The sequence below is a fragment of the Bradyrhizobium sp. genome, from assembly GCF_030697065.1.
GTDB lineage: Bacteria > Pseudomonadota > Alphaproteobacteria > Rhizobiales > Xanthobacteraceae > Bradyrhizobium.
Genome location: NZ_JAUYQU010000095.1, coordinates 1 through 46,310 on the forward strand (window position 1 = coordinate 1; position 46,310 = coordinate 46,310).

The 46,310-nt window shown below is 64.4% G+C and carries 51 protein-coding genes and 1 pseudogene; 28 read left to right on the top strand and 24 right to left on the bottom strand.

The window, feature by feature from the left end; all coding sequences use genetic code 11:
- Together Q8R73_RS06845 and Q8R73_RS06850 are read right to left on the bottom strand one after the other, a co-directional pair.
- Nucleotides 1–565 (bottom strand): annotated as a pseudogene (locus tag Q8R73_RS06845) (fumarate hydratase); the annotation flags it as partial.
- A 127-nt stretch (nucleotides 566–692) separates the two neighbouring features.
- Nucleotides 693–824: a hypothetical protein gene (locus Q8R73_RS06850; RefSeq protein ID WP_305718781.1), complete on the bottom strand. Its 132-nt coding sequence runs from the start codon at nucleotides 822–824 to the stop codon at nucleotides 693–695.
- 100 nt (nucleotides 825–924) lie between these two features.
- On the opposite strand from Q8R73_RS06850, the gene Q8R73_RS06855 reads away from it, so the two are divergent.
- The 3 genes from Q8R73_RS06855 to Q8R73_RS06865 all read left to right on the top strand — a co-directional run bounded on the left by Q8R73_RS06855 (nucleotide 925) and on the right by Q8R73_RS06865 (nucleotide 2,374).
- Entirely contained in the window at nucleotides 925–1,407 is a 483-nt protein-coding gene (locus Q8R73_RS06855; protein WP_305718782.1) for a hypothetical protein, read from the top strand.
- Between the two features lie 338 nt (nucleotides 1,408–1,745).
- Entirely contained in the window at nucleotides 1,746–1,913 is a 168-nt protein-coding gene (locus Q8R73_RS06860) for a hypothetical protein (RefSeq protein ID WP_305718783.1), read from the top strand.
- A gap of 101 nt (nucleotides 1,914–2,014) precedes the next feature.
- Complete coding sequence (locus tag Q8R73_RS06865) at nucleotides 2,015–2,374, top strand: GFA family protein (RefSeq protein ID WP_305718784.1); 360 nt, start codon at nucleotides 2,015–2,017, stop codon at nucleotides 2,372–2,374.
- Between the two features lie 24 nt (nucleotides 2,375–2,398).
- Here the strand turns inward: Q8R73_RS06865 and Q8R73_RS06870 are convergent, their stop codons facing one another.
- Both Q8R73_RS06870 and Q8R73_RS06875 read right to left on the bottom strand, forming a co-directional pair.
- On the bottom strand, nucleotides 2,399–3,100 hold the full coding sequence (locus Q8R73_RS06870) for a glutathione S-transferase (protein ID WP_305718785.1): 702 nt from the start codon (nucleotides 3,098–3,100) through the stop codon (nucleotides 2,399–2,401).
- A 181-nt stretch (nucleotides 3,101–3,281) separates the two neighbouring features.
- The gene (locus tag Q8R73_RS06875) at nucleotides 3,282–4,259 is read right to left on the bottom strand and encodes a Tim44-like domain-containing protein (protein WP_305718786.1); all 978 of its coding nucleotides are present in this window, start codon (nucleotides 4,257–4,259) and stop codon (nucleotides 3,282–3,284) included.
- Between the two features lie 479 nt (nucleotides 4,260–4,738).
- Here Q8R73_RS06875 and Q8R73_RS06880 point away from each other — a divergent pair, with 479 nt between their 5' ends.
- The gene (locus Q8R73_RS06880) at nucleotides 4,739–5,089 is read left to right on the top strand and encodes a carboxymuconolactone decarboxylase family protein (RefSeq protein WP_305718787.1); all 351 of its coding nucleotides are present in this window, start codon (nucleotides 4,739–4,741) and stop codon (nucleotides 5,087–5,089) included.
- Between the two features lie 127 nt (nucleotides 5,090–5,216).
- Nucleotides 5,217–6,500, top strand: coding sequence for a hypothetical protein (locus tag Q8R73_RS06885; RefSeq protein WP_305718788.1), 1,284 nt, complete (start codon nucleotides 5,217–5,219; stop codon nucleotides 6,498–6,500).
- On the opposite strand, the gene Q8R73_RS06890 is transcribed toward Q8R73_RS06885, so the two are convergent.
- Nucleotides 6,493–7,161: a class I SAM-dependent methyltransferase gene (locus Q8R73_RS06890; protein WP_371126047.1), complete on the bottom strand. Its 669-nt coding sequence runs from the start codon at nucleotides 7,159–7,161 to the stop codon at nucleotides 6,493–6,495. The two genes, Q8R73_RS06885 and Q8R73_RS06890, sit on opposite strands and share 8 nt — an antisense overlap.
- Complete coding sequence (locus Q8R73_RS06895; protein ID WP_305718789.1) at nucleotides 7,158–8,114, bottom strand: class II glutamine amidotransferase; 957 nt, start codon at nucleotides 8,112–8,114, stop codon at nucleotides 7,158–7,160. Before Q8R73_RS06895 ends, Q8R73_RS06890 begins: the two co-directional genes overlap by 4 nt.
- A 299-nt stretch (nucleotides 8,115–8,413) precedes the next feature.
- Here Q8R73_RS06895 and Q8R73_RS06900 point away from each other — a divergent pair, with 299 nt between their 5' ends.
- The 4 genes from Q8R73_RS06900 to Q8R73_RS06915 are packed head-to-tail and all read left to right on the top strand — an operon-like array spanning nucleotide 8,414 to nucleotide 10,434.
- The gene (locus tag Q8R73_RS06900; protein WP_305718790.1) at nucleotides 8,414–8,707 is read left to right on the top strand and encodes a helix-turn-helix transcriptional regulator; all 294 of its coding nucleotides are present in this window, start codon (nucleotides 8,414–8,416) and stop codon (nucleotides 8,705–8,707) included.
- On the top strand, nucleotides 8,704–9,765 hold the full coding sequence (locus Q8R73_RS06905; RefSeq protein ID WP_305718791.1) for a permease: 1,062 nt from the start codon (nucleotides 8,704–8,706) through the stop codon (nucleotides 9,763–9,765). The genes Q8R73_RS06900 and Q8R73_RS06905 overlap by 4 nt, the downstream gene beginning before the upstream one ends.
- Nucleotides 9,766–9,782: 17 nt before the next feature.
- Nucleotides 9,783–10,019, top strand: a complete 237-nt coding sequence (locus Q8R73_RS06910; protein WP_305718792.1) for a thioredoxin family protein — start codon at nucleotides 9,783–9,785, stop codon at nucleotides 10,017–10,019.
- A 10-nt stretch (nucleotides 10,020–10,029) separates the two neighbouring features.
- Complete coding sequence (locus tag Q8R73_RS06915; RefSeq protein ID WP_305718829.1) at nucleotides 10,030–10,434, top strand: OsmC family protein; 405 nt, start codon at nucleotides 10,030–10,032, stop codon at nucleotides 10,432–10,434.
- Nucleotides 10,435–10,465: 31 nt separating this feature from the next.
- Here Q8R73_RS06915 and cckA read toward each other — a convergent pair whose 3' ends face one another.
- From cckA to flgB, 7 genes are all read right to left on the bottom strand, one after another.
- A complete protein-coding gene (gene cckA, locus Q8R73_RS06920; RefSeq protein ID WP_305718793.1) occupies nucleotides 10,466–13,027 on the bottom strand; it encodes a cell cycle histidine kinase CckA in 2,562 nt (853 codons plus the stop codon).
- A gap of 192 nt (nucleotides 13,028–13,219) precedes the next feature.
- Nucleotides 13,220–14,299 (bottom strand): flagellar biosynthesis protein FlhB, encoded by a 1,080-nt coding sequence (gene flhB, locus Q8R73_RS06925; protein ID WP_305718794.1) that lies wholly within the window; start codon nucleotides 14,297–14,299, stop codon nucleotides 13,220–13,222.
- 11 nt (nucleotides 14,300–14,310) lie between these two features.
- Nucleotides 14,311–15,081 (bottom strand): flagellar biosynthetic protein FliR, encoded by a 771-nt coding sequence (gene fliR / locus Q8R73_RS06930; protein ID WP_305718795.1) that lies wholly within the window; start codon nucleotides 15,079–15,081, stop codon nucleotides 14,311–14,313.
- 19 nt (nucleotides 15,082–15,100) lie between these two features.
- The gene (gene fliQ, locus Q8R73_RS06935; protein WP_305718796.1) at nucleotides 15,101–15,364 is read right to left on the bottom strand and encodes a flagellar biosynthesis protein FliQ; all 264 of its coding nucleotides are present in this window, start codon (nucleotides 15,362–15,364) and stop codon (nucleotides 15,101–15,103) included.
- 131 nt (nucleotides 15,365–15,495) lie between these two features.
- Nucleotides 15,496–15,819, bottom strand: coding sequence for a flagellar hook-basal body complex protein FliE (gene fliE / locus Q8R73_RS06940; RefSeq protein WP_305718797.1), 324 nt, complete (start codon nucleotides 15,817–15,819; stop codon nucleotides 15,496–15,498).
- Between the two features lie 17 nt (nucleotides 15,820–15,836).
- Nucleotides 15,837–16,262 (bottom strand): flagellar basal body rod protein FlgC, encoded by a 426-nt coding sequence (flgC, locus tag Q8R73_RS06945; protein WP_305718798.1) that lies wholly within the window; start codon nucleotides 16,260–16,262, stop codon nucleotides 15,837–15,839.
- A 19-nt stretch (nucleotides 16,263–16,281) separates the two neighbouring features.
- Nucleotides 16,282–16,686, bottom strand: coding sequence for a flagellar basal body rod protein FlgB (gene flgB / locus Q8R73_RS06950; RefSeq protein ID WP_305718799.1), 405 nt, complete (start codon nucleotides 16,684–16,686; stop codon nucleotides 16,282–16,284).
- Nucleotides 16,687–16,741: 55 nt separating this feature from the next.
- On the opposite strand from flgB, the gene Q8R73_RS06955 reads away from it, so the two are divergent.
- From Q8R73_RS06955 to Q8R73_RS07005, 11 genes are all read left to right on the top strand, one after another.
- Entirely contained in the window at nucleotides 16,742–17,026 is a 285-nt protein-coding gene (locus Q8R73_RS06955; RefSeq protein ID WP_305718800.1) for a hypothetical protein, read from the top strand.
- Nucleotides 17,027–17,062: 36 nt separating this feature from the next.
- Nucleotides 17,063–18,016 (top strand): flagellar biosynthetic protein FliO, encoded by a 954-nt coding sequence (locus tag Q8R73_RS06960; protein WP_305718801.1) that lies wholly within the window; start codon nucleotides 17,063–17,065, stop codon nucleotides 18,014–18,016.
- Complete coding sequence (gene fliP / locus Q8R73_RS06965) at nucleotides 18,013–18,768, top strand: flagellar type III secretion system pore protein FliP (RefSeq protein ID WP_305718802.1); 756 nt, start codon at nucleotides 18,013–18,015, stop codon at nucleotides 18,766–18,768. The genes Q8R73_RS06960 and fliP overlap by 4 nt, the downstream gene beginning before the upstream one ends.
- Before the next feature lie 278 nt (nucleotides 18,769–19,046).
- The gene (locus Q8R73_RS06970; protein WP_371126048.1) at nucleotides 19,047–22,406 is read left to right on the top strand and encodes a CHAT domain-containing protein; all 3,360 of its coding nucleotides are present in this window, start codon (nucleotides 19,047–19,049) and stop codon (nucleotides 22,404–22,406) included.
- 1 nt (nucleotide 22,407) lies between these two features.
- A complete protein-coding gene (locus Q8R73_RS06975; RefSeq protein WP_305718803.1) occupies nucleotides 22,408–22,869 on the top strand; it encodes a hypothetical protein in 462 nt (153 codons plus the stop codon).
- A 67-nt stretch (nucleotides 22,870–22,936) separates the two neighbouring features.
- Nucleotides 22,937–23,392 carry a hypothetical protein gene (locus Q8R73_RS06980; protein WP_305718804.1) on the top strand — a complete coding sequence of 152 codons (456 nt, stop codon included), beginning with the start codon at nucleotides 22,937–22,939 and terminating at the stop codon, nucleotides 23,390–23,392.
- 4 nt (nucleotides 23,393–23,396) lie between these two features.
- Nucleotides 23,397–23,627 carry a hypothetical protein gene (locus Q8R73_RS06985; protein ID WP_305718805.1) on the top strand — a complete coding sequence of 77 codons (231 nt, stop codon included), beginning with the start codon at nucleotides 23,397–23,399 and terminating at the stop codon, nucleotides 23,625–23,627.
- Nucleotides 23,628–23,705: 78 nt separating this feature from the next.
- Nucleotides 23,706–24,473: a hypothetical protein gene (locus Q8R73_RS06990; protein ID WP_305718806.1), complete on the top strand. Its 768-nt coding sequence runs from the start codon at nucleotides 23,706–23,708 to the stop codon at nucleotides 24,471–24,473.
- Nucleotides 24,474–24,543: 70 nt separating this feature from the next.
- Nucleotides 24,544–25,434: a hypothetical protein gene (locus Q8R73_RS06995; RefSeq protein ID WP_305718807.1), complete on the top strand. Its 891-nt coding sequence runs from the start codon at nucleotides 24,544–24,546 to the stop codon at nucleotides 25,432–25,434.
- Nucleotides 25,421–26,590: an aminotransferase class V-fold PLP-dependent enzyme gene (locus Q8R73_RS07000; RefSeq protein ID WP_305718808.1), complete on the top strand. Its 1,170-nt coding sequence runs from the start codon at nucleotides 25,421–25,423 to the stop codon at nucleotides 26,588–26,590. Before Q8R73_RS06995 ends, Q8R73_RS07000 begins: the two co-directional genes overlap by 14 nt.
- A 377-nt stretch (nucleotides 26,591–26,967) precedes the next feature.
- Nucleotides 26,968–29,325 (top strand): PBP1A family penicillin-binding protein, encoded by a 2,358-nt coding sequence (locus Q8R73_RS07005; RefSeq protein ID WP_305718809.1) that lies wholly within the window; start codon nucleotides 26,968–26,970, stop codon nucleotides 29,323–29,325.
- 120 nt (nucleotides 29,326–29,445) lie between these two features.
- Here Q8R73_RS07005 and Q8R73_RS07010 read toward each other — a convergent pair whose 3' ends face one another.
- The 6 genes from Q8R73_RS07010 to fliL all read right to left on the bottom strand — a co-directional run bounded on the left by Q8R73_RS07010 (nucleotide 29,446) and on the right by fliL (nucleotide 36,528).
- Entirely contained in the window at nucleotides 29,446–29,616 is a 171-nt protein-coding gene (locus Q8R73_RS07010) for a hypothetical protein (RefSeq protein WP_305718810.1), read from the bottom strand.
- A 164-nt stretch (nucleotides 29,617–29,780) separates the two neighbouring features.
- Nucleotides 29,781–33,491, bottom strand: coding sequence for a tetratricopeptide repeat protein (locus tag Q8R73_RS07015; protein ID WP_305718811.1), 3,711 nt, complete (start codon nucleotides 33,489–33,491; stop codon nucleotides 29,781–29,783).
- 108 nt (nucleotides 33,492–33,599) lie between these two features.
- Complete coding sequence (locus Q8R73_RS07020) at nucleotides 33,600–34,370, bottom strand: MotE family protein (RefSeq protein ID WP_305718812.1); 771 nt, start codon at nucleotides 34,368–34,370, stop codon at nucleotides 33,600–33,602.
- Nucleotides 34,367–34,813: a DUF6468 domain-containing protein gene (locus tag Q8R73_RS07025; protein ID WP_305718813.1), complete on the bottom strand. Its 447-nt coding sequence runs from the start codon at nucleotides 34,811–34,813 to the stop codon at nucleotides 34,367–34,369. Before Q8R73_RS07025 ends, Q8R73_RS07020 begins: the two co-directional genes overlap by 4 nt.
- On the bottom strand, nucleotides 34,810–36,012 hold the full coding sequence (fliM, locus tag Q8R73_RS07030) for a flagellar motor switch protein FliM (protein WP_305718814.1): 1,203 nt from the start codon (nucleotides 36,010–36,012) through the stop codon (nucleotides 34,810–34,812). The genes Q8R73_RS07025 and fliM overlap by 4 nt, the downstream gene beginning before the upstream one ends.
- An 18-nt stretch (nucleotides 36,013–36,030) precedes the next feature.
- Complete coding sequence (fliL, locus tag Q8R73_RS07035) at nucleotides 36,031–36,528, bottom strand: flagellar basal body-associated protein FliL (protein ID WP_305718815.1); 498 nt, start codon at nucleotides 36,526–36,528, stop codon at nucleotides 36,031–36,033.
- Nucleotides 36,529–36,891: 363 nt separating this feature from the next.
- Between fliL and flgF the strand changes: the two genes are divergently transcribed.
- From flgF to flgH, 4 genes are read left to right on the top strand one after another with little or no spacing between them, the layout of a single operon-like run.
- Nucleotides 36,892–37,656: a flagellar basal-body rod protein FlgF gene (gene flgF / locus Q8R73_RS07040; protein WP_305718816.1), complete on the top strand. Its 765-nt coding sequence runs from the start codon at nucleotides 36,892–36,894 to the stop codon at nucleotides 37,654–37,656.
- 15 nt (nucleotides 37,657–37,671) lie between these two features.
- Nucleotides 37,672–38,460 (top strand): flagellar basal-body rod protein FlgG, encoded by a 789-nt coding sequence (gene flgG, locus Q8R73_RS07045; RefSeq protein ID WP_305718817.1) that lies wholly within the window; start codon nucleotides 37,672–37,674, stop codon nucleotides 38,458–38,460.
- 8 nt (nucleotides 38,461–38,468) lie between these two features.
- Entirely contained in the window at nucleotides 38,469–39,569 is a 1,101-nt protein-coding gene (flgA, locus tag Q8R73_RS07050; RefSeq protein ID WP_305718818.1) for a flagellar basal body P-ring formation chaperone FlgA, read from the top strand.
- Nucleotides 39,570–39,574: 5 nt separating this feature from the next.
- Nucleotides 39,575–40,330, top strand: a complete 756-nt coding sequence (gene flgH, locus Q8R73_RS07055; protein ID WP_371126049.1) for a flagellar basal body L-ring protein FlgH — start codon at nucleotides 39,575–39,577, stop codon at nucleotides 40,328–40,330.
- A gap of 117 nt (nucleotides 40,331–40,447) precedes the next feature.
- On the opposite strand, the gene Q8R73_RS07060 is transcribed toward flgH, so the two are convergent.
- Nucleotides 40,448–40,744 carry a putative quinol monooxygenase gene (locus tag Q8R73_RS07060; RefSeq protein ID WP_305718820.1) on the bottom strand — a complete coding sequence of 99 codons (297 nt, stop codon included), beginning with the start codon at nucleotides 40,742–40,744 and terminating at the stop codon, nucleotides 40,448–40,450.
- Between the two features lie 166 nt (nucleotides 40,745–40,910).
- On the opposite strand from Q8R73_RS07060, the gene Q8R73_RS07065 reads away from it, so the two are divergent.
- Nucleotides 40,911–41,168, top strand: coding sequence for an antitoxin (locus tag Q8R73_RS07065; RefSeq protein ID WP_305718821.1), 258 nt, complete (start codon nucleotides 40,911–40,913; stop codon nucleotides 41,166–41,168).
- Nucleotides 41,165–41,569 carry a type II toxin-antitoxin system VapC family toxin gene (locus Q8R73_RS07070; protein WP_305718822.1) on the top strand — a complete coding sequence of 135 codons (405 nt, stop codon included), beginning with the start codon at nucleotides 41,165–41,167 and terminating at the stop codon, nucleotides 41,567–41,569. The genes Q8R73_RS07065 and Q8R73_RS07070 overlap by 4 nt, the downstream gene beginning before the upstream one ends.
- A gap of 32 nt (nucleotides 41,570–41,601) precedes the next feature.
- On the opposite strand, the gene Q8R73_RS07075 is transcribed toward Q8R73_RS07070, so the two are convergent.
- The 4 genes from Q8R73_RS07075 to Q8R73_RS07090 form a co-directional block, all read right to left on the bottom strand.
- A complete protein-coding gene (locus tag Q8R73_RS07075; protein ID WP_305718823.1) occupies nucleotides 41,602–41,856 on the bottom strand; it encodes a hypothetical protein in 255 nt (84 codons plus the stop codon).
- A gap of 170 nt (nucleotides 41,857–42,026) precedes the next feature.
- On the bottom strand, nucleotides 42,027–42,275 hold the full coding sequence (locus Q8R73_RS07080) for a hypothetical protein (RefSeq protein ID WP_305718824.1): 249 nt from the start codon (nucleotides 42,273–42,275) through the stop codon (nucleotides 42,027–42,029).
- Nucleotides 42,276–42,397: 122 nt separating this feature from the next.
- Nucleotides 42,398–43,387 carry a tripartite tricarboxylate transporter substrate binding protein gene (locus tag Q8R73_RS07085; RefSeq protein WP_305718825.1) on the bottom strand — a complete coding sequence of 330 codons (990 nt, stop codon included), beginning with the start codon at nucleotides 43,385–43,387 and terminating at the stop codon, nucleotides 42,398–42,400.
- Nucleotides 43,388–43,528: 141 nt separating this feature from the next.
- Entirely contained in the window at nucleotides 43,529–43,876 is a 348-nt protein-coding gene (locus Q8R73_RS07090; RefSeq protein WP_305718831.1) for a hypothetical protein, read from the bottom strand.
- 268 nt (nucleotides 43,877–44,144) lie between these two features.
- Here Q8R73_RS07090 and Q8R73_RS07095 point away from each other — a divergent pair, with 268 nt between their 5' ends.
- Entirely contained in the window at nucleotides 44,145–45,320 is a 1,176-nt protein-coding gene (locus tag Q8R73_RS07095) for a zinc-dependent alcohol dehydrogenase (protein ID WP_305718826.1), read from the top strand.
- Between the two features lie 83 nt (nucleotides 45,321–45,403).
- Complete coding sequence (locus Q8R73_RS07100) at nucleotides 45,404–46,015, top strand: cell envelope biogenesis protein TolA (RefSeq protein WP_371126050.1); 612 nt, start codon at nucleotides 45,404–45,406, stop codon at nucleotides 46,013–46,015.
- Nucleotides 46,016–46,310 lie beyond the last annotated feature (295 nt).

Consider the following 46,310-nt stretch of genomic DNA (forward strand, 5'->3'; position numbering starts at 1 on the left):
AGGCGTCGTCGCCCTCGGCATAGATCTCGCACTGCGCCGGCATGTTGTTGGCGGTGTTTTTTTCTTCGTACATCGACAGCGGCGCCACCTGCGACTAGCGCAGATTGCGGCGCAGATAGGCGTCGCGCGCGCCCTCGGACAGCGCCGCCTCGTCGTCGCCGTCGGTGATGACCCGAAAACCCGTCTTGCCCATGATGATCGCGGTGCCGGTGTCCTGGCACATCGGCAGCACGCCGCCGGCCGCGATGTTGGCGTTCTTGAGAAAATCCAGCGCGACGAACTTGTCGTTGGGGCTGGCTTCGCCGTCGTCGAGGATATTGCGCAGCTGCTGCAGATGTCCCGGCCGCAGATAATGGTTGATGTCGCCGAACGCGGCTTCGCTCAATGCCCGCAGCGCCTCGCGCGTCACCACCAGCATCTCCTTGCCCAGCACGTGCTCGACCCGCACGCCCTCGGACGTGATCTTCCGGTACGGCGCGGTGTCGGCCCCGAGCGGAAACAGCGGGGTGTGCCGGTAGGGCGGAACGGGGGTGGCGGCGGACGGGATCGGCGTGGGGGCGTTCATGGCTTGCTCGCAAGGTTGGGAGCCGGAGGCGTCTGCAGCGAGGCGCGGGCCGGCGGTTGAACCGTTCTAAGCATTTCTTGGGTAAATGGAAGGTTCTGGATGACCGCCAGCCCTGAACGGAGCCTCCTCACCCCTTCCGTTCCTGCCTCTCCGCATAGGCATCCACCAGCGCGCGGATCATGCGCTGGTACGGCACACGGCGCTGGCGGGCGGCGCGCTTGAAAAATGTGACCGAGCGTTGCGACAGGCTCAGCGTCACCTTTTACGTTCCTCGCGCAGTCCAGTTCGGATTGACTTCCGCCACCGGGCCTTGCAGGAAATCGATCTGCGCGTTTCAATGGCGTAAAGGGGCATTTTGCATGAGAACGGACTTTCGCAAATCGACCACGTTGGCTGCAATATTGCTGGCCGCATCGGCTCTCACGGTGTCGGACAGTCGACCGGCGCGCGCCGACCGCTGCGAGGATATCGCCAAGGAGCTGCAGCAACAGGTCGACGGCATCAAGATCGGCATCACCACCGGAAAGACCATCTATCTGTCGCACCCGCAGGCAAGGGAGCTTTCGCTCGGCTGTCGCGGCGCCAACTACTCCAACGAGCTCTACGCCAAGGCCGACCGCCGCAAGCCGAAGCCGGAATTTTTCGAGCTGGTCGCCAGCGCCGGCGCCATCGTCTTCACCATCCCGAAGCCCGACGTGATGACCGGTTCCACCCGCTGCATCCGGCGGATGGGGCTGCTGCGCGGCGACCGCGTCAAGATGCGCTTCCGCCGGCTCAACATGGAATGCACGCGCACCAGGACCGAGGCGGCGATCGCGATCACCCGCGGCTCGGACGAATAGCATGCCGCGGCGATGATATGGCCAGCCCGTTTGAAAACGACATTGTGAGACCGTCATTCCGGGATGGTGCGTTAGCACCAGACCCGGAATCTCGAGATTCCGGGTTCGATGCTTCGCATCGCCCCGGAATGACGGATTGCCTACTTCGGCATTAAATCATTGGTATGAGTAGCCTTCGGATCCGATAACAGGATCGGTCGCATTTGAGCGATCTTCGAGCCCGCCGTTCACCATCACGCTGCAATCCCCGCGATGCCTCGCAATTTCGGCTGCGGATTCATAAAGCTTTCGTCCCGGCCTCGTCACAGTCGGGGGAACGAAGCCGAGGATCCCGTCCGATGAGTATTTCTGCAGTCAGTTCTTCGATGCCGATCAAACCGCCCGAGGCCGGCGTGCTCAAACCGCCGGAGGTCAAGGCCGACCGCGACGATCGCATACCGCCGCCGCCGCCGGTACGGGCGGCCCTGCCTCCGGGCCAGGGAACGCGGATCGATCAGCTCGCGTGAACCGGCGCGCCGCGTGCCGGCGGTGTCGGTGACAGTCGAACACATCCCGCAAAATCGTCTATAAGGACGGTCACATCCACGCGCGGAGCGGACGCGGTCCGATGCCCAACACCAAGGTCTACACCGGCGGTTGCCATTGCGGCCTGGTGCGTTTCGAATGCACCACCGATCTCGCCATGGTCACCGCCTGCAACTGCTCGATCTGCACCAAGAAGGGCCTGCATTTCGCATTCCTGGACCCGAAGAGTTTCGTGCTTCGCGCCGGCGAGGATAATCTGCGCGAATATCTCTTCAACAAGCACGCGATCAGGCACCAGTCCTGCATCGACTGCGGCGTCGAGGTCTTCGCCAACGGCACCCGGCCCGACGGCACCGCGGTGGTGGCGCTCAATGTCAGCTGCATCGACGGCATCGAGCTTGCAGGATTGACGATGACGCCGATCGACGGACGGAACAGGTAGCGCCGCTGCGCGCTTCGCAACACCTCAAACATCCAGCTCCCTGTAGCGCCGGAAAATTCCCTCTTCGTTGAAGGGAATGCGGCGCTCGCTTTCCAGATACGCCCTGATGTTCGGCCGTGCCGCCACGCGGTCATGCAGACCGACAAGGCCGGGGATCCTGCGCTCGTGGGCCTTCATGCGTTTCGGGAAAGCGTAGCGCAGCCCCGCCACGATCTGGAAAAGGGAGAGATCGACGCAAGTGACGCGGCGGCCCATGACCCAGGAGCCGCCGCCGCTCTCCAGCAACCGCTCGAAATAATCGAGATATTTCGGCACCCGCTCCTTCCAGAATTCCGCGGTGCGTTTCTTCGCCGGCCCGCGCTGATCCTCGTAATACAGCGAAGGCCCGAGCGGATGATGGGTGTCGTGGATTTCCAGGACGAGATCCGCGATCGTCAACTGCAGCTGATGCAGCCACAGCCTTCCCGCTTCCGCCTTCGGCGCGAGGCCATGGCGCGGCCCGAGATAGAGCAGGATGTTGGCGGTCTGCCCGACCACGAGCTTGCCCGCCTTGAGAAACGGCGGGGCGAACGGCGGCGTGTGGTGCGCCTCCATCATCTTCGTCATCGCGCCCATGCCGCGTCGGCGCGCCACGTCGACGTAATCGGCGCCGGCCTCCTCCAGTGCAAGGCGGACAAATTCGCCGCGCCCCTGGATCTGCGGCCAGTAATAGAGTTCGTAACGCATCGGCGATCCTTCCATCGGACGTGGGCTGGCCCGCAACGGAACCAGCCTGGGGTTCCGGTCCCCGATGCGCGCCGGTGCAAGCATATACAACCGTCGCCACGGAAAGGAGCACGAGGCGCCCCAACGGAAAAGGCGCCGCGGAATCAACCGCGGCGCCTTTGATGTCAGTCGTTGCAGGCGATCAGGCTTCCTGGATCGCCGAGAGTTCCCAGTTTTCGCCGCGCCGCCGCACGAAGGTCCACACCTCCGTCGCCTCGATCGGCTGTTCGCTGCCCGCGACCAGACGGTCGGTGCCGCGCTCCAGGGTCTTGTCGATCAGCGAGAACCGCATCGCCACGCTGGCGTAGTCGGTTTCGCCCTCGCGCCAGGCTTCCGCGAGGTCGCCCTGCAGCAGCTTGACGTCGGACACCTTGTTGATGTCGTTCTTGGCCTTGTTCTCCTCGAGGTCCTTGGTGAAGTACATCACCATTTCGGGGGTCGCCAGCGTATGCAGCTTGTCGACATCCTCGTTCGACCATGCCGTCTGGACATCGCCGAGCAGCCGCTCGAACGCCTCGTAGTCGGCCGGCTGGATCTCCAGCGGTGCGCTGCCCGATCCCAGGCCGAAGCCGGTTCCGGTGCGCAGCGAGTTCAGCGGACCGCCGGGGCCGCCCGGGGCTCCGGACGCCGGTCCGGCATAGGCCGAAGCGGTGGCAGGAGTGTTACGGCGCTGCCACCACGACATCGCCAGCCGGACCACGATGATGATCAGGCCGATCTGCAGGATCAGGCCGATGATCGATGCCATGCTGCCGAGGCCGGAAAACAACCCGCCGCCGAACAGCATGCCGAGCAGACCGGCGCCGAGGAAGCCAGCGGCGAGGCCGCCGAGCATGCCCATGCCGGGCTTGTTGAACATGCCGCCCTTGGCGGCGGCACCGGTGGCGGCAGCACCGGCCACGCCGGGGCTGCCGGGCTGGGTCATGGTGCGGTTGAGCGGCTGCGCCGCCTTCGGAGCTGTAGCGGTGGGGGGCGGCGCCGAGAAGGTCCGGCTCCCGCGGGAACCGCCACCGCCCGGCCGTGCGTCGGCCGCTGAGATCGCAAACATCACCGGAATCGCCAACGATAGAATGACGGCAAGGGCCTGGACGATGCTGCGCGTACGCTGCGTGAAATTCATGTCTTTTTCCTCAAATCCCCAGCAGGGGGAAGCAGCCACTAAGATGGGCAGCGCCGCCCAAAAGTGAAGCCGCCATAGGGACGCATGGCTGCGGCGCTCGGTCGCGGGGATGCGTCAATTAGGCAGGTATATCCGGATTCAGCGGAACGGCGGCAGTTGGCGGACTACGAAGCGCTGAGGGTCGGCCTCTTTGGCTTGATCCATCGCAACCGCTGATCCCGAGCGCATTGTTACTGATATGGCCCGCCCCGCCGAGGTGACAGCCACGGCTCCAGTTGCCGCAGCCAGAGCGATCGACGAGCGCTTTGGGACCGCCGCAGTTCGTGAAGAGGAAGTGGGAAGTGAAATGTGCCGCGCTGTCTCGGCACCCAGATGAGGATTGGATCATGGCCAATAGAGACGTCGTCATTTGCTCATGCGCACCGCGATCGGCGCTGGAAGCCGTGACTTGATCTTTATGAAGCAGCGAGGGACTGGATATGACCACAGACTTTACCGATGTCGCCCGTGATGTGATCGTCGGCGTAGGGCTGCTGCAAAAAGCCGCGCCCGAAACGATGAAAGCCTTTGGGGCTCTTTCCACTGCGGCGACAGCCTCAAAAGTGATCGACACGAAAACGAAAGAACTAATGGCGCTCGCGATCGGCATCGCCGTCCACTGCGACGGCTGCGTCGCCTATCACACGAAGATGGCTCATCAGCATGGAGCGAGCCGGGAGGAAGTCGCCGAGACGGCAGCTCTCGCCGTCTATATGGGAGGCGGGCCGGCGGCAGTGTACGGAGCCGATGCGTTACGCGCCTACGATCAATTTGCCGGCTCCAAGCCGTAGTCGCGAATAATCGCCGGTTGGCTTTGGCATCGCCGCAGCAATATTTCCATATTTCTGGAAATATCGTTGACGGTGTTTGAAAGCGAGCCTATGTTGCCAGGCGCGAGAGTAAGGCGAGGTTGAACACATGGACGCTCCGGCGCCTGTCACGTCCGAGACTCGAACCATCTCCGAGGTTCTGAACCGTGAGTGCTTCTGCATCACGCTGGACCGGGACGCTTTGTGCCAGGCCCTCGAGCGGGAGGTCGGAGATCCGGAATTCTGTCGGACCTTCATCGGGCCGAAGACTCATCTTTTCTCGAACGTGCCGGTATTCCTGCCGGAAGCCAGTGTCGGGGAGATGCTTCGGACCGTGCATGCGGTCGAAGCTGCCACTCGATTGCCGGGTTATCGCGATGCGGCGTTGTCCCGGGCTCCCGCGACCGCTCGGCATGATTTCGGGCCGGTTGGCGCGTTCATGGGTTACGACTTTCACCTTGCTGCCGAGGGTCCCAGGCTGATCGAGGTAAATACCAACGCCGGCGGCGGCTTTTTGAACGCGCTGCTGGCCAAGGCCCAGCGGGCTTGCTGCAAGGAGGTAGAGGTCGCTCTGGGCCGACCGCAAGCCGACGATTTCGAGGCGGCCGTCATGCGGATGTTCCAGCACGAGTGGGAACTCCAGAAGCGGCAAGGCATCCCGCGGCGGATCGCGATCGTCGATGACCGCCCGGCAGAACAGTATCTTTATCCGGAGTTTCTGCTGGCTCAGCGCTTCTTCCAGAAGAACGGCATCGATGCCGTGATCGTGGATGGCAATCAGCTCCGGTACGCGCGTGGCGAACTGCTCGCGAACCACCAGCCGATCGATCTGGTCTACAATCGCTTGGTCGATTTTTCCCTTGGCAGTCCCGAACACGGGGATCTCCGCGACGCTTACCTCGACGGCGCAGTCGTCGTTACACCCAATCCGCGCGTGCATGCACTGTACGCAGACAAGCGCAACCTCGCGCTGCTGTCCGATCATGCGGCGCTTCGCTCCTGGGGAGCGTCGCCGTCGATACTCGCTGACCTGGCCGGCGTGCCGCATACGGTGCTCGTTACTCCCGAAAATGCGCAGGAACTGTGGCGCGCGAGAAAGTCGTTGTTCTTCAAGCCAGCGGGCGGTTACGGGAGCAAGGCAGTCTATCGCGGAGACAAAGTCACCACGGGCGTATGGGCGGAGATCACTCGTGCTGGATATGTCGCCCAGGATTTTGCCGCGCCGAGTGAACGCATGGTCAAGGTGGACGGCTGTCCGGAGGCCCGAAAGACCGACGTCAGGCTATACGTCTACAACGGTGACGTGTTGCTCACGGCGGCGCGACTGTATCAGGGACAGACGACGAATTTCCGGACACCGGGCGGCGGCTTCGCTCCGGTATTCGTCATTTGAGCGGCGCTTCATGAGGCTGAACGTTCTTCGGCCAACCCGCAGAATCATGCCGCCGGCCGTGCGCATCCAGATACATGTAGGTCATCGGACGCGGCCCGCTTGCGTACTCCGTTCGAAGCCTCAGGAGATCGAAGCCGGCCGAGCGGATGAGGTCGTCCATTTTCCGGTCCAGACGGCAACCGCCGGCAACGTGGCACCAGATGGGCGTGAGCCGGTGTTGCCAGCGTTCGACTCCTGACTCGGGTGAAAGCCCATGTTCGACGAAGAGCAGCTGGCCATGCGGCCTCAGCACCCGTCGCATCTCGCGTAATGCGGCCGATGGGTCCGGGATCGAACAAAGCGTCCACGTCATCACCACGGTGTCCATGGTGTTCTCAGCGAGGGGAATCGCGATCGCAGACCCCTGCAGGAATTCGGCGGGCACACCGGCCGCGGCAGCGCGTCGGCGCGCGATAGCAAGCAAACGGGGCGATGGGTCGATCCCGAATACGGTCTCGACCCGCTTGTCGTAGAGCGGAAAATTCAATCCTGATCCGATGCCGACTTCGAGCACCCGTCCGGTGGCTGCAGCAACCACCTCGCGGCGATACTTCTGCAACGGGCGCTGCCGCATGACCAGATCGAGGATGGGTGGCAGAACCCAGCGGTCATAGAGATTCACGATGGCCTCTTTGCATCGCTGACGAAATCCAACGGTGCTTGACCGGCGGACGCAGCGCCCGAATTTACGAAGGCTCTTCCGGCATCGTCGGGTCCCGATCGGTCCAATGGATCGACCGGATCCTCGCATAATACCGGACTTTCGCCGACCATTTGTCGTCCAACGAATTGTCCATGAGAAACGGCAACCAGTTCCCCTTCTGCAAGAGGCTCCCACCGCTCGCTTGTCAAGGGAACGCTCGCGAATAGCGTAACGAGCCGATCGTCGCTTCGGATCGAGAGCCCGTCCGCCACGATACCTGGTCGGCCGCTCTGACAGTGTCGCTGGAGCGACACAAGACCCGGCGCCTCTACCTTGCCGGTTTCAGCATGCTTCCGCCGGTGTCCGTGAGCGAACAGCAGTTCACCATCGCAATACAGAAAATTCGCGGGACCCAATGCCCGGAGCTGGCTGGCAAACGTCGACACCACCAAGAACCTTTCGCGGAGCGTCGGCGTTGCGCCGGGCACCCGCCAGATCGCCGCCATACGGTCGAGCAGGACGCAAAAGGCGAGTTCGGAGTCGGTCTCGCCGATTGGATTGAACCGATCGGCCTGGAGCCCGCCCGAGAATATGCCCGGCAGATCGCCGTTGTGCGCAAACAAGTGTGCACGTCCGGCCAGTTCCCGAACGAACGGCTGGGCATTGGAGTAGGACCGCGTTCCGCGCGTTGCCTTGCGGGTATGCGCGATCACCAACTGGCTTCGCAGGTTATGACCGGCGATGAACTGGATCCATTCGCTGTCGCCGACAGCGGCCGAGTCCTTCATCAAGCGGACGTCCGCTCCCTCATAATAGCCGACACCCCAGCCATCATTGTACGTTCCGGAGGCACGGCCATGTTCAGCGAGCTTGGGCAGCGAAACACTCACCGTTGCAGGGGCGTTGCTCGACAGTCCGAGGAGTTCACACATGGCACCGCCAAATCAGACCCTGCACAACATCGCGAATTCCCGACGTATGGGACCCTCGCTTTCGAGTGTTCAACGGATCTGGCCGAGAAGCGGGCAAAATCGCGGTGCTGCTCGAACGAATTGTATCCTACCAACCGACGTTCCGGTTGGATTGACCTGCATCAACCGACCTGACCCACTTGGCCCTAGAAGAAGAGGCGGAAACAGTTACTGCAAAGAAACTCGCGTCGGACCCTTGCACAATTGATGGCAAACACATTATATGCGGTTATGCGCATAAGCGCATTTAGGATAAGCATATGAACTCAATCGCAATTATCACCGCTCTTGCAGAACCGGTCCGACTCGAAGCCCTCCGGATGCTGTGGGATGGGCGTGAGCATTGTGTTTGCGAATTAATGCAGGCGCTCGGCGCCAGCCAGTCCCGGATGTCCCGCCATATGGCCGCCCTCAAGACGGCCGGTCTCGTGGCGGACCGCCGCGATGCTCAATGGGTCCGGTATCGCCGAGCGCCAGATCTTCCTCAGGCGGTCGCCACCCTGATCGACGCCGCGCTGGCGCTGCCGGCAGTCCAACAAAGGCACGCCGCATGAGCCTCGGTTCGATCACTGAACGCGCACCGGGCGCCGGCCCGTCGACCGCCAAATGGATCGGGTGGACGGTCGCTGCCCTGACCATCTGGGGCGTTGTCTACAGCCAGCTTGTCCCGTTTTCGCAATGGGTCGTCGCGCAAACGCCGGTCGATCCGAAGAGCCACCTGGGCGAGGCGATCAGCTTTTTTGCCTATGACACGCCGAAGGTTCTGATGCTGCTCACGCTGGTCGTGTTCGGCATGGGCGTCGTGCGCAGCTTCTTCTCACCGGAGAAGACCCGGGCACTGCTGGCCGGCCGGCGCGAGGGCGTCGGCAACGTGCTGGCTGCCTCGCTCGGGATCGTGACCCCGTTTTGCTCCTGTTCTGCCGTGCCGCTGTTCATCGGCTTCGTCAGCGCCGGCGTACCGCTTGGAGTCACGTTTTCATTCCTGATCGCCGCACCGATGGTGAACGAAGTGGCGCTCGGACTTCTGTTCGGGCTGGTCGGCTGGAAAGTGGCACTGACCTATCTCGCCTTTGGCCTCGCCATTGCCATCATTTCCGGCTGGATCATCGGCCGGCTGCATCTCGAGCATTGGCTCGAGGAATGGGTCCGCAACCTTCGCTCCGACGCGGTCGAGCTTCCACAGGAAGAGCTCTCGGTTGTCGACCGAATCAAGGCCGGCATCGACGCCGTGAAGGAGATCGTCGGCAAGGTGTGGCCGTGGATCATCGCCGGCATCGCCGCCGGCGCATTCATCCACGGCTATGTACCCTCGGAACTGCTGGCCTCGATCATGGGCCGGGATGTCTGGTGGTCGGTTCCGGCCGCGGTGCTGCTCGGCATTCCCATGTATTCGAACGCGGCCGGCATCATCCCCGTGGTCGAAGCGCTGATCACCAAGGGCGCCGCGCTCGGCACCGTGCTCGCATTCATGATGTCAGTGATTGCGCTGTCGCTGCCGGAGATCATCATCCTTCGCAAAGTTCTCACGGTCCGCCTGATCGCCGTATTCGTCGGCGTGGTGGGTACCGGCATCCTGGCGGTGGGCTTCATCTTCAACGCGCTGTTCTCGTGAACCGACGGAGATTATCCATGAAGCAGGTCAAGATACTCGGGCCCGGGTGCAAGCGTTGCGCCGCGACGGTCGAGATGGTTCAGACCGAGGCCGACAGGCTCGGCGTTCCCGTCAGCATTGAAAAAGTGACCGACTATGCCGCCATCGCCGGTTACGGCATCGCGTCAACGCCGGGGATCGTCGTCGACGGCAAGGTGGTTCATGCGGGCGGCCTGCCCAGGCCGGACGACCTCGCGCGCTGGCTGGCTGCCTGAGGTGCGACCGATGCTCGAATACCGCGTCAGCGCCAGACGGATCGACGCGCACGGCAGCGTCGCGGCCGCCAAGGCGGCCGAAATCGTCCTCGATACGGATGTTGCCGGCCGCCCGGATGCCTTCAATCCGGCGGAGCTGTTTCTTGCGTCCATCGCCGCCTGCATGATCAAGGGCATCGAGCGGGTGACGCCGATGCTCAAGTTCGATCTCCGTGGCGTCGAGGTGAAGCTCCACGGTATCCGGCAGGACAGCCCGCCGAAGATGATCTCGATCGACTATGAGCTCATCGTCGATACCGACGAAACCGATCAGCGCCTCGAGCTCCTGCACACCAACGTCCGCAAATACGGCACGATCTCGAACACCGTGGCTGCGGCGACGAAACTCGAAGGCGTGATCCGCAGGAGGGAGTAGTTCGCCCCGGACTGCCCGGGCGCCAGCGCCCTCACGACGGCGCCATGGTCTCCTTGACCTTGGCGACCAGCGCGCTGAGCGCGAACGGCTTGGCCAGGAAGGCGAACTGCTCGTTTTCCGGCAGGCTCTTGTCAAAGGCCTCTTCGGCATAGCCCGAGACGAAGATGATCTTGAGGTTGGGATTGCGGATCCGCATTTCCCGCAACAGTGTCGGCCCGTCCATTTCCGGCATCACCACGTCGGAAACCACGAGGTCGACCTCGCCGTTCTTTTCCTCCAGCGCCTCCATCGCCTCGATGCCGTTGGAGGCCTCGATCACGCTGTAGCCGCGCGAGCGCAGGCCGCGGGCGTTGAGCGAGCGCAGCCCCTCCTCGTCCTCGACCAGCAGGATGGTGCCCTGCCCGGTCAGGTCGGCCCGCGGTCTGGCTTCCGCCGCCTCCGCCCTGGCCGCGCCATTGGCGGCCGCGGGCTCCGGCTCGGCTTCCTTCTCCGCAATGTGGCGCGGCAGGAAGATGTGGAACGAGGTGCCCTTGTCGGCCTCCGAGTCCACATAGATGAAGCCGCCGGTCTGCTTGACGATGCCGTACACCGTCGACAGGCCGAGGCCGGTGCCCTTGCCGACTTCCTTGGTCGAGAAGAACGGCTCGAAGATCTTGTCCACGATGTCGGCGGGGATGCCGGTACCGGTGTCGGCGACGTCGATCCGGACGTAATCCGCCGCCGGCATGCCCTTGTAGGCGAGCTGCCCGGATTCCTCCGTCGTGACATTGGCGGTCCGTACCGTCAGCTTGCCGCCATCGGGCATCGCATCGCGGGCGTTGACGGCGAGGTTGACGATCACCTGCTCGAACTGGGAGACGTCGACCTTGACCGGCCACAGATCGCGGCCATGCACGAGGTCGAGCTTGACCTTCTCGCCGATCAGCCGGCGCAACAGCATGGTGAGATCGCTCAGAGCGTCGCCGAGGTCGAGCACCTGCGGCCGCAGCGTCTGGCGCCGCGAGAACGCCAGCAACTGCCGCACCAGCGTCGCGGCGCGGGTGGCATTCTGCTTGATCTGCATGATGTCCTGGAACGACGGATCGGTCGGCTTGTGGGCGTTCAGCAGGAAGTCGTTCGCCATCATGATGGCGGAAAGCACGTTGTTGAAATCGTGGGCGATGCCGCCGGCGAGCTGGCCGACCATGTCCATCTTCTGCGACTGGTTGATCTGGTTTTCCAGCGTGCGCCGCTCGGTGGTTTCCAGCAGATAGACGATGGCCGCCTCGGTCTCGCGCTCGTCCTCCTCGACCGCGGTGACGAAGAACTGCCCCCAGCGCTCCTTGGGTCCGTCGAGCATCGCCTCGACTGGCGCGATGTCGCCCTGGCCCTCGGCCGCCTGGTTGATGGCCGCGATCAGCAGATGGCGGTCGCGCGGGTTGACGGTGCGGAAGATCGACTTGCCGGCTGCGCCCTCGGGACTGAGGCTCTGCGCCAGCTTGGCGAACCTCGCATTGGCGCGTCCCACCGCGCCCGACCGGTCCACCGTCGCGATCGCCATCGGGGTATGGTCGAAGAAGCGCATGAAGCGGACTTCGGCGGCGCGCTGCGGATCGGAATGTTCGTCGCGGGCCCGGCTGATCACCAGCGTGCGCGAGGCGCCGGGCACGCCGTCGGCGCCGAACGCCAGCTTGTGATAGAGCCGCACCGGCATGGTCTTGCCGCCGCGCATCCGCAGGTCGATGTCGAACACCTCGGTCTTGACCTCGCCCGGCACCGCCACGATCGAGGTCAGCAGGGAGGCGCCGTCGCCGGACACGATGTCGGTCAGCTTGAGGCCGCCATTGCCGATTTCCGCGAGGTCGTGGTCCAGCCAGTTCGCCAGCGTGGCGTTGACATAGACGAGATCGCCGGCGGCATTGACCGAGAAGAAGCCGCACGGCGCGTGATCGAGATATTCGATGGCGTGCTGCAGTTCCTGGAACACGTCCTCCTGCCGCTCGCGGTCGCGGGTGATGTCGGCGATCGACCACACCGCGTATTTCGCCTCGCGCTTGCTGGCGCCCAGCGGGCGGACCCGCATCCGCAGCCAACGGCCCTGGCTGCCGTCGGAACCGGCGATGCGGACCTCTTCCTGCTGCCGCTTGCCCTCGCGCGCCGCCTTGAGCAGGCGGAACACCGCTTCCGAGACGTCGGGATTGCCGATAAAGACCCGCTCCACCGGGCGCGCGTCCTGCGCCGTCTCGGCCCCCGTCAGCGCCAGATAGGCGGCGTTGCAATAGACCACATGGCCGCGGGAATCGGTCACCGCCAGCCCGTCATGGGCGTGATCGGCGATCCGGCTCATCACCGGATCGTCGGCGGCACGATCGGCGAAACGGATGATGCCGGCGGCGAAGGCGAACAGGTTGAACAGCCCGACCATCGCCAGCAGCGCCAGCAGCCCGAGGATATAGGGCTGCGCCTGGGCGCGGCCGATGGTCATCAGCGCCACCGCCACCGCGACGATCGCGAAGGCCACCAGCAGCACCAGCACGATGCTGCCGTTCCGCCGCGCCGGCTCGTGGGCGGCGAAAGGCTCTCGCGAGGGATCCTTGTCAGGTTCGGCGGTCATGCCAGCGGAAAGCGCCTGTCGACTTCAATGTTACGCGGCTGCGCGCGCTGCCCGGCGCGCTTTGTGCACGCCCGCTCCTGAGTGCCTGAATCGGGCCTGCCAGCGCAAGCCGTCCCATCATCTATTTCGCCCGCCGCGGTCATTTTCAGCCTGTCCGTCCAGCCCCGTCCGGAGTCCCGGCTGACGCTGGATTCACGCCGGCCGGCCGGAAAGCCCGCGCCTGAGGCCCATCACGTAGCCGATAATCTGGGCCACCGCATGATAATGTTCCACCGGGATTTCGCCGTCGACCTCCACGGTCGCATGCAGCGCCCGCGCCAGCGGCACGTTCTCCACGATCGGGATGTCGTGCTTGCCGGCGATTTCCCTGATCTTGAGCGCCAGCGTATCGATGCCCTTGGCCACGCAGATCGGCGCCGCCATGCCGCGTTCGTAGCGCAGCGCCACCGCGTAATGGGTCGGGTTGGTGATGATCACGGAAGCCTGGGGAACCGAGGCCATCATCCGCTTCTTCATGCGCTGCTGGCGCAGCTGCCTGAGCTTGCCCTTGATGTGCGGGTCGCCTTCGGACTGCTTGTATTCCATCTTCATGTCCTGCAGCGACATCTTCTGCTTCTCGAACCAGGTCCGGTACTGAAAGAAGAAATCCCCGATCGCGACCACCGCGAGCATCGCCACCACCGCTCCCATCAATTGCAGCGTCAGGCTGGTGGTGACGACCATGATCGACGAAACGTCGAACCGCACCATCGATTCCAGGCGGTAGCGCTCCGGCCACAGCACCGCCGTCATCACGGCGCCGAGCGCGATCACCTTGAAAAGGCCCTTGACGAAATTCGCGACGCCCTGCTTGCCGAATATCCGCTTGAATCCGGCGGCCGGCGAAATCTTGCTGAATTTCGGCTTGATCGACTCGGCCGACCACACCATCCGGTGCTGGATCATGTTGCCCGCGATCGCCGCGATCGCGAACATCAGGAACGGCACGCCGAGGGCCGTCATCAGCACATATCCGAGGCTCTGCGTCAGCGCCATCAGGCCCGCCCCGTCGGTGGAGATCATCCATGAATTGGCCACCAGATTGCGCAGCGGCGCCAGGATGCCGCTGCCGATCGATCCGTGAAAGGACGCCAGCACCAGCGTGGCGCCGGCCAGCACGAACCAGGTGTTGACCTCCTGGCTCTTGGCGACGTCGCCTTTTTCGTGGGCGTCATCCAGACGTTTTTGGGTCGGGTCTTCTGTTTTGTCTGAGGCGTCATTCTCGTCGGACATCAATCAGGCCTTTACCTGCGCGGTATCAGCTGATGCATGACGCCGATGAAATATTCGAGGAAGGTTCCCATCATGGTGACGAGGACGAGCGCCAGGATCAGGAAGCCGGCGAGAATCGACAGCGGCACGCCGACGAAATAGACCTGCATCGCCGGCATCAGCCGCGCCAGCACGCCCAGTCCGATATTGAAAACGATCCCGAACACCAGGAACGGCGCCGACAGCTGGATTCCGATCTTGAAGGCGGCGGAGAAGGCGCTGGTGGCGAGCGAGGCGACATCGCCGCTCCTCATCAGTTCGCCGGGCGCAAAGATCGTATAGCTGTCGTTGAGCGCAGCGATCACCAGATGATGGCTGTCGGTGGCGAACAGCAGCGTCAGGCCAAGGATGGTGAGGAAGTTTCCGATCAGCAGACCCTGCTGCCCCTGGGTCGGGTCGACCGAGGTGACGAATCCGAGGCCGAGCTGCTGGGCAATCACCGATCCCGCGACCTGCAGCGCCGACAATGTTACCCGCGCGGTGGCGCCGAGCACCACGCCGATGACGATTTCGTGCATCATCAATACCAGCAGTGCCGTGATCGATTGCATGTCGATGTTGTAGGCGGCGCGGTGCAGCGGCAGGATCACCAGCGTCAGCAGCAGCGCGATCGCCAGCTTGATGCGAACCGGAATATTGGCCTCGCCGAGCCCGGGCAACAGCATCACCATCGCGCCGATGCGGGCAAATACCAGCATGAAGGCGGCGGCGAGTGCCGGCAGCAATGAGATGTCGATGCGCATGATTCACGCGCATCATGCCTCAACCGCCTATGATTCGCGACGATATCCGCATCATGTAGCCGTGCAGCGACTCCGACATGAACGGCAGCGCCAGCAGCAGCGTGACGAAGATCGCCAGGATCTTGGGCACGAACACCAGGGTCTGTTCCTGGATCTGGGTCAGCGCCTGGAACAGCGACACCACGACGCCGACCACGAGGCCGACCAGCATCAAGGGCGACGACACCACGACGATGGTCCAGATCGCATCGCGCGCCACATCGAGGGTTTCGGCACCGGTCATTTCAATTCCATTTCACTCGATCTAAACAGTGGTCATTCCGGGGCGCGCGAAGCGCGAATCCGGAATCCCGCGAACCATCTCCCAGATTCCGGGTTCGTCGCTGCCGCGACGCCCGGGAATGACGACATTCATCAGATCGGCATCCGCATGATGTCTTCGTAGGACTGGATCATCCGGTCGCGCACAGATACCAGCGTCGAGACCGCGACGTCGGTTTCGGCCACCGCCGTCACCACGTCCATCACGTTGGCCTTGCCCGTCGTCATCGCCACCGTCTGGGCGTCGGATTTGCGGCCGGCCTCCATCACGCTGCCGAGCGCTTCCTTGAGCACCGCGCCGAAGGATTGACCGCCACCGATTTCGGCGCCGGTGCCGGCGCCAGCGCCAGCGCCGGTGCTGCTGGTCATGCGGGCAAGCGCGGCGTAGGCATTTGCAGCGACTGTGGGTGAAGCCATGGTCTGGGGTTTCCTGTTCAGGCCTTGAGGATGTCGAGCGTGCGTTGGATCATCCGCCGCGTGGCGCTGATGATATTGAGGTTCGCCTCGTAGGATCGCTGCGCTTCGCGCATGTCGGACATTTCGATCACTTTGTTGACGTTGGGATATTTGACGTTGCCGGCAGCGTCCGCAGCCGGATTGGAGGGCTCGTATCTGACCTGGAACGCCGACGCGTCGGGCCTGACCCTGCCGAGCTTCACGACCCTGGCATCCAGCGAACGATCGAGTTCGGAGGCAAACGTCGGGATCTTGCGGCGGTAGGGATCGCTGCCCGCGGTCGCCCCGGTGGAATCCGCATTGGCGATATTTTCCGAGAGCACCCGCATCCGCCCCGCCTGCGCGCGCAGGCCGGAGGTCGCGATGCTCATCGAGCGGCCGAAGTCGTTTCCATCGCTTGCCATGATCGCGTTTCCCTAGAACTCAGCGTTTGCCGATGGCGGTTTTCAGCAGCCCCAGGCTGCGGCTGTAGAGCGAAGTGGCCGCGGCGTAGTCCATCTGGTTGGCGGAGACCTTGAGCATCTGGTCCTCGAGATTGACGGCGTTGCCGGCCGGCCTGGTATGAAACCCGGCCCGGCCGTGCTGCGCGAAAGTGTCTCCGCCGCCGGCGGGGGCGATGTGGCTGTTGCTGGTTCGCATCATCGCCAGCGCTCCCATCGCCGCCGGGCTCGCACCATTCTTGTCGAACTTCGGCTCGACCAGTTCGCGCGGACGGAAATTCGGCGTGTCGGAATTGGAGATGTTTTCGGCGAGCACGCGCTGGCGCTCCTGGTGCCACTGCATCTTGGTGCGCAGCGCCGACAACATCGGAAAATCGTTGATAGCCATCAGATCGGCCCCGTTACCTCAGGGCATGGCGCCGCTGAGGTAGGCAGAATTTGCCGTGTGTATGGTTAACAGCGGGTTAAAATCGGCTGATGAAACCGTGGACAACGGCCAGACCCCGGTGCGGATGGCGTTCCGGCGGCAAATCGAGCGCATTTTTGCCACGAAAGCTGCGTTAACCAATCGCGTGGGGCGATCAGAAGTCGTTTTGGCCCAGGTGATTCTTGGTTTATTAGGATTGCTGGGCGGCACTTCTTGCCGAGAGGAATTAAGGAATAAGGCTGGGCTGCGCTTCGTTTGGCCGACGGACGGATCGGTTCCGGTCTGCAATCGCCAGGCGTAAGATTGAAGACAGCTTTATTGGCCGGGGACTGAAGCTATGCAGGGAACACTAACATTCTTCTTGGCATTCGTCGCCGTGCTGGCCCTGATCGGCGTCACCGCCTGGCTGGTTCGCCGGTTCGCCACCAACCGCCTCGGCGCCAATACCAATCGCGGAAGGATGCCGCGGCTGGCGGTGATCGATGCAGCCGCAGTCGACGGCCGCAGGCGGCTGGTTCTGGTGCGGCGCGACAACATCGAGCATCTGCTGATGATCGGAGGGCCCACCGACATCGTAGTGGAAGCCAATATCGTGCGCGCCATGCCCGGACGGGAGCAGGCGCCACGGCCCGCCGTCGGCGGCGCCGAGCCGCCGCCCCGGATCGCGCCACTGCCCGATACCAGCTGGAGCGATGGCGAGGGCGCCCGGACCGACATGTTCGACCACGCCGAGCCGCAAATGCCCGAGCCGCCGCCGCGGCCGGTTCGTCCCTCGTTTGCCGACGAAGTGCGCCGCCCGGCACCGCCGCAAATGCCGATGCCGGAACGGCGCCCCGAGCGGGCCGAGCGCATCGATCCATTGGCCGGCTTCGCACCGGAGCCGATGGGCGGCCGGCCCGAACCCCGCCCCGAACTGCGGCCCGAACCGATGCCGTCGCGGGTCACCTCGCGCAGCGAACCCGTGATGCCGCGGCCGCCGCGGCCCGAACCGCCGAAGGCGCCGCCGCGCGCACCCGAACGGGCCGCCGCACCGCCGCCCCCTCCAGCGCCGCCGCCTCCCCCGCCGCAGTCCAGTGCCGACCAGAATCTCGCCGAGATGGCGCAACGGCTTGAAGCCGCCCTGCGCCGGCCGGCTAACGAAACCGTGGCGCCGCCGGTCGCGCCCGAACCACCGCAAGGCCGCGCGGCCCCGCGCCACGAGCCGATACCGCCGGCGCCGGCCAAGAGCGGCTTCGAGAATCTCGAAGACGAGATGGCATCCTTGCTGGGCCGTCCAAAGACCCCTTCGTGAGGCCGGCGGCCTCCCCGCGTAGAGTTTTCCTAGTCCTTGCCACACTGATAGCCGCCGGATCGCTGGCAGATCCGGCGTTCGCGCAGGACATCAGCATCAATCTCGGCGGCGGTGGCGGCGGCGTCACCGAGCGCGCGATCCAGATGATCGCGCTGCTGACGATCCTGTCGGTCGCGCCGTCGATCCTGATCATGATGACGTCGTTCACCCGGATCGTGGTGGTGCTGTCATTGCTGCGCACCGCGCTCGGCACCGCGACCGCGCCGCCGAATTCCGTCATCATTGCGCTAGCGATGTTCCTGACCGCCTTCGTGATGGGCCCGGTGCTGCAGAAATCCTATGACGACGGCATCAAGCCGCTGATCGCCAACGAGATCGGCATCGAGGAAGCGCTGCAGAAGGCGTCGGTGCCGCTGCGCGGCTTCATGCAGAAGAACGTCCGCGAAAAGGACCTGAAACTGTTCATCGACCTGTCGCGCGAGCCGGCGCCGGCGACGCCCGAAGACCTGTCGCTGCGCATCCTGGTGCCGGCGTTCATGATATCGGAACTGAAGCGCGCCTTCGAGATCGGCTTCCTGCTGTTCCTGCCGTTCCTGATCATCGACCTCGTGGTCGCCTCGGTCCTGATGTCGATGGGCATGATGATGCTGCCGCCGGTGGTGGTGTCGCTGCCGTTCAAGCTGATCTTCTTCGTGCTGGTCGACGGGTGGTCGCTGGTGGCGGGGAGCCTGGTGCAGAGTTACGGGGGATAGCCTCACGGTTGCATCGTCGACCGTCGCTGGCTTCATCTTCCCGGGGCGACGCACGCCGAATGCCGTTTTTTCCTTGCCGGACGGCATAAAAGGTCATTGTATTCACGCCGGTACGGTCCCCCCGGGGGCCGTCCGGAACCGATCAATTCCGCGTTGTCTGTTTTGGCGATACGGATCGGCTTCCGGCCAGGTATTTTATCGAGGACTTTTTCATGTCGCCTTTCAGCACGGCCACGAATGTTGGTCGATCCGGCCTTGGCCGGCGGTTGAATACCTTCTTGAGCGCCTGCTGCCTCGCAATGATCCCGGATCTGGCGGTCGCACTTTCGATGGAGCAGGCCCAGGCGACCTGTCGTGAGACGGTCGGCAGGCCGTTCGTCCAGGCCTGCATGGGCGGCAAGGGTCGGGGACCGGACGGAGAGCAACTACGGGCCGCCTGCCGCGCCAAGGCCGGTCCGACGGTGCGCGCCTGCATGATGGCCGCGATGAACAAGGCCAACGGCCGCGCCAATGTCGCGATCGCCATCGACGACGGCAAGACGAAGAAGGAGGCGATCGATCTTGGCAACGCGCTGCCCGCCGGGTTCGTCGCACCGCCGCGAACGATTGCCGACATTACCGCCGTTCTCGACAACGAGAAGCCCGATCCGGCGACACTCGCCAAACTCAGGGAAGAGGCAGAGGACGAGCCGGAAAAAGGACTCTCGGTCTCCGATCTGGCGGAATTCTATTTTGACCGCGGGAATGCAAAGTCGGTCCTTGGCCGCTATGCGGACGCCATCGCCGACGGAGAGAAGGGTCTCGGCATCGCCGGAAATGGCGGTGATCCGCTGCTGAAGCAGCGTCTTCGCGGGTTTGTTGCGTTGCAGAAGCAGTCCGTGGGCGATTTGAAGACAGCCGTCGAGATGTTTCAGCAAATGATCCGCGAGACGCAGAACGTACGGGGCATGGGCGGGCATATCTTCAGCGCCAGCCGGAACATCATGCAGGCGCTGATCCTGAGCGGTGACATCGTGCAGGCCGAGGGTTATCTGCGGCGGATGCAGGCATACCTGACGGATGTGCGAACCAGCGGCATTCCGCAGAAGCGGGAGGCCTACAATGTCAGGGGCCGAGGCTGGGAAGCTGATTTCGAGAATGGGCGGGCGACGATCTTCGAAGCGCGCGGACTATATCGCGAGGCGGAAGCTTCATACAGAAAGGCTGCGGATTACCGGAAAGCCTGGATCCCCGATCTCAAGAAAATCGATTATGGCCCGAAGGAATCCCAGGTTAGCCAGTTTGCGGATAGCGATCTTCTGAATGCCGCGCGCATGAAGGCGAAGCAGGGGCGGCTCGCCGAAGCGGAGGTCGACGCGCGTAGCGCACTGCTGGCGCGACTGAAAGCCCAGGGCAAGTACAATCCGCTGACGACGCGTTATGTGATGGGTCTTGCCGGAATTCTGGTCGAACAGGGCCGCTATGCAGATGCGGAAATGCTGATCCGCTCGGCGCTCGACATTCAGCGCACCGTCGGCATTGGAGACGGCACCCAGTTCAGCGCGCAGATTCTGTCGCAGCTGGGCGCAGTTCTGAACTTCCAGCGCAAGACCACTGAAGCCGCTGCGGTCTATGCCGAACTGGACAAGGCAATCGCCAGCTGGGAACCGGCCCGCAGGCAGGTGCTCGAACTGAACGGCTCCCGAATTGCCACCTTGTATGCTTCGGGCCAGGTCGAAGCCGGCATCGCCGCGGCCCAGGAACTGCTGAAACGCGAAGTCGGCCGGGTCGGCGAAAAGCATTTCGATGCCGCCGCGGCGCGCGGCACGCTGGCGGTCGGTCTGTCCTACGCCGGCAGGGAAGCCGAAGCCACCCGCGAGTTCAAGGCGGCGATCCCGATCCTGATGGCGGCCTCGCGCGAGAACGCCGATGATGACGACGACACGGTCAGCGCTGCGCGCAGCCAGCGGCTGCAGAACATCATCGAAGCCTACATCGCGATGCTGGCGAAGAACAACGACAACGCCACCGGCGAAGTCTCGCTGGAAACCTTTGCACTGGCGGATTCGATTCGCGGCCAATCGGTGCAAAAGGCGCTGTCGGCCTCGAGTGCGCGCAGCGTGGCAAAGGATCCCGCGCTCGCCGAACTGGTGCGCAGCGAGCAGGATCTCGGCAAGCAGATCAATGCGCAGCTGGGCGCCCTCAACAACGCGCTCGCTTCGAATGCGCGCGACGACAAGGTCGTCAAGGCCACCAACGCCTCGGTCGACAAGCTGCGCTCCGATCGCGACAAGGTGCGGCAGGAAATCAACAGAAAATTCCCGAGCTATGCCGAGCTGATCGACCCGAGGCCTCCGACGGTCGAGCAGATCAAGGAGACACTGGCGCCGGGCGAGGCCATGCTCTCGTTCTATTTCGGACGGCGGGGCAGCTTCGTATGGGCTGTCCCGAAAGACGGGCCGGTGACGTTCGCGGCGGTGAAGCTGCCTGCCCGCGAGATCGAGAGCAAGGTGCGACAGCTGCGCGAGGCGCTGGAGCCCAATGCGGCGATGATCTCCGACATTCCCGCGTTCGACGTCGCGCTCGGCTACGAACTCTATTCGTTGTTGCTCAAGCCGGTCGAAGCCGGCTGGAAATCGGCCAAGAGCCTGATCGTCGTGACCAACGGCGCACTCGGGCTGCTGCCGTTGCCGCTGTTGCCGACGGCGCCGGCCGAGATCAAGGCCAATGACGAACCGCTGTTCGCGAGCTATCGCGACGTGCCCTGGCTCGCGCGTACCCATGCCGTGACGATGGTGCCGTCGTCGGCGGCGCTGCGAACCCTGCGGAAACTACCTCCGGGCAAGCCGGAGCGCAGCGAATTGATCGCGTTCGGCGACCCCTATTTCAGCAAGGAGCAGGCCGCCGAGGCGGATGGCCCCGCCCCGGTGCAGCTGGCGGATGCCTCGGCCGCGATGACCCGCGGCGTGCCGCTGAAGCGTCGCAACAGCCCCAAGCTGGACGGGGTCGACAGCGCCGAGCTGGCGCTGCTGCCGCGGCTGCCGGATACGGCGGACGAACTCAGGTCGATTGCGCTGGCGCTGCAGGCCGATCCGGCCAAGGTGCTCCATCTCGGCAAGGACGCCAACGAGAAGGCCGTCAAGGCGATGGACCTGTCGGGGTTCAAGGTGCTGGCTTTCGCGACCCACGGCCTCGTACCCGGCGAGTTGAACGGCCTGACCCAACCGGCGCTCGCCCTGTCGGCGCCCGGCCTTTCCGGCAGCGAGGGAGACGGGCTGTTGACGATGTCGGAGATCCTGTCGATGAAGCTCGATGCCGACTGGGTGGTGCTGTCAGCCTGCAACACCGGCGCCGGCGCCGGCGCCGGTGCAGAAGCGGCTTCGGGTCTCGGACGCGCGTTCTTTTACGCCGGCACGCGCGCCTTGCTGGTAACGAACTGGTCGGTGCATTCGCAGTCGGCGCGCGAACTGGTGACCGACCTGTTCAAGCGCCAGGCCGACGACAAGGGCCTGACGCGCGGCGAGGCGCTGCGGCAGGCGATGATGGCGATGGTCGACGGCCCCGGCTACGTCGATGCCGCGGGCAAGACCGAGTTTTCCTATGCGCATCCCCTGTTCTGGGCGCCCTATACGATCATCGGTGACGGCGGGAAGCGTTGAAATGGCTGGCGGCTTTCGCAGACGCAAGCGGCTGCTGGCGGTGGTTGCGGGTGGTTTGGTGATTTCAGGCGTCGCCATGGTGATGCCGCCGCGGGCGGCCGCGCATTCCGGCGCGAGCGCCGTGAAGGAATGCCGCGCGACGGTCGGCAAGCCGATCGTGCAGGCCTGCGTTCGATCGCGCGTGCAGCACCAGGGCGGCAAGCCGCGAAACTATGTTCGAGCCTGCCGGACCGATGCCATTCCCGCCGTCCGGGCCTGCATCCAGCGGACCGTTCCGCAGCTTGTGGAGAACTGCCGCAAGACGGTAGGCCGCCCGATGGTTCAGGCATGCGTTCGAAACCGCATGCAGAGCGACGGCGGCCCTCCGGATCGCTTCATCGAGCAGTGCCGGTTGTCGATCTCCTGGGCCGTGCGGGCGTGCGTATGGCGTTCGGCCGCGGTAACATCTGCGGCGACACGATAGGTAGTACGGATTTGCTTTCACTGTGGCCGGGCGCCGGAGTGAGTTGATATTGAAATGGAGGATTGCAATGCGCTTGCTTGGACCCGCCGGTTTGGCGATCTGCGTTTTGACCGGCTTGGTGACGTCGCAGCCGGCGCCGGCCGCCGATGTCGTGTTGATCACGACCGAAGAGGCGAAATTGCCGCCGCCAAAAGGCGCGATTGCAATGTCGGCGCGTGGCGTTACCCGCGGCCCGAAAGTTCAACTGGTGCCCCCGGCCGGCGCGATCCGTTCGCCGGTGCGGCTGCAACTCAAGTTCCAGACCTATGGCGGATCCACCATCGATGTCGATGCGGTGCAGGCGACCTATCTGCGCACCCCCAATGTCGACCTGACCCCGCGGATCAAACCGTTCGTCAACGCAACGGGAATCGACGTGCCGGCAGCCGAACTGCCGCCCGGCGATCACATGGTCCGCATCGACATCAAGGATTCGGACGGCCGCGCAGCCACGGCGAACTTCGTGCTGAAGGTCGAACCGTGAAAGCATGAGCACGTCAACGGTGCGCTGCCCGTTCTGTTTGTCGGACAAGGAGGCGGAAGCGCCGGTCTGTCCGACCTGCAACCGCGAGACCGAAATTCCGGAATCGCTCCGCAAGGAGCACGAGGATCTCATCCGGATGCGCGACCGCTTGCGGGATGAACTGGCCGAGAAGGAAGCGCGGTTGAATTCGCGCCGGCGACGGACAGGGAAAAACCCCGATGCAGATGGCGCCTGAGATGGCCGGGCGGATTCAGCGAACTGCTCCGCTGCCGCCGCTCGGCCGCGCATTGCCGCGACCCGGACGCGACCTCTGATGGAGTGCCCGTTCTGTGCCGAAACAATCAAGGACGAAGCCGTCGTCTGCAAGGATTGCGGGCGCGACCTGCGCGTCGTCAGGCCGGTCATTCTCGAAATTCAGGACCTCGTCAGCGAGCTCGACCGCATGCAGCGCCGGCTCGACAGCCTCAACACGCGACTGGCGCTGCGCGATGCGCCGGCCCGCTTTATCTCGCTCTATGCGGCGGTGTATGTACTACCCGCGGTGCTTCTGTTGCTGGTCGCGCACTATCTGGTGACAATACATTTCAACGTCCCTCCGCTCTATTTGCGGCTCGCATCGTTTGCCATCCCCTTGCCTTTCGGAATGGCCGCCTATTTCATCAGCAAGATCGGCGCCCGCAGCGCGTTCGGACTCGGTGCGCTGATCGCCTTCCTCAGTGTCAGCGGGATGCTCACGGTGATCGGGATCATCGACAACGTGCCGATCATTCCCACGACCTTTCTGGAGTGGCGGGAGTCGTTCGAATACGGGCTCAGCATTGCACTCGCATTTCTCACCGGCAACATCCTTGCCATGCTGCTGTTCGTCATCCTGCCGTCGACGATTGCGTCGGGCGGAAAGCCCAGCGCGGGCGCCTTCCGCATCGCACGATCGCTCGGCCAGCATGTCGGCGAGGAAGGTTTGCGCCGCCGCGCGCGGCGTATTCACGATCTGATGCAGACGGCGGGGCCGCTGGGCGGCGTCATCACGACCGCCGCCGGTTCGATCTATACGGGCCTCAAGGGCATCATCGGAGGCTGATCCTGCATCATTTGCATCAGGACGCGGCAGTTGCCTATGATGCGACAAAACGCATCGGGGAACCGCATCCATGCAGCCGCCATTCGACCGCGCCGCCGAGGATCTCGGCAACTCGATCCACCTCGAACACGTCAACGTCCAGGTACCCGACCAGCGGCTGGCGACCCTGTTCTATGTCGCAGGCCTCGGGCTGACCCGCGATCCCTATCTGATGGTGTCCGACAGCAACATGTGGATCAATGTCGGTCGCAGCCAGTTTCATTTGCCGAGCGGTCCGCCGCAGGTCCTGCGCGGCCATACCGGCATCGTCATCGCGGGCCGCGACGCGCTGCTCGCCCGGCTCGCGGCCGTCGCCGGCAAGCTCAGCGGCACCGCTTTCGCCTTCAGCGAGCACAACGACCATGTCGAGGCGATATGTCCATGGGGCAATCGCGTGCGCTGTTATGAGCCGGACGCCGCGCGGTTCGGCCGCATCACGCTCGGTATCCCCTATGTCGAGTTCGATGTGCCGGTCGGAACGACCAAGGCCATCGCCGATTTCTATCCCGGGATCATGGACATCCCCGCCGAACTTGACCACGGCGACAGCGCCGTGGCGCGGGCCAGGATGGGCAAGGACCAGTATCTGCAGTTTCGCGAGACCGACCGCGCGCTGCCGGATTACGACGGCCACCACGTGCAGATGTACATCACGAATTTTTCCGGCCCCTATCGCCGGCTGCTGGAGCGCGGCTTGGTCTCGCAGGAGGACAATCCGTACCAGTACCGCTTTCGCGACATCGTCGATCTCGCCGACGGCCGACATCTGTTCACGGTGGAGCACGAGGTGCGCAGCGCCACCCACCCGATGTATCTGCGGCCGCTGGTCAACCGCAATCCGGCCTCGACCAACCGGACCTATGCGCACGGCCATGATCATTGGGACTGGGCGATGGGACCGGACCAGTATGACGGGCGATGAGACGATGCTGCCGTCGCAACGCGACCTGTTCGATATCCCGCGCAACATCTGCTACCTGAATTCGGCCTCCTACAGTCCGCTGCCGCTGAAAACCCTGCAAGCCGGCCGCGATGCGGTCGGCCGCAAGGGCCGTCCGTGGACGCTCGACGCCGGTTTCGCCGGCCGCCAGCATGACCGCGCGCGCCTCGCTGCCGCCCGGCTCATCAACGCCGATGCCGGCGACATCGCGCTGATCCCCTCGATCAGTTACGGCGTGGCGACGGCCGCGAAGCTGGTCGAGATTCCGCGTGGCACGCGCGTGCTGGTGCTGGAAAACGATCACTCCTCGCCGGTACTGGAATGGCAGGCGCGCGCGGACGCGCAGGGTTTTGTCGTCGAGACGATCCGCCAGCCCGGCGATGGCGACTGGACCTCGGCGGTTTCAGCCGCCGTCGAGCGACCGGGCGCGGCTGCGGTGGCGCTGGCATCGATCTCGTCGGTGCACTGGTCCGACGGCGGCCTGATCGACATCGAAAAGGTGGCGATCGCGCTGCGCTGGCAAGGCGCCCTCTTCCTCATCGACGCGACGCAAAGTGCGGGTGTGCTGCCGCTCGACGTCAAAGAACTCGACCCTGACTTCGTGATCTTCCCGACCTATAAATGGCTGCTCGGTCCTTACGGCCGCGCCTTCCTCTACGTTGCCAAACGTCATCAGGGCGGCATTCCGCTGGAGCAGACGCCCGCCGGCCGCCGCGATGTGCGCGCCGAGAACGCGGTCTATTTCTCCGACACGAGCTATGTCGACGATGCCAGCCGCTTCGACATGGGCGAGCGCGATCATTTTGTCTCGCTCGAAATGGCATCGATCGGCATGGAGATGATCGCCGAATGGGGCGCCGCGGCCATTGCGCCGCGTCTCGCCATGATGACGGAACGGATCGCCGAAGGCGTGCGCGAACTCGGCGTCGGCGTGCCGGAGCGTCGCGTGCGGGCGCCGCATATCCTGTGTCTCGGATTCAAGGACGGAATGGCCAAAGCGCTGGCCGAGGGGCTGGGCACCGAGGGCATCTACGTGGCGCCGCGGCTCGGCCGCATGCGCGTCTCGCCCCACGTCTTCAACGACGAGGCCGATGCCGACCGTTTTGTCGCGGCGCTGGGCCGAAGGTTGCGGGATTAACCACCGGAAGCCGAGACAGGGTGACGCGCTGTTATGCGGGCGACACCGTGCGCTTTGCGAGGGAACTCTGCGGTTCCCCGCGCATTCTCTTCACGGCCGGTTGCTTTCGAGCCCCGGTCTTGCTTGCTCCCAGCCGACATGGCCTTTCAATCCTGAAAGCTGTTCGACCACCGAACATGACAAGCCCACCGAATCAGCACGAAACGATCGAATCCCCGATTGATCCCGGTTCGGCATCACAGGATGCCCCGGTTACGCCGGGACTTATTCGCGATTCGTTTCGCACGCTTGCGCGCCAGATCGCCGCTTTGGTGAGAGCAACATTTCGCCAGGCGGCAAACCGGGCAGCAGCCTGGTGGAGCGATGGTCGAACGGTCGTGAGCGCGTCGGGCGCTTCGTTCGGAAGTCGCTGGACCGGATTGAAGGCAAAACTGGCTTCGTCGACGGGCAATACGCGTTGGCAGGACTTCGACCCGGGATCCCGGCTGCAGCACTGGCGGCATCAATCATGGCCTGCCCTGACGAAAATGCGCGGGCGGCTGCCTCGGGTCAATCTGCCGGGCAAGTATCTCGCGGCGTCGCTGGGGGCGGTGTTGGCGTTCTTCACCGCCTACATCCTGTATTGCGTCGCGACCTTGCCGATCACGGGCGGGCTTCAAGTCGAGGCAACCCAGAGCGCACTGACGTTCGAAGGGGCCCAGGGCGAGGTGTTCGCCGCCCGCGGCGTGTTCAAGGGCGACAGGTTGACGGCCGAGGATATGCCACCGCATCTGGCCCAGGCGATTGTGGCGATCGAGGATCGACGGTTCTTCGACCACATCGGCATCGATCTTCGCGGCATATTGCGGGCCGGGTGGCGAAATTCGCAGGCCGGCGGTACGCGCGAGGGCGGCAGCACCATCACGCAGCAGCTCGCGCGCCTGATGTTTCTCTCGCAGGAACGCACCTTGCGCCGCAAGGTCCAGGAAGCACTTCTGGCGCTGTGGCTGGAGAGCCAGCTGACGAAGGAAGACATCCTTCTGCGATATCTCAACACCGCCTATTTCGGTGCCGGCGCTTACGGCATCGACGCAGCCGCCAAAAGGTATTTCGGGAAGAAAGCCGGCGAATTGTCGCCCGCGGAGTCGGCGATGCTTGCAGGCCTGGTCCGGGCGCCGTCGCAACTTGCGCCCACCCGCAATTTCGGCGGAGCCAAGGAGCGGCAGGAGACCGTGCTGCAAACGATGGTGGAAACCGAGGTCTTGACCGCCGCCGAGGCGGAAGCCATTCGCGGCGAACCTGTCAATCTGCGAACGCCCCCGGAAACGCCGCCGGGCACCAATTATTTCGTCGATATGGTGGCCGGCGACGTTCGCCGGCTGCTCGGCTCGGCATCGGGCGATCTGACGCTTCGCACCACATTGAACCTGGAATTGCAGAGGCTCGCCGAAGGTGTCATCGAGCGCCGCTTCGAGGCCGAGGGCGCCAGGAAGAACGTCTCGCAGGCGGCACTGGTGGCGCTCGGCAGGGATGGCGCCGTGCTGGCCATGGTCGGCGGCCGTAATTACGAAGCCAGCCAGTTCAACCGCGCCACGCAGGCCAAACGCCAGGCCGGATCGCTGTTCAAGCTGTTCGTTTACTTGACGGCCCTGCAACGGGGCTACACCCCCCAGTCCGTCGTCGTCGACAAGCCGACTCAGATCGGGGAATGGGAGCCGCAAAACTCGAGCGGGCGCTTCCGTGGCAGCATGACGCTGCGCAACGCGTTCGCGAATTCCGTCAATACGGTGGCCGCGCAACTGGGCGACGAGGTCGGTACGCCGGCGGTGATCGACACGGCCAAACGCATGGGTGTGCAATCGACACTGCCGGCGGTGCCGAGTCTCGCGCTCGGCTCGGCCGAAGTGACCCTGCTGGAGATGACGCGCGCGTATGGCGCGGTCGCCGCGGGGGTTCAGGCGATCGAGCCGTATTCGATCCGCTCGATTGCGGGCAATTCCCAGCAGGCGCTCTACACCAAACCCGGGGGTGGCAGCGAGGTCACCGGCCAATTGGGCGCCACCCGGGCGATGATGACCGAAATGCTGCAGTCGGTGGTGAACGAGGGCACCGGAAAGGCGGCGCGCATTCCAAATGTCGCGGTTGGCGGCAAGACCGGGACCACCCAGGAATACCGCGACGCCTGGTTCATCGGATTTACGCCGGATCTCGTGGTGGGCGTCTGGGTGGGCAATGACGACAACACCCCGACCAACCGCGTCACCGGCGGCGATCTTCCGGCCAACATCTGGCGCGATTTCGTCGGCCGGGCTCTGCCAATCGTGTCCAAATCCTCCTCTCGGGTCGCAGGACGAAACACCGACGCGCTCACCCCGGGAAGCGCGCTGACCCCCGCCAACGCTGCCGCCAATGCGACGGCTGCGGCCGGCACGGATACCGGCGTCAGGGGACCTGCAAGCGTCGTCGATCTCGCCACCCTTGCGATTCGCGGCCGGAAAATACAGCTCGAGGGCATTCTCGGCGACGATGATCGACGCGCGATCCGGGCGCTCGCGCGGTTTCTCCGGCGGCGGGAAGTGGTTTGCGAGCCCAGCGGCATGCCGGACCGGCACCGATGCAGCGTCGATGGGCAGAACCTGTCGCAGATCATTCTCAGCGCCGGAGGCGCCCGCGCAACGCCGGACGCGCCCGCGGAATTGCTGGCCTCAGAAGACGAAGCGAGGTCCGCGCGGGTTGGAATCTGGCGGAATATGTGACTGCAGCAGCCTGCGATGTCTTGCGGATGATCGCTTACGCCGTCTTGCGCGGTGCAGCCGTTTCGATATCGCCGGTGTTGGCGTTCCGGTTGGCAGATCCGCCGAGCCAACCCGCGCCAGTCATTCTTCAGCGGTCGGCACGATACTCAGGCCCGCATTTGAGAGTTCCTCGATAATGCGTTTGGCGATTTGCTTTGCCTCTCCGGGATCGATCCGGCCATCTGGATGATCTCTGCGGCAGTCGCAGATCGCTGTGGCAATGATTGAATTCACTTGGTGCGGGTCAGCCAAGGCTCTTCCCTTCTTCGAAAATCCGCAACCCGGATGATCGCCACAGCTGGCAACAACATGACGCTTCAAGAGCGGATATTAGGACAACCACGGATACGAAAAATGTTCCCCTGCCGTTGCCGATGATCCCGGGCTGAAGCCACAGGGACAACTGGCGAGACGCGCTATCGCTTCGCGTCGGCCCGGGTCAATCCGATGATGCGCGGCAGCGCGCCGGTGTGGACCGGTTCGCCCTTGGCGGTTTCCGGCGACAGCGGCGCCCGGGCGGTGGCGTCGGGGAAACGCACCTTCATTTCGCGCAGGAAGCCGTCGAGCGTATCGACGCTGGCCGCCATTTTCGCGATCAGGGCGAATTCGGCGCTGCTGGCCCCACTCGACTTGCTCGCGGTCTCGAACGCGGCCCGATCGGCCTCGCCGCTCATCAGCGGCGCGTATTTCTCGCGGAAGCGCGCCAGCCCGATGGCGTCCTCGGCCAGTGCGTAGCCGACCACCGCGCGGATCACGTCGCCCTTCTCCACCGGGTTCAGGGGTCTGAAGTCGCGCCAGCGGTCGGCGTAGTACAGTTCGATCTGCTCGGCTGACTCGCGCCAGTTCCGCGACGCCCATTGGATGTCCGAGCGCAGCCGGATCGCTTCGCGGCCGGTGATGTTCGAAATGATGTCGAGCGCGAGGGCATGGCGTCCGACGTCGCTCTGGGCGCGCGATTCCAGCAGCAGCCGCTGCGTGCGCAGTTCGCCGGAAAGGTCCGCGATCCGCGTGGTGCGAAGCGCCGATATCGCGCGGTCCGGCTTGCGGGCGGTAAGGTAGACCATGGCCAGCCGCGCGGCGACCTGGGCGCGGGCCGCGCCCTCCAGCCGCCTGTCGACCTGATATTGCAGGAGTTCGGCCGCCTGATCGAGCAGGTCGACCGCGACCAGCCGGTCCGCCAGCCGGCGGATCATCTCGTCGCCGCGCCGTCCGATCGGCGTCAACTCGCTGTATTCGTAGAACATCGCCAGAGCTTCGACCGGGGGAAGATCATCGCCCTTCGGGCTGAGAAAGATCTGGGCGAACAACGCCGCCGACGCATCCTGGCTGGCCCGCGAAATCTCCGAATTCGGCTGCAGCCTTGTGGCGGCCCGGGCCGCCGCCAGCGACTCGCCGTAGCGTCCGATATCGGTATAGATCCGCGCCATCATCTGCAGCGCCCGCACCTCGACCGCGTCGCCGCGCCACAGCACCGACAGCGTCTCCAGTTCGCGCAAGGCGTCGGTCTGGTTGGTCTCGTCGCGGCGCTGGCGCAGGATGATATCGAGCAGCCTGGCTTCGGCGGCGGCGGCGCGGTCAGAAGATTCGATCGCGACCCTGTACTCGCTCTGCGCGTCCTTGTCGTGGCCGAGCGCCTCGGCCAGCCGGCCGAACAGCACCGCCGTCGCCGCTTTCATCTCCGGGGGAACACCGACGACCTGCAGGTCGCTGCCGCGTTTGGCGGCTCCGGAGAAATCCCTGACCTCGAGCGACGCGCGCATCGCGTCCGATATCACGATGCGCTGCAGTTCGATCGGCAGCGAGGTAATGGCGAATTCGACGTTCTTGAATTTCTCCCGCGCTTCCGCCCACTTGCCCTGACGCGCAAGGGCCAGCGCCTTCCACAGCTGAGAATCGTAGTTCGCCCCGATCACGGGATTGGCAAGGTCTTTCAGCCCCTGCTCGGGACGGCCGATCAGGATATTCGCGACCACACGCACCATCAGCGCGATCGAATCCTCCGACCCCGGCTTGGCGTCGGCAAGCGCGAGATCGGCAGCGCCCTTGGCTTCCCAATACATCCCGCGTGACATCAGGAAGCGGGCGAGGTCGATCCGGGCCTGGGTGCGCTGGGCCGGCTCCAATGTCCCCGCGGCGGCGATCAGCTCATCCTGGCGCGCGATGAAGCCCCCCGCCTGATTCTTCCGCCACTCGGCGACGTCGAAAATCGGCCGCACCGCGGTTGTGGCGCGCTCGGAGCCGACGTCGGCCGATGACAGCGTCAGGCCGCCGGGGCGGCCGATGATGACCCTGTCGGGCGCGACCTCGGCGACGACGTCCTCGGAATTGGGATGCACGGCGACGCCGTGGATCGATTCCAGCAGCGACATCTCGACGAAATCCTGCTGCTTGATGAGGCCGCGAACCGGCAGCGACGCCGTGACCACCAGCAGCGTATCGCCGGCTTCCGGATCGATCAGCCGGTGCAACAGGCCGGGTCTCGCCAATGGCACGGTGACATTGGCCCGCGCGGGATCGGTGATATTGCGGAACACCGCCAGCGGCAACTGCGGCGATTGCATCGTGTCGGCAAAGGTGAGCGTCCAGTGCGCGCCTCCCTTGTCGTCGCCGGTCAGCGAAGGCATTTGCGGGCGGTTGAGACGAATGCGGATCGCCTGCCCCGTGTCCAGCGGCAACCGGCTGACATCCGCGATCAGCGCGCCGCCCCTGGAGCGGATCATGTCGACATCGACCGACTGCAGCGAATCGAACACCAGCCACACCGTATCGGCGCGGCGAAACATCGCCGCGGGCGTAGCCGCTGCGAACGCGAACGTCACGCGCAGCGCGTCGCTGTCCCGCCTGGCGGTGACCGTGGCGGGGCCTGGACCGGCCGGCGGCGCCTGCACCGTCGGCGGCGGGTCAAGGGCTGGCGGATTAACATTGACCGGCGGCGAGGCCATCACCTCCGGCGACACATTGGCTGGCGCCTGCGCCACCTTCGGGGTTTCCGGCGGCGGCGCGGCGGCGGCCGTCGTTGATTTTTCCGGGGCTGCGACCACAGCGGCGGCCGCCTGCATGGGCATCGCGTTGGATTGCGGCGCCGGCGGCGGTTCGGACCCGGGCGCGGCCGTCGCCGGCTGATCGGGCCTGATCTCGATATTGGCCTGCCGGGCGAAAGTTTCCGAGGTCAGCGGCGCGACTTCGCCGGGGCGACGGGAGGCCGGGGGCTCCGCAGTTCTCACAGATGCGGCCGGAGCCGGGGCGCGCGATGCATCGGCAACCGGAGACAGCGGCGCCGGTGTTTTCTCCGCCTGCTGGAAAGCAACGTCGATAATGTAGTTCTTCTCCTCGCGGAAGGAGCGGACATCGACATCGCCGATCAGCACGACCTCCACCAGGGAGGTTTCGCTTTCGATTTTCTGGCCGATCGAGGCGATGTTCGGCGGCAGCGCCAGCTTGGCGTCCGCGAGATCGAAAGAGAGCGCGGCGTTGAACAACAGCGACAGCCGCTGGTCGTTCAGCACGCTGGAGACGCTGACGCCATCGGGCATTTCGAATACGAAGCGCACGAAGGTCGGCTGCACCGAGGCGCGAACCCTGATCGGCGGGCGCTTTTGCGCCGCCTGGGTCGCGCGCTGCTGGCGCAGGGCTCGCTCGGCGACCCGGGCGCGTTCGGACAATTCGCGCACCACTTCGGCGGGAAGTGCCGGCGGCTGACCGCTCCATGTATCGGGCAGCAGGTCGACGAACACGCGCTCGCCGGCGGTCATGGTGTTGACGGTCACCTTGCGTGACAGCGACAGCCGAATCGCCGTGCCATCGGGGTCGCGCCGCACCGATCCGACGTAATCAGGCACCGCATCGGACAGCCGGTCGACCGGAATATCCACCGGGCGCCTGAACCGGATCACGAGGATGGAGCCGGCGGTCGACACCTGGGACTCGACATCCTCGGCGAGCTTGAGAACCAGCCGGGCGAAACCGCCCGAGGCCGAAAACGTCGCCTCGCCCTTGACCGGCTCGTTCTGGCCAAACGCAACGGATGTCAGGCCGATCAGGAGCAGCCAGCCGCCGAGACACAGCCGCGCCGTCCGCGCGCAAGCGCGGCCTCGCGACCAGAATCCAGCGGCAGCCATTCGCGCCATTCCAACCGGGTCTTTCAGCTTGGTTCGATCCGTTCGCGGCGGGACACCCTTTGCCCCGCGCCGCTGAATCCTAGAATCGGCGCATTAAGGGCCTGTTAATTATCCGCATTAATTGGATTTTTGCGGCAGCACCTTGCCCTCGATCTTGGGGAGATCGACAACCACAGGGGATTTCTCGGCTCCGGCGCGGCGGGCCATTTCGACCGTCAGCCGTTCGGCCGATTCCGGCTGCATCAGGCCGAGGATGTCGGACATCTTGCGCGGCGCGATCTGCGAGGCGATCTCGAACAGCACGGGCATCTCTAGCCGGTCGAACACCTTGGCCGCGTCCTTCGGCTTCATGCCCTCATACATGGTGATGATGCCCTTGAAGCGGGCGGCGTCGATCTCGCTCTTGGCCCCGGTCGCCGTCGAGATCCGGGATTCGACGGCCTTCATCTCCTCGACCTTGGATTCGATGCGCTTTTCGGCCGACTTCAGCAGGCTTTCGCGAATGTCGATTTCGCGCGCGCGCGCTTCCAGTTCCTGGCGCCGCGCCTGCAGCCGCTCCAGGATCGCGCGTTCCGATGCCGACACCGGCGCGGTCTGCTCGGGATAGACCACGACGCCGTCGGGCTTCGGCGGCTCCGTGGCCGGCGCCGCCGGCTTCGGCGCTTCGTCCTTCTTGGCCGCCACCGACCCCGTGATGTCGGCGGGATCGCCCTTGCCTGCCGACGGGAAGTTGAAGGTTTCCTGCGCCCACGACTTCTTCGCGGGCTTCTGCTGGTGGTCGAACACGTAGCCGCCATCGAGCACCAGGCCCGCGACCTTCAGCACGGCGAGGCCGAGGATCGCGATCAGGACGACCGGAATGACGCGAATGTCGCGGAAGGATTTCATGCCGCCAGGCCGTCAGACCTTCTGCGTTCGGAGAACGCTTGCGCCGCCGCGGCGACCGCCTTGGCCGACGATGCCCTGGGAGCCGCCACCGGCGCCGCCTCCGGCTCCGCCAGCGGCCGCGCGGCGATCGCGATCCTGGACAGCCGCCGGATCACATTGTCGCCTTCGGCGAGCTGCTTTTTCAACTGCTGCGACATCTGCGCCGCCGAGGTCAGCTGGTTGCCGAGATTCTCGTTGACGTCGCGCACGGTGTGCTTGAGGCCGCCGATCGCCCGCTCGGCGATTTCGGTCGCCGTGATCAGTTCGCCGATCGTCGCCTTCAGCGAATGCTCGTCCGCCTTCAGCCGCTTCAGCCGCGTGTTCAGCAGCATGCAATAGCCGATGGTGAGCAGCAGCAGGATCGCCACCAGGCTCTCGATCACAATTCCGAATGAATGACTCATTGGGCCTCCATCAACTTGGTTTGCTCGTCGGCCTTCTCGAACATCGCGAAGGTGGTATTGGGCTTGCGCAATTGCTTGGTGACACGGATGGCGACGCGGTCACCGACCCGCCCCATCCGGCCTTCGGTCAAGAGGACGTTGCCGCAGCGCACCGCGACCAGCGCATCGGCGCGCATGTCCAGCGGCAGGGTGTCGCCGACCTTCAGCATCATCAGCTGCTTGAGCGGGATCTCGGCCTCGTACAGCACCGCATCGACGGAAATTTCCGCCTGCCCCACCTCGGTGGCGAAATGGCCTTCCCAGATCGGATCGCGGCCGAACTTTTCGCCCATGAACATCTGCAGCAACACCGGGCGGATCGGCTCGATGGTGGCGTAGGGCAGCAGCAGTTCGATGTTGCCGCCGCGGTCTTCCATGTCGATGCGCAGGCGCACCAGGATGGCGGCGTTGGCGGGCCGGCTGATAGCGGCGAAGCGCGGATTGGTTTCCAGCCGGTCGATCGAGAAGGTCACCGGCGACAGCGGCCGGAACGCCTGCTCGGCGTCGGACAGCACGACTTCAACCAGCCGCTTGACGAGGTTGGTCTCGATCGAGGTGTAGGGACGGCCTTCGATGCGCATCGAGGTCTGGCCGCGGCGGCCGCCCAAGAGCACGTCGACCATCGAATAGATCAGGCTGGAATCCACCGTGGCGAGCCCAAAATTCTCCCATTCCTCGGCCTTGAACACGCTGAGCACGGCGGGCAGCGGAATCGAATTCATGTAGTCGCCGAACCGCACCGAGGTGATGCGGTCGAGCGAGACCTCGACGTTGTCGGAGGTGAAATTGCGCAGGCTGGTCGTCATCAGCCGCACCAGGCGGTCGAACACGATTTCGAGCATCGGCAGACGCTCGTAGGACACCATCGCGGAATCGATGATGGCGCGAATGCCGGAATTGTCGTCGAGGTTGACTTCGCCGACGGTGAAACCGAGCAGGTTGTCGATTTCCTCCTGCGACAGGACCCGCTCGCCGCCGTTCTTGCCGCCGCCGAAGTCGCGGCTGCCGTCCTCGACCATGGCGGCCCATTGCAGCGCCATGGTGCCGGAGATTTCGTTGGCGGCGGCCGCGGCCGCAGCTTCTGCCGGATCCTCGGAATCCAGCGACGCTTCCCATTGGGCGGCGATGGCGTCCTGGTCGTCTAGGGGATTGCCGGCCATGATGCTAGATCCGTCTCGTCACTGAACGACGATTTCCTTGAACAGCACGGCATTGACCGCGTTCGGCGCGATCGCCACGTTGACCCGCCGGGTCAGTTCTTCCTTGAGGCGAAACAGGCCGGCGGAACCGTTGAGATCGACCGGCCGCAATTCGCGCAGATAGGTCTGGAAGATATCGGTGACGCGCGGCAGCGTCGGCTTGATCGCCTCGACCTGCTTGTCTTCCTTGACCTCGAGCACGACCTTGACCTTGAGATACTGCACGCGCTCGCCGGGCGCCCCGGTCATGTTGACCAGCATCTCCGGCACATCCATGAATACAGGCGGTTTCGCCGCCACTTCGGCCTGCTTGACGTCGCCGCCCTTGTCGCCCCGGAAGAACAGAAACCAGGTCGCCGCACCGCCGCCGAGGATGACGAACACGCCGGCGATCGCGATCATCAGCTTCAGCTTGCCCTTCGGCGCCGCAACTGCTTCAGCGCCATCCGCGCCATCGGCCTGTTCAGTGTCTGCCATCGCCCGCCCGCCACGTTAAGGAGACCAACCCGATGCCGCGAGGCAGGCTTTGATGCGATCCAATGCCCCCGGCGCACCCGCGCTCTCTTGATGGTGACGCTAGGGTAATAATGGTTAACGGAACCTTTCCGCGGAGCCCCAACTAGGAAAAAACTGCCGGGCCAACATGGTCAACAAACCTTTATTGCCGCCCTGGCGCACCCCCGCCAAACTCCTAACCCGTTCAAATATCGATATTTTCCCAACTGGCACGACTTTCGCTGAGGTGCTGGTGAACCGCGGCTTGGGAGAGCCAAGCGGTTCGCACGATCCGCAACCGGGCTTGGGAGAGCAGCGCGCGGATCATTTGAGGGGAGACATACGATGGGGAACCACCTTCTCGTCGGACTATCGCGGCAGGTGACGCTGGAACGGCAGATGGCCGTCGTCGCCAACAACGTCGCGAACGTCAACACCAACGGATTCAAGGCGGACCGCTCGCTGTTCGAGGAATTCCTCACCTCGCGCGCGCATGAAGACAATTTCGTCGGCCGTGACCGCCGCATCAGCTTCGTGCAGGACCGCGGCACCTTCAAGGATTTCTCGCAGGGCGCGTCCGAGCTCACCAAGAACCCGCTCGACGTCGCGATCGACGGCCCCGGCTTCCTCGTGGTGCAGACCCCGGCCGGCGAGCGCTACACCCGCGACGGCGGACTGAAAATCAACAACCAGGGCCAGCTCGTCAACTCCTCCGGTTATCAGGTGCTCGGCGGCTCCGGCCCGATCGTGCTGCAGCCGACCGACAAGTCAGTCACCATTGCCGCCGACGGCAACGTCACCGTGCTCGAAGGCACCAACCGGGTCGACTCGGTGCGCGGCAAGCTGCGGCTGGTCCGTTTCGCCGACCCGCAGAAGCTGGTGAAGGACGGCTCCAACCTCTACTCGGCCGAGGCCGGCGTCGGACCGCAGCCGGACACCACCTCGAAGGTGAACCAGGGTTTCATCGAGAAGTCGAACGTCAATTCCGTGGTCGAGATGAGCCGGATGATCGAGGTGTCGCGCGCCTATACGTCGATCTCGGCGATGCTGCAGCAGCAGGGCGACTTGCGCAAAACCGCCATCGAGAGACTCGCCGAAGTACCGGCATAAGAGAGGATTTATTCCATGCGCGCTATGTACACCGCAGCGACCGGAATGATGGCACAGGAACTCAACGTTCAGGTGATTTCCAACAATATCGCCAACATGCGCACCACCGGCTACAAGAAGCAGCGCGCCGCGTTCCAGGACCTAATCTACGACCACGTCCGCCGGGTCGGCGCGCAAGCCTCCGATCAGGGCACCATCCTGCCCGTCGGCGTCGACATCGGCGGCGGCGTCAAGACCGTCGGCACACCGCGGCTGATGACCCAGGGTACCTTGGCGACCACCGGCAACGAACTCGATGTCGCGGTCCGCGGCGAGGGCTTCTTCAAGATCCAGGTTCCCGACGGCACCTATGCTTATACCCGCGACGGCTCGTTCCAGATGGACGCGCAGGGCCGCATCGTCACCTCGCAGGGCAATCCGGTGCAGCCGACCATCACCGTTCCGCAGAATTCGTCCGGCCTCACCATCAACATGCAGGGCCAGGTCTCGGTGGTGCTGCCGGGATCGACCACGCCCGTCACGGTCGGCCAGATCGGCCTGACCCGTTTCATCAACAAGGCCGGCCTGCAGCCGATCGGCGACAATCTGTTCACCGACACCCCGGCCTCCGGCGCGCCGCAGGACGGCATCGCCAACACCGACGGCTATGGCGACATGCAGCAGTCCAACCTCGAACAGGCCAATGTCGAGGTCGTCACCGAAATCTCCGACCTGATCGCGGCGCAGCGCGCCTACGAGATGAACGCCAAGGTGGTCAGCGCGGCCGACCAGATGATGCAGTCCACCGCCAACATGTTCCGCTGAGGGAGATGATGATGTCAGCCCGTTCACTCGCCCTCGCCCTCGCCTTCGCCTTGCTCGCCGCCGCCGCCGCGACCGCATCGGCGCAAAGCCGAGACGACTTCCTCGCCGCGCCGGTGCTGCGCGCCGAGGTCACGGTCACCGGCGATCTGGTGCTGATCGGCGACGTCATCGACAATGCCGGCCCCGCGGCGCAGATCGCGATCTACCGCGCGCCGGATCTCGGCACCACCGGCGCGATGCCGGTGGACCGGGTGCTGACCGCGCTGCGCGCGCACCAGGTGATCGGCGTCGACACCCGCAATCTGCGGGAGATCTCGATCACGCGGCTGGCCCGCACGCTCGAGAGCAAGGACATCGAGGCGTCGATCGCCCGCGCGCTGCAGCACAGGAACGGGCTCGGCGATGCCGCCAACCTCGTCTTGACCTTCGACCGCGACGTGCAGGATCTGCGGCTGGAAGCCTCCAACACCGGCGCCATGGAGGCGATCTCGACACGATACGACAGCCGCAGCCAGCGTTACGACGTGACCTTCGAAATCTCCAACGAAACCGCGGCCGGTCCGACCAGGCTGCGGTTCACCGGGACCGCGATCGAGACCGTCGAGGCCGCCATCCTGGCGCGCGGCGTCGAGCGCAACGAAGTGATCAAGGCTTCCGACGTGGTGATCGAGCGCCGTCCCAAGGCCGAAGTCGGCAACGACCTCGCCGGGCGCGACCGCGCCGTCGGCATGCAGGCGCGCCGGCAGATGCGGGTCGGCCAGGCCCTGAAGAACGCCGACCTCGCCAGACCCGATCTGGTGCAGAAGGACCAGGCCGTCGTCCTGATCTACCAGGCGGTCGGCCTCCATCTCACCATTCGCGGCAAGGCGCTGGAGGGCGGCACCGAAGGCGACGTCGTCAGCGTGATGAACCTGCAGTCCAAGCGCACCGTCTCCGGCGTCGTCACCGGCCGCGGCCAGGTCACGATCAGCGCAATCCCGATCGTGGCACCGGCGCCCCGCCTGCCCGAAGTCTCCGACACGACCTCGTCGATTCAGTCGAGCCAGGCGGCAGCGCTGGTTGCGATCGCCGCCAACGCCGCCTCCACCCCGTCTCCCAAAACCGAGTAATGGTAATGTACGCTTCCCGCATCCACCGCCTGCTCCTGACCGGCGCACTGCTCATCACCGCGGCGCTTGCCAGCGGCTGTTCCTCGCTCGACCGGCTGTCGCAGATCGGCGAAAAGCCGAAACTGTCGGCGATCGAGAATCCGACGGCGGAGCCCGGCTACAAGCCGGTGCAGATGCCGATGCCGAAGCCGGAGACCGCCTCCTACAACGCCAATTCACTGTGGCGAAACGGCTCGCGGGCGTTCTTCAAGGATCAGCGCGCGGCGAGGATCGGCGACATTCTCACCATCACCGTGAACTTCACCGACAAGGCCAACATGGCCAACCAGAGCCAGCGCAGCCGCACCTCCAAGGAGGATTCCGGCATCACCGATTTCGCCGGCTCCAAGCTGTTGACCGGCGACGCCGCCAAGGTGCTGCCCGGCACGCTGCTGGCCACCGAATCCGCCGGATCCTATGACGGCAAGGGCTCGGTGGTGCGGCAGGAGAACCTGCAGACCAGCGTCGCCGCCGTGGTCACGCAATTGCTGCCGAACGGCAATCTCGTGGTCGAGGGCAAGCAGGAGATCCGGGTCAATTTCGAGATCCGCGAACTGATCGTCGCCGGCATCGTGCGACCGGAGGATATCCAGAGCGACAACACCATCGATTCCAGCAAGATCGCGCAGGCCCGCATCGCCTATGGCGGCCGCGGCCAGATCACCGACGTCCAGCAGCCGCGCTACGGCCAGCAGGTCACGGACATCCTGCTGCCGTTCTGATCAAGAGCTCCCACACTTCATTGCGAACCTAGGCGCGACGAAGTGTTCCAACGCGGCCCCTGCCAGCTCCCCTGGCAGGGGCCGCGGTTGTTTGGGGGCAAAGAGGATCCAGCTCGCCTACCTCGCAATCGATACCGCGCTGTAGATCTGCGTCCCCGTGGTCTCCACGATCCGACCCTTCAGCGACCTGACGAATTCGCGCGATCCCTCGACCGCGAAGTGGGCGCGCAAGGCGGGTTCGTCGGCCCATTGCTCGAAGAAAAACAGGCGAAGCGGGTTCTGGCAGTCGACATGCACCGCATGCGAGATGCAGCCCGGCTCTTTCCGGGAGCGCTCGACATGTTCGAGACAGAGGCGGCGGACGTCGGCGAAAGTGTCCTCCCGCGCCAGGATGCTGCCGGTAACCAGGATCATTTTGTTGTCCCCATGGGGCGCGCCCACTGGTCACGCCATGCGCCGCAATGTGCCGGGCGCCCCGCGATCGTCAAGGCAACGGCTTCGGAGTGCGCCCCTGGAAGATTGACCGATAGCCCGGTCAGATGATATATATCATTGGTATCTATCAAAAAGGGGTTGGGTCATGAGTGCAACCGCCAAGCTCTTCATGCACGGCCGCAGCCAGGCGGTGCGCCTGCCCAAGGAATTCCGCTTCGAGGGCACCGAGGTGCGGGTCAGCAAGATCGGCGACAAGGTCATCCTCGAGCCTGCCGGGAAGAAGCCGTTCGATACCGCGGCATGGCGCGCAAAACTCGGGGAGTACCGCGACATTCCATTCATGGAGGATGGACGCGATCAAGGCACCATCCTTGATGATGATGACGCGGCAGCAATGGCGTGATCTGTATCGATACCAACGTCGCGATCGCAGCCCTCAATGGCCGGCCTCCGCAGATACTTGACCGCCTCGCCGAGGCGCTGATACGCGGCCCTGTTGCCCTGCCCGCGCCGGCGCTGCATGAATTATGGTACGGCGCGGCGAAGAGCACGCGCATTTCCGAAAACGTTGACCGCATTGAGCGGTTTCTGAGCGCTCAGATCGTGATCCTGCCGTTCGACGCGGAAGATGCGCGAGAGGCCGGCTTCATACGCGCCCATCTGAAGCCGCTCGGCATTCCGATCGGCAATTACGATGTGCTGATCGCCGCACAGGCACTGCGCAGGGAACTGACGCTCGTCACCGCCAACGTCGGGGAATTCGAGCGGGTGCCGGGACTGATCGTCGTGAACTGGTCGGCATGATGAAGCGGAGGCGAAATGCCTTCAGTGCAGTTTCAGTACGACCTGCGGCCCGCCGCAACAGGCTTCGCCTTGCGCGGACCGGCGGCTTCCATCTCCCGCAACACCTTGCGCAGGCCGCGCGCCAAGGCCAGGGCGCGCTTGATGTTCTTGTCGGGGGAAGTTTCCTCGAAGAACAGCACCACCTCGCAAGCGGGACACTGCCGGGAATAGCCGCTCTGGATCCGGTGCGCCCGGTCCCGGAACAGATTCCTGCACCGGGTGCAGCAGATTTGAACTGAATCGTCCATCACCGTGGATTCATTCGGGAAAATCGACACTGCCAAAGCGTGGCACGCGCGAGCGCGAACGCCTCGTCGCAGTTAACGCCATCAACCCTGAAATTTCTCGAAACAATGCGCGCCGATGCCGCCGCAACGGGTTCCCGGTTAAGAAACCCTTGCGGCCTGACGCTGCCGGGTTACCGCCGCCTGGCCACGGCGACCCCCAGCAGGAACGCCACCAGCAGCGAGCCGAGCGGGGCTTCGCGGGCGATGTTGGCGAGGATACTGAGCGGCATCCCGGGCTTGCGGCCGGACTCGATGGCGTCGGTGACCCGGTGGGCCGCGCCCTTCACGGCGTCGGTGACTTCCGAGATCGCGGATTTCGGCTCCGGCGCGGGGTCGAGGCCCTCATAGACGTAGGGCGGCTGTGCGGGCTGATCGTTCATGGTTTCAAACTCCGTCATACCCGCAGGCAATCGATCAGACGGAAATTGGTTCCGCGCATCCGCCTGCGCGCCTGCCTTTCAACGGCCGGCGCGCGTCTTTTCGGCGACGGGCGTTTCCCGGTTCAGGCCGGCGGCAGTCCGAGCCCCTGGCCAACCTCGATCCAGATCGGCAATTCGCGCTGATACAGGGCATTGGCTTCCTTGAAGCCGATCGCCGGATCGAGCGCGAAAGTCTTGAGAACTTCCTTCACTTTCGGATCCTGGTTGGCCGCGACAAGGAGCTCCGACAGCCGATCGACGATCGGCTGCGGCGTCGCCTTCGGCAAGGCCCAGCCCGAAAAGCCGCTCACGGTGAAAAACTTCGATGTCGCGCCCTGCTCAGGCAGGGTCTTGACGTCGGGGATCTGGGGCACCCTCCTCGAATGCACCGCGAACAGGGTGCCCTTGTTGCTTTGCAGGACGGACTGCGCGGCCGTATAGCTGCCCATCGCGACATCGAGCGTACCGTCCAGCAACCCTGTCCACATCGGCGCTTCGCCGCGGTAGTGGATCGGCTCGATCTTGAGACCGTATTGCTTGTTGAGTTCGCTGATCGTCATGTGCGGGGCCGAGCCCGCGCTATAGGTGCCGAAGTTCACCTGGCCCTTCTTGCGCGCGAAAGCAACGAAATCGTCCAGTGACTTGACGCCGGATTCCAGGCTCGCGACCAGCAGCAGGCCGGCGCCGGGGATGATGCTGACGAGCGTCAGGTCCTTGTCCATGTCGTAGCCGGGGTTCTTCATCATCACCCGGTTCATCACATAGGTGGTCGAGATCGAGCACAGGATGGTGAGACCATCCGGCGCCGCACGCGCCACTTCCGCGGCGCCGATCGAGCCGGAGGCGCCCGCCTTGTTTTCGATGATGACGTTCTGCCCGACCTGTCTGGAGATGAAATCGCCGAAGGCGCGCGCCAGCAGGTCGGTCTGCCCGCCCGCCGGATAGCTGCAGACCATGCGGATCTGCCGCGACGGCCAGGCGCCCTGCGCCGAGGCTCCGCGCCCGATGAAAGGCATCGCGGCGGCGGCCGTGCCGGCGGCGATGAAGTGACGGCGATTGAATTTCGTTGACATGATTCCTCCCTGAATTTCCGGCGAACCTATCGCATCGGCCGTCTTCTGCAACGTGAGAAAGATGGACAGATCGGCGCATGCAACCAGAAATAAATCTCCTTGCATAATGCCACTTCGACCGCAGGCGCCTGCACAGGCCCGTCAGGTCAGTTTGAGGGTCCCGTCGCCGACCACGCGAAGGTCGATCTCGCCGATCAGCTCCGAACGCTGCAGTTCGGCGGCGCTCATGGCGTCCGTCGTCTGCTGCAACGTACTGACATTCGATCCGAGCGACACGATTCCGCCCAGCACTACGGCGATCGATCCGAGGGCGGCGGGCGCGTTGGCCCCGAACAGGCCGAGCATCGCGAGCAGCAGCAAGCCGACGCCGCCGGCGATGGCCGCCTTGGAAACCAGAATGATCTTCCGGCATCGCTCGGCGGCCTCGGCAAGCTCCTCGAGCCGCGCTTCAAGCCGGGAAATTTCGTCGGTCGCGCTGTCTTCGGCCATCAAATTCAGGATCGGGATCCGCATCGCCAATGTGTCGGTCGTCCCGATAGTCGGGCGCGCCAATGACGAAGTCAAATCGCGGAAGCCGATGCACCGGTTCTAACCGAGCGATCCCGCGACGCCCATGTCGACGTAGCCACGGTTTATGCTGGCACAAATGCCCGGCGGGGGCGGTGTCGGTCACCGAAACCAGCCAGGCCTGCCCGCGTTTCAACGGAACGCTTTGCAATCTCGGAGGTTGGCGCTGACATTTTTGCAGGAGAGAATCATGCGCGCGCTATGCTGGCACGGAAAAGGCGACGTCCGGGTCGATACCGTTCCCGATCCAAAGATCCAGCATCCGCGCGATGCGATCATCAGGATCACGGCCTGTGCCATCTGTGGCTCCGACCTTCATCTCCTTGACGGTTACCAGCCCACCATGGAGAGCGGTGACATTCTCGGCCACGAGAACATGGGCGAGGTGATAGAGCTCGGTTCCGAAGTCAAAAACCTCAAGCTAGGCGATCGCGTCGTGGTGCCTTTCACCATCAGTTGCGGTCAGTGCTGGTTCTGTCAGAAGGGCCTGTTTTCGTGCTGCGACCGCACCAACCCGAATGCCGAGATGGCGGCCAAGGCGATGGGACAATCGCCCGCCGGACTGTTTGGATTCAGCCACATGCTTGGGGGCTATTCCGGCGGCCAGGCGGAATATCTTCGGGTCCCGATGGCCGACGTCGGCCCGATCAAGGTTCCGGACAATGTCACCGACGAACAGGCGCTTTTCCTGTCCGACATCTTTCCGACCGGTTACATGGCAGCCATCAATGCGCAGATCGAACCGGGCGATACCGTTGCGATCTGGGGCTGCGGTCCGGTAGGACAGTTCGCCATCCGGTCCGCGCTGCTGCTGCAGGCCGGGCGCGTCATCGCGATCGATGAAGTGCCTGAACGTCTTGCGATGGCCGAAGCCGGCGGCGCAGAGACTATCGATTTCTCGAAAACCGACGTCTATGACGAACTGATGAAGCGGACCGACAAGCGCGGTCCGGATAGCTGCATCGACGCAGTCGGCTGCGAGGCTTCCGGCCACGGCGCGGCCGATGCGGTGCTCGACAAGGTGAAAGCGGCAACGTTTCTCGCCACCGACCGGGTTCATGTGCTGCGCGAGGCGATCATGTGCTGCCGCAAGGCGGGTACGATCTCGATTCCGGGTGTCTATGTCGGCATGGGCGACAAGATCCCGATTGGCGCGGCGATGAACAAGGGGCTCACCATCAAGACCGGACAGACCCATGTTCAGGCCTACACGGCCCCGCTGCTGAAGCGGATCGAGGCCGGCGAGATCGATCCGAGCTTTGTTGTGACGCACCCGGCCAGCCTCGAAGACGCGCCCGAGATGTACAGGAAGTTTCGCGACAAGGAAGACGGCGTCATCAAGGTCGTGTTGCGGCCCGGCAAATAGCGGAAGCGCCATGGACCCGGGCTTGCGGGATCGTCGTCGGAAACGACGATCCCGTTCTGCGCGAAAAACTGCTACACCGGCTCATGGCGCGGAAACTCAAGACCTTTCGGACGTCGCTGGGCTTCTTCGACATGGCGATAGCGGCGCCGTCGATGAAAGCGGCACTGCAAGCATGGGGTTCGAAGAGCAATCTGTTTCATCAGGGCTTCGCGAGCGAAGTTGACGACCCCGACGTGATCGCCGCCACCCTGTCGAAGCCGGGGGTCGTGCTCAGGCGTCCTGTCGGCTCGGACGGCCCCTTCAAGGAAGAGGCGGAGCTGCCGTCCGACCTTTCCGGCGGGACGGTCAAAGCCCGAACAGGGAAGCAACGCGTCAAGCCCGGCAAGAAATCTGCCGGCAAGACCGACGATCGCGCTGCCCGCAAGGCCGCATTGGCCTATGAGAAGGAGCAGAAGCAGCGCGAAAGCCGGCAGCGCAAGGCAGAAGCCGTCATGGCGAAACGGCGCGCGCGCCGGGAGCAGGCTGTCGCGAAAGCCCAGGCCGCTCTTGAAGAAGCCAACCGCGCGCATGAACAGAGGATCGACGCGATCGACGCCGAGCGCGCCGCTCTCGAACAACGCGCGCAGGCGGAGGACGAACGCTGGAACAAGCAGAAGGAAAAGCTGGAAACCGCATTGCGCCGTGCGCGCGGATGACTGGCCCACCAAACGGAAGCGCCGCGTCGCGCGACCTGCGGCTACCCGTCGGGCAAATCAGTTCCGATTTACAGAATTCGTGTCAAGCCCCTCGCGCAAAAATAATTCTGTTTATCGGAATCAACAATCAGGCTATATGTCTCGCCATCCCGTCCCACTCCGAGGGGCATTGCGCAAAGGTCACCAGTGCGGGACGGGGATGCGGTGGACGCGGATGGCGCTCCTGACCAGGGCGCCTGAAACGGATGCGAAATCGTGCGGTCCTGACACCTCGGTGCTGGTGTCAAGCTTGCGG

Excerpts from the sequence above, each read along its gene's own strand:
- Q8R73_RS06855 (WP_305718782.1), top strand. The coding sequence starts at position 925 with ATGAGAACGGACTTTCGCAAATCGACCACGTTGGCTGCAATATTGCTG.
- Q8R73_RS06860 (WP_305718783.1), top strand. The coding sequence starts at position 1,746 with ATGAGTATTTCTGCAGTCAGTTCTTCGATGCCGATCAAACCGCCCGAG.
- Q8R73_RS06865 (WP_305718784.1), top strand. The coding sequence starts at position 2,015 with ATGCCCAACACCAAGGTCTACACCGGCGGTTGCCATTGCGGCCTGGTG.
- Q8R73_RS06870 (WP_305718785.1), bottom strand. The coding sequence starts at position 3,100 with ATGCGTTACGAACTCTATTACTGGCCGCAGATCCAGGGGCGCGGCGAA.
- Q8R73_RS06875 (WP_305718786.1), bottom strand. The coding sequence starts at position 4,259 with ATGAATTTCACGCAGCGTACGCGCAGCATCGTCCAGGCCCTTGCCGTC.
- Q8R73_RS06880 (WP_305718787.1), top strand. The coding sequence starts at position 4,739 with ATGACCACAGACTTTACCGATGTCGCCCGTGATGTGATCGTCGGCGTA.
- Q8R73_RS06885 (WP_305718788.1), top strand. The coding sequence starts at position 5,217 with ATGGACGCTCCGGCGCCTGTCACGTCCGAGACTCGAACCATCTCCGAG.
- Q8R73_RS06895 (WP_305718789.1), bottom strand. The coding sequence starts at position 8,114 with ATGTGTGAACTCCTCGGACTGTCGAGCAACGCCCCTGCAACGGTGAGT.
- Q8R73_RS06900 (WP_305718790.1), top strand. The coding sequence starts at position 8,414 with ATGAACTCAATCGCAATTATCACCGCTCTTGCAGAACCGGTCCGACTC.
- Q8R73_RS06905 (WP_305718791.1), top strand. The coding sequence starts at position 8,704 with ATGAGCCTCGGTTCGATCACTGAACGCGCACCGGGCGCCGGCCCGTCG.
- Q8R73_RS06910 (WP_305718792.1), top strand. The coding sequence starts at position 9,783 with ATGAAGCAGGTCAAGATACTCGGGCCCGGGTGCAAGCGTTGCGCCGCG.
- Q8R73_RS06915 (WP_305718829.1), top strand. The coding sequence starts at position 10,030 with ATGCTCGAATACCGCGTCAGCGCCAGACGGATCGACGCGCACGGCAGC.
- cckA (WP_305718793.1), bottom strand. The coding sequence starts at position 13,027 with ATGACCGCCGAACCTGACAAGGATCCCTCGCGAGAGCCTTTCGCCGCC.
- flhB (WP_305718794.1), bottom strand. The coding sequence starts at position 14,299 with ATGTCCGACGAGAATGACGCCTCAGACAAAACAGAAGACCCGACCCAA.
- fliR (WP_305718795.1), bottom strand. The coding sequence starts at position 15,081 with ATGCGCATCGACATCTCATTGCTGCCGGCACTCGCCGCCGCCTTCATG.
- fliQ (WP_305718796.1), bottom strand. The coding sequence starts at position 15,364 with ATGACCGGTGCCGAAACCCTCGATGTGGCGCGCGATGCGATCTGGACC.
- fliE (WP_305718797.1), bottom strand. The coding sequence starts at position 15,819 with ATGGCTTCACCCACAGTCGCTGCAAATGCCTACGCCGCGCTTGCCCGC.
- flgC (WP_305718798.1), bottom strand. The coding sequence starts at position 16,262 with ATGGCAAGCGATGGAAACGACTTCGGCCGCTCGATGAGCATCGCGACC.
- flgB (WP_305718799.1), bottom strand. The coding sequence starts at position 16,686 with ATGGCTATCAACGATTTTCCGATGTTGTCGGCGCTGCGCACCAAGATG.
- Q8R73_RS06960 (WP_305718801.1), top strand. The coding sequence starts at position 17,063 with ATGCAGGGAACACTAACATTCTTCTTGGCATTCGTCGCCGTGCTGGCC.
- Q8R73_RS06975 (WP_305718803.1), top strand. The coding sequence starts at position 22,408 with ATGGCTGGCGGCTTTCGCAGACGCAAGCGGCTGCTGGCGGTGGTTGCG.
- Q8R73_RS06980 (WP_305718804.1), top strand. The coding sequence starts at position 22,937 with ATGCGCTTGCTTGGACCCGCCGGTTTGGCGATCTGCGTTTTGACCGGC.
- Q8R73_RS06985 (WP_305718805.1), top strand. The coding sequence starts at position 23,397 with ATGAGCACGTCAACGGTGCGCTGCCCGTTCTGTTTGTCGGACAAGGAG.
- Q8R73_RS06990 (WP_305718806.1), top strand. The coding sequence starts at position 23,706 with ATGGAGTGCCCGTTCTGTGCCGAAACAATCAAGGACGAAGCCGTCGTC.
- Q8R73_RS06995 (WP_305718807.1), top strand. The coding sequence starts at position 24,544 with ATGCAGCCGCCATTCGACCGCGCCGCCGAGGATCTCGGCAACTCGATC.
- Q8R73_RS07000 (WP_305718808.1), top strand. The coding sequence starts at position 25,421 with ATGACGGGCGATGAGACGATGCTGCCGTCGCAACGCGACCTGTTCGAT.
- Q8R73_RS07015 (WP_305718811.1), bottom strand. The coding sequence starts at position 33,491 with ATGGCGCGAATGGCTGCCGCTGGATTCTGGTCGCGAGGCCGCGCTTGC.
- Q8R73_RS07020 (WP_305718812.1), bottom strand. The coding sequence starts at position 34,370 with ATGAAATCCTTCCGCGACATTCGCGTCATTCCGGTCGTCCTGATCGCG.
- Q8R73_RS07025 (WP_305718813.1), bottom strand. The coding sequence starts at position 34,813 with ATGAGTCATTCATTCGGAATTGTGATCGAGAGCCTGGTGGCGATCCTG.
- fliM (WP_305718814.1), bottom strand. The coding sequence starts at position 36,012 with ATGGCCGGCAATCCCCTAGACGACCAGGACGCCATCGCCGCCCAATGG.
- fliL (WP_305718815.1), bottom strand. The coding sequence starts at position 36,528 with ATGGCAGACACTGAACAGGCCGATGGCGCGGATGGCGCTGAAGCAGTT.
- flgF (WP_305718816.1), top strand. The coding sequence starts at position 36,892 with ATGGGGAACCACCTTCTCGTCGGACTATCGCGGCAGGTGACGCTGGAA.
- flgG (WP_305718817.1), top strand. The coding sequence starts at position 37,672 with ATGCGCGCTATGTACACCGCAGCGACCGGAATGATGGCACAGGAACTC.
- flgA (WP_305718818.1), top strand. The coding sequence starts at position 38,469 with ATGATGTCAGCCCGTTCACTCGCCCTCGCCCTCGCCTTCGCCTTGCTC.
- flgH (WP_371126049.1), top strand. The coding sequence starts at position 39,575 with ATGTACGCTTCCCGCATCCACCGCCTGCTCCTGACCGGCGCACTGCTC.
- Q8R73_RS07060 (WP_305718820.1), bottom strand. The coding sequence starts at position 40,744 with ATGATCCTGGTTACCGGCAGCATCCTGGCGCGGGAGGACACTTTCGCC.
- Q8R73_RS07065 (WP_305718821.1), top strand. The coding sequence starts at position 40,911 with ATGAGTGCAACCGCCAAGCTCTTCATGCACGGCCGCAGCCAGGCGGTG.
- Q8R73_RS07075 (WP_305718823.1), bottom strand. The coding sequence starts at position 41,856 with ATGGACGATTCAGTTCAAATCTGCTGCACCCGGTGCAGGAATCTGTTC.
- Q8R73_RS07080 (WP_305718824.1), bottom strand. The coding sequence starts at position 42,275 with ATGAACGATCAGCCCGCACAGCCGCCCTACGTCTATGAGGGCCTCGAC.
- Q8R73_RS07085 (WP_305718825.1), bottom strand. The coding sequence starts at position 43,387 with ATGTCAACGAAATTCAATCGCCGTCACTTCATCGCCGCCGGCACGGCC.
- Q8R73_RS07090 (WP_305718831.1), bottom strand. The coding sequence starts at position 43,876 with ATGGCCGAAGACAGCGCGACCGACGAAATTTCCCGGCTTGAAGCGCGG.
- Q8R73_RS07095 (WP_305718826.1), top strand. The coding sequence starts at position 44,145 with ATGCGCGCGCTATGCTGGCACGGAAAAGGCGACGTCCGGGTCGATACC.
- Q8R73_RS07100 (WP_371126050.1), top strand. The coding sequence starts at position 45,404 with ATGGCGCGGAAACTCAAGACCTTTCGGACGTCGCTGGGCTTCTTCGAC.